This is a genomic window from Xenorhabdus koppenhoeferi (assembly GCF_900116635.1).
GTDB lineage: Bacteria > Pseudomonadota > Gammaproteobacteria > Enterobacterales > Enterobacteriaceae > Xenorhabdus > Xenorhabdus koppenhoeferi.
Map to the genome: position 1 here is coordinate 1 of NZ_FPBJ01000017.1, position 57671 is coordinate 57671.

Sequence of the window (57671 nt, forward strand, 5' to 3'; positions counted from 1 at the left end):
GCAGAACAAGAGGGGCAAGTCACATCAATCTTTGCCATTTGAATGTTCTCCAAATAGACAGACTATACATGATTCAATAGATTGATGTCACGACCCTTTTTTCGCTCTGCTTCTCTTATTCTTCTTTCTGATTCCCCATAGGCAGAAAGAATATATTTCCTTTGGTTGGCGGAAAAGTGCCAATAGCAAGCAGTTTTTCTTTCCCTGCAATGCGGTATTTCAATCTCCAGTATTTGGAGCCATTCACCTTTACCAACAGATACAAACCGCCGCCATCCGATAGCTTAAAATCTTTATCTTGGGGTTTTACTGTTTCAACTTGCCGAGCTGTTAGTTTCATGTTTCTAGCATCCTCGCCCCCCTCACAGTAATAGGGGTATTTTTTTAGGGGGTACAAAAATATACCCCCTGATTGGGGTACATTGCAATAGATGCTAGTAGACATCAGTAGAGCTTAATTTGGGAGTTTTCTTTGATTTTACTGGGAAAAGTAGACTTGAGGAGATGCTAGTAGAAGTGTAGATGGCGGAGGAGGAGAGATTCGAACTCTCGGATGGTTTCCCATCGGCGGTTTTCAAGACCGCTGCCTTCAGCCGCTCGGCCACCCCTCCGCGATGTCGAGCACTATAAACATCGCTGTTACCAATGTAAAGCATTTATCTGTTCAATTGCCGTCAGATTACTCACATTGCTGTCTGTTGGTCTATTTATTCAGCATTTTTGGTAATCTTTCTTGGGAATAGTGGTGATTTTTGCTAAATTGCTGTCATTGCTATTAGATAGTTAAAAGGTTATGTTGATATTTCAAGGTCGTGTGATCAAAACGGATGCTCAAGGTTATTTAAAAAACAGCAGTGACTGGCAAGAAGATATGGCGCCTTTACTTGCCGAACAGGAAGCAATCAATCTGACTGAACAGCATTGGGAAGTTATACGTTTTGTGCGGGGATTTTATGAAGAATTTAATACGTCCCCTGCTATTCGTATGCTAGTTAAAGCGTTTTTACAAAAATATGGAGAGAAGAAAGGCAATAGCCGTTACCTCTATCGTTTATTTCCCAAAGGACCTGCAAAGCAAGCAACAAAGATTGCAGGTCTCCCGAAACCTGTTAAATGCATTTGATTTATGCGTCCGTCGTTAGTGGCGGATGCTAAAATCATGCATCTCTTCTATTTCACAAAACTGTGATTGAAAATGCTCAATTTTGGAACCGGGTGGACCACTCTGCTCCAACCATTGAGTTAACTTTTTGATTTGACTATCATTACCACAAGCAACAATTTTAACACTGCCATCATTCATGTTGCGGACATATCCAACCAGCTTGTTTTTCTTTGCCCAATGGTATGTTTGATAACGAAATCCAACTCCTTGAACCCGACCGTAAACATAAATGTTAATACTGTATTTAGTCATTACTGGGTTCTCCCTAAATTAAAATAGTAAAAATTTTGAAACGTTAAACCCACTTTTGGTATTGTATTTTATATACGCAGCAGCTAACCTGAAAATATGAGGTAGCGATCACACCGCTATCTTGATTTCGAGGATCATGCAAAAATTCCGGCTACCGGGTATGCGCTTGAAATTTACCTTACTGTCCTTATATATAAGAATCATTGCAAGGTTTCTTGGGAGGTGACTATGATGATCGCCAGCAAATTCGGTATTGGCCAGCAAGTACGGCACAGTCTGCTGGGTTATTTGGGTGTTGTTGTAGATATTGATGCTGAATATTCTTTAGAACAACCGCAGGAAAATGATATTGCATCTAATGCTACCTTACGTTCGGCTCCGTGGTATCACGTTGTGATGGAAGGTGATGATGGTCAGCCGGTACATACTTATCTGGCAGAAGCACAATTGACTTACGAAATATCAGATGATCATCCAGAGCAACCTTCTTTGGATGAATTAGCCGAATCCATCAGAAGCCAATTGCAAACTCCACGACTACGAAATTAAACGCTTTTAGTTTATTGTTGTCCTCAAATCATTCCAATAAGGTGGTGAATATATACCCAATGGATTTCAAAATGTAGCCAACAAATTTACAGCTTAAAAGACAAAGGGAGTAAGTACAGGGCAATCGCATCTAAAATTCATTGACAAAGATTGAGCTTCATGTAGTTATACAGCTTTTAAAGTCAATCCTTATGTCCTCTGTCAGCCCTTTGTTACAGCATTTTGCCTCACTTGAAGACTCTCGTGTTCAACGAAATCAGCTGCATAGTCTGGAAAACATCCTGACTATCGCCATCCGCGCTGTGATTTGTGGTGCTGAAGGTTGGGTTGAAATCGAAGAATTTGGCGAATCTAAACAGGACTTCTTTACCCAATTTCTTGATCTCAACAATGGTATTCCCTCTCACGATACCTTTGGTCGTGTCTTTGCTGCACTTGATACTCAGGCTTTTGCCGACGGCTTCACCGCCTGGGTATCTACGCTGGCCCAAGGAATAGAAAAAGATATCGTCGCCATTGAAGGCAAAACCCTGCGTCGTTCATCATCCCCACTTATAGCAGAATCATATTAATATAGCATAATATCTCAATTCAAATGACAGGAGATAAAGCGAGATGGGATACAATTTGGATTTTCGAAAGCGAGTACTGGCATACAAAGACAAGCATTCGTTGACGTTCGAACAAACAAGTGCCCACTTTGAAGTCGCTATCCGCACCCTGTTTCGGTGGAGCGACAACATAGAACCCTGTGTAACGCGTAATAAACCACCGACTAAAATCAGTGATGAAACGCTCCTTATCGATGTCCAAAATTATCCTGATGACTATCAATGGGAAAGGGCAAAACGTCCGGGGGTTACACAGTCAGCTATCCATTACGCCTTGAAACGGCTGAATATCACTGTCAAAAAAAACGCTAAAACATCCCGATGCTGACGGTGAGCGCCGTCAGGCATTTATCGAGCGTATCCGTCACTATGAACACGCGGGTAAACAGATTGTTTTACAGCCCAGACTTGAATCCTATCGAACCCAAATGGGCTGAAGTAAAAGCGATAAGAAGACGTGAAAGATGTTCAATTGAGGAATTGTTTATAACGCACGTAAATTATGTCTAATTATATTGATTCACCTATAGGTGCTTATTCTAGCTGGAGTAATGCCAGATACTGGGCCTTCGATCCTATCAATAGCTTGTACTATGCAGGGCTGTATCCGTACACTAAGAGTGGTGTCAAATACCTCTGTGTCAATGGACTCGTGGACGCAATTGCTTCTTCAAGGTCAGACGGTTTGCAGAGTAAAAACTCGGTTTTCAGGATACCCTTAACATGCTCTGCCAACGCATTCTGATAGCAATCGTGGCCATCCGTCATTGAACAAATCACTTCATGGTACTTATGTAGCGCCTGATAGCGTTTTGAACAATACTGTAATCCCCTGTCTGAGTGATGGTTCAGCGATTGCTCGACTAATTTTCGGTTTTTTAAGGCCTGCTTGTACGCCTTGATAACCGCGTCTGTTCTTAAATTATTATGAACATGATGCCCCACGATTTTACGCGACCAGGCATCCGTAATCAGGCTTAAATACGCTTCCTCTGTTTTCACGGGGAGATACGTAATATCAGCCACCCAGACTTGTTCTGGCCCTGTTGGAATTATCTTATTAGGACCAACTTTAAGTAAATTAGGGTGACAGTGAAAACGATGATGGCTCTGCGTCGTTTTGTGGTAAGCCCGTCTGGGTCTGACCAACAAATGATGTGGCCTGAGTAAATCGAACAGACTGTCTCTGCCTATTTTTAATGGGTTTGATTGGTTGAGCAGGTACTGAAGCTTTCTCGTGCCAATACGGGGCTGCTTCAGGCGGATTGATTGCACTTGCCTCAGCACATCCTGGGCCTGTTGTTCTTTGATGACTGCCCGCTGACATTGCTGATAATAAGCTTGTCGTGTGATACCAAAGCGGTGGGTCGTCGAACGTTCATTTGGTTAGCTGGAAAAATGTCGACGGCTGTGGAAGAACTGCGAGAGGGATTTGAATACCAGCCTTCAGTTCGTCAATCTGGCATTCCTTGTCGTGCTGTTGCACAGAAAAAATACTGAATAGGCACTAGTACTACAGCCGTAACTACTCTGTAATCATAAGGTTATCCCGGCGACGATAATGACACGGTTGTGCATGGTATTGATGTCGTCGTCGCCAAGATGACCAATGTAAAACCTGCTCGACGATCTCCCCGGCCTTTTCCAACAATTTTGACAACAGCTTACGCAGTTCCGCCACGCTGAGGGCTACCAGCCCCGTCGGCGTTTTTTTCTCCTGTATTCGCAAAACCGCCAGCACCACATGAGCCAATAGGGATAAGGTAATGTGCCGATACCAGCTATGCCATTGCCGCACTTCATAATGATCCAGAGACCGCATTGTGCGGTCTTTTTTATGTATTTATTCTTTGGGTAAGGCTTTCTCCACCCGATTTTTCAACTTTTGGCCAGGGCGAAAAGTGACAACACGGCGAGCTGTAATCGGAATATCTTCGCCTGTTTTTGGATTGCGGCCTGGACGTTGATTTTTGTCTCGCAAATCAAAGTTGCCAAATCCGGATAACTTAACCTGCTCCCCATTCTCCAAAGAGCGACGCACTTCTTCAAAGAACATCTCCACTAGATCTTTAGCGTCACGTTTGCTAATACCCAGTTTCTCAAACAGATTTTCTGACATTTCAGCTTTAGTAAGCGCCATAAGTTCAGTCCCTCAAGGATGCTTGGAATCGCTGTTCTAATGCAGCAACGCATTTGTTAACAGTCGCAACAATTTCTTCTTCTTCCAGTGTACGCATGGTATCCTGCAAGATTAAGCTAATAGCAAGGCTTTTATAACCTTCCGCGACCCCTTTACCACAATACACGTCAAATAAGTTTATGCCAACTATATGATTTACGCCAACTTTTTCACATTCAACCAGAATATCTTCTGCGGCTACATTTTCAGGCACTACTACAGCAATATCACGGCGGTTAGACGGGAAGCGAGAAACTTCCTTCATCTCAGGAATTACGCGGTCTACCAGACTAGACCATAATAACTCGAATACCACGGTATGACCGTTTAAGTCAAGTTTACGCTCCAGTTCTGGATGAACAACGCCAATATAACCAATGTAACTATTTTCCAGATAGATCCCAGCACATTGTCCAGGATGTAAAGCAGGATGTGGATGTTCTTCTGCCTTAAAGGAAATCTTAGATAGTTTACCTGTCAATTCTAAAACAGATTCTAAATCACCCTTCAAATCAAAGAAATCAACTGCTTGTTTTTCAATCGACCAATGCTCAACGAAACGGTTTCCTGCGATAACGCCTGCCAGCATTAATTCCTGACGAATACCGTGTTCTGCTTGTTCATCCGGTACAAAACGCAGCCCTGTTTCAAATAAACGGACGCGATTTTGCTGACGGTTTTGATTATATGCAACCGTAGTCAATAATCCTGTCAACAAAGATAAACGCATTGCAGACATATCCGCCGAAATTGGATTTGGCAGGATCAATGCTTCTTGTTGCGGGTGCAGATGTTGCTGAATCTTAGGATCAACAAAGCTATAGGTAATCGCTTCTTGATAGCCTTTGTCCACCAACATTGTTTTGACTCGTTTTAACGGCAAATGAGCTTCGCGATGTGCAGTCATCACGAGATCAGCACGCACCGGAACATCAGGAATGTTGTTATAACCGTAAACACGGGCGACCTCTTCAACCAGATCTTCTTCAATCTGTATATCAAAACGCCAGCTAGGTGCAACAACCTGCCAGCTATCAGTGTGTACAGTTACCTGACAACCTAAACGAGTCAATATGTCAGTTACTTGTTCATCAGCAATATGATGGCCGATCAGTCGATCCAATTTCTGACGATTCAGAGTAATCGTTGCTGGTTTCGGCAAATAAGAGTCACTAGTAGCATCAACGACTTCCCCCGCTTCACCACCACAAATATCAATCAACAGCTGAGTGGCATACTCCATCGCTTTATGTTGGAGCTGTGGATCAACACCACGTTCAAAGCGATGAGAGGCATCAGTGTGCAAACCATAGCGACGAGCGCGACCTGTAATTGCCAGTGGTGCAAAAAATGCACACTCCAGCATAATATGCTGAGTTTCAGCGTTAACTCCAGAATATTCTCCGCCAAAAATCCCTGCCATAGCAACTAATTGCTTTTCATCAGAAATGATAAGTGTTTCAGCAGAAAGTTCGGTTTCACTGCCATCCAACAGTGTAAGTTTTTCACCTTGCTCAGCAAAACGAATAATAATTGAACCATCTAAACGTTCTAAATCGAACGCATGCAATGGTTGCCCTAATTCAAGCAAGACATAGTTAGTAATATCGACAACGGGATCAATAGAACGAATACCACCACGACGCAGCTTTTCACGCATCCATAACGGTGTTACCGCTTTAACGTTCACATTCCGGATAACGCGCCCTAAATAGCGAGGGCATGCTTCAGGTGCATCGACACGAATAGGAAATGTAGCATCAATGGTTGATTTAACCGTCTCAATCTTCGGTTCTACCATAGATAATTTATTGATGACCGCTACATCACGGGCAACTCCCATGATGCTCAAGCAATCAGCACGGTTTGGAGTAATGCTGATTTCAATCGCATTATCATCCAACTTCATGTAATCGCGCAGATCCGTACCAATCGGAGCATCCACTGGCAGTTCGATAATGCCATCATTGTCATTAGCAATACCCAGTTCAGAAAACGAACACAGCATTCCTTCTGATGGCTCTCCACGCAATTTAGCGGCTTTTATTTTAAAATCACCCGGTAGTACAGCTCCAACAGTAGCGACAGCAACACGAAGCCCTTGGCGGCAATTTGGCGCACCACAAACAATATCTAACAGGCGTTCACCACCGACATTGACTTTTGTGACACGCAATTTATCTGCATTTGGATGTTGACCACATTCAACAACTTCACCAACAACAACACCGTGAAATTGACCGGCCACTTTTTCAACACCATCAACTTCCAAACCAGCCATGGTGATTTGATCCGACAATGCTTCACTACTAATGGCCGGGTTTGCCCATTCGCGTAACCAGAGTTCACTGAATTTCATGAGATGTACCCGCCTTATTTAAATTGTTTGAGGAAACGCAAATCATTTTCAAAGAATGCACGCAAATCTGTAACACCATAGCGAAGCATGGTCAGGCGTTCCATTCCCATGCCAAAGGCAAAACCAGAATAGACTTCGGGGTCAATGCCAACGTTGCTCAATACGTTAGGGTGCACCATACCGCAACCCAAAACCTCCAACCATTTACCATTTTTGCCCATCACATCAACTTCTGCGGATGGTTCTGTGAACGGGAAATAAGAAGGACGGAAACGAACTTGCATCTCTTCTTCAAAGAAATTGTTTAAAAAGTCATGCAGTGTACCTTTCAAATTGGTAAAGCTGATATTTTTATCAACGATCAGCCCTTCTATCTGATGGAACATCGGAGTATGTGTGTGGTCATAATCATTGCGGTATACACGTCCCGGCGCAATAATACGAATTGGCGGCTGACGATCTTTCATCGTACGGATCTGTACTCCAGAGGTCTGGGTACGCAACAGGCGCGTTGCATCAAACCAGAAAGTATCGTGATCAGCACGTGCAGGATGATGCGCAGGAATATTCAGAGCGTCAAAGTTATGATAGTCATCTTCAATTTCTGGGCCAGATTCAACAGAGAATCCCAACTCGCCAAAGAAAGTTTCAATGCGTTCAATCGTGCGGGTAACAGGATGCAATCCGCCATTTTCTATACGACGGCCAGGCAATGAAACATCAATTTTTTCTGCTGCCAAGCGGGCATTCAAAACATCTGATTCAAGCTTGGCCTTATGCGCATTCAATGCTTCTTGGACTTCTTGTTTTGCCTGATTAATAACAGCCCCTGCCGCTGGGCGCTCCTCGGCGGTTAAGTCACGCAGCGATGACATCTGGAGGGTTAAATGGCCTTTTTTTCCCAGGTATTCAACTCGCACCAAATCCAACGCGGCAACATCCTTGGCTTCTTCTACGGCTGCTTTTGCCTTTGCAACCAGCTCAGTAAGATGTGACATCGTTTTCCTCTTCCTTTGGCCAGATGGCCCTTTAGTTGTTATCGACTCGACTATGTCCTCAAACTATTTCCTAATGAGGCCATAAAAATAAAAAAGCCTCCACACTGGAGGCTCAAGCGCTGTTTTTCGTGTCTTTTCTTACGCGCAAAGCCCCCTGATTTCAGGCGCTAAAGTAAAAAAAGAAACGAAAAAAGGCTAATCTCATCATTTTATTCTCTCCTGCATCCTTTCTGATCTGACCAGTGTTAATTTGACGAATAGTAAGCCATATTTTGGGAAAAAGTAAAAGAGGGAGCAAGCTCCCTCTTTTAACCTGACTTATGCCAGAGCGCCATTCGCTTTTTCAACCAGAGCAGCAAATGCTACTTTGTCGAATACAGCGATGTCAGCCAGAATCTTACGGTCGATTTCAATCGAAGCCTTTTTCAGGCCGTTGATGAAACGGCTGTAAGACATACCGTTCTGACGTGCAGCAGCGTTGATACGTGCAATCCACAGTTGGCGGAATTGACGTTTACGCTGACGGCGGTCACGGTAAGCGTACTGACCAGCTTTAATTACAGCCTGGAAAGCAACACGATAAACGCGCGAACGAGCACCGTAGTAGCCTTTCGCTTGTTTTAAAATTTTCTTGTGACGTGCACGGGCAATAACACCACGTTTTACGCGAGCCATATACTTCTCCTATCGTCTCTTCTGAGTTCTAATCTAAAAAAATCGCTTATGCGTATGGCAGACAAGCAACAACCAGGCCCAGATCACCTTTGGAGACCATGCCTTTTGGACGTAAATGACGCTTACGTTTAGTTGATTTTTTAGTCAGGATGTGACGAAGGTTAGCGTGCTTACGCTTGAAACCGCCGCTTGCGGTTTTTTTGAAGCGTTTAGCTGCGCCGCGTACTGTTTTAATCTTTGGCATTTTAATTTCCACTTCGCATTGTTAATTACAACGAATTAGTAAGGCGAATAGGCTCCACCCAGATTTCTGGGCTGGAACCTACTACTTGTTTGCCTGACTATTTCTTCTTAGGAGCGAGCACCATGATCATTTGGCGGCCTTCAACCTTCGTAGGGAAGGATTCGACAACAGCCAGTTCACTCAGATCATCACGAACACGGTTAAGCATTTCGATACCAATCTGTTGATGCGCCATTTCACGCCCACGGAAACGCAGGGTGATTTTAGCTTTATCGCCATCTTCCAGAAAACGAATCAGGTTGCGTAGTTTGACCTGATAGTCGCCTTCATCTGTACCAGGACGGAATTTAATTTCCTTAACCTGAATAACCTTTTGTTTCTTTTTCTGCTCTTTGATTGATTTACTCTTCTCATAGAGGAACTTGCCGTAATCCATAATACGACAAACCGGCGGTTCGGCATTTGGGCTGATTTCAACTAAATCAACACCAGCTTCCTCAGCTTTCTCAAGAGCTTCTCTCAGACTGACAATTCCAATCTGTTCGCCATCTAATCCAGTTAAACGAACTTCAGAGGCGCGAATCTCTTCATTAATGCGATTTGGGCGCGCCGGTTGAATTCTTTTTCCGCCTTTAATACCTTATTCCTCCAATTGATGAAGATTGCGACTGCGTATTTCTGTCAGCAATTTTTCTGTAAACTCACTGATGTCAATGCTGCCCAAATCCTTGCCACGGCGAGTACGGACAGATACTTTTCCTGACTCGACTTCTTTATCACCACAAACAAGCATGTAAGGCACACGACGCAGAGTGTGTTCGCGAATTTTAAAACCAATCTTCTCATTTCTCAAGTCTGCTTTTGCACGAATGCCCGCATCTTGAAGTTTTTTTACCAATTCCTGTACATAATTTGCCTGACCATCAGTAATATTCATGACGAAAACTTGCTGAGGAGCCAACCATGTTGGGAAAAATCCAGCATACTCTTCTGTCAGGATACCAATGAAGCGTTCCAGAGAACCCAGAACCGCACGGTGAATCATTACAGGAACCTTACGTTCGTTATTTTCACCCACATATGACGCATTCAGACGCGCTGGCAGTGAAAAATCAAGCTGCACAGTACCACATTGCCACGCACGATCCAAACAATCATGTAGAGTAAATTCAATTTTAGGGCCATAAAATGCCCCCTCACCCGGTTGGTATTCAAATTCAATACCATTTTGGGTCAATGCCTTAGCAAGATCAGCTTCTGCTTCATCCCACTGTTTTTCCGTACCAATACGTTTCTCAGGACGAGTTGATAATTTAACAATAATCTTCTCAAAACCAAATGTACTGTATACGTCATAAATCATTTTGATACAGCTGCTGACTTCTTGCAGAATCTGATCTTCGGTACAGAAAATATGTGCATCATCTTGAGTAAAGCCACGAACACGCATCAAGCCATGTAAAGCGCCTGATGGCTCGTTACGGTGACAGCTACCGAATTCAGCCATACGCAAAGGTAAATCACGATAGGATTTCAAACCCTGATTAAAAATTTGGACATGACCCGGACAGTTCATCGGTTTTACGCAATATTCACGGTTTTCCGAAGAAGTTGTGAACATATTCTCTTTATAGTTTTCCCAATGCCCTGTTTTTTCCCACATAATGCGATCCATCATAAATGGGCCTTTCACTTCCTGATATTGGTACTCTTTCAGTTTCGTGCGAACAAAAGTTTCCAGTTCACGGAAAATTGTCCAGCCATCATTATGCCAGAAAGCCATACCTGGCGCTTCTTCCTGCATATGATACAGGTCAAGCTGCTTACCAATTTTACGGTGATCGCGTTTAGCCGCTTCTTCCAAACGCTGTAAGTAAGCGCCAATCTGTTTTTTATCCGCCCATGCAGTACCATAAATACGCTGCAACATTTTGTTGTCACTATTGCCGCGCCAGTATGCTCCTGCCACTTTCTGTAATTTAAAATGATGGCAGAAACGCATATTAGGTACGTGGGGACCACGGCACATATCAACGTATTCTTCATGATGATATAGTCCCGGATGATCATCATGGCTGATATTTTCATCCAGAATTTGCATCTTATATTCTTCACCACGAGCCGCAAATGCATCGCGCGCTTCTTGCCAAGTGACTTTTTTCTTGATGACATCATAATCTTTTTGGGCAAGTTCCAGCATGCGTTTTTCAAGCAGCTCAATATCTTCCTGCGTTAAAGAGCGGTCCAAATCGACATCGTAATAAAACCCATTGTCAATCACAGGACCAATAGCCATTTTCGTATCAGGCCACAATTGCTTAATTGCATGCCCCAATAAGTGAGCACATGAGTGACGGATGATTTCCAGGCCTTCTTCATTTTTGCTGGTGATAATAGCAAGATTGGCATCTGTTTCGATTAATTCACAGGCATCAACCAATTCACCATTAACACGGCCAGCAATACACGCTTTTGCCAAGCCAGCACCGATATCACGAGCTACATCCATTACGGAAACAGCATGCTCAAATTGACGTTGACTACCGTCAGGAAGAGTAATTACAGGCATTTAAAATCCTTATCTACAGTGGTGACCCACACGAAAGATCACTTGCATTAAATAAAATTTATTTTTTAAACAATACGTTAGAAACAAGTTCTTGCTTCACTCCGCAAGATGTGTACACAGTTAAGATACAATTTTTAAAAGTACCCGGTACATTTGCTCCAACTCGTTCGGCATACTATCACACCGAGTAAATGTTAAAACAGTTCATCTTGACATTAAATCAGGCTGATCAATTGGTTGGTAATGATGAGACGGTTATTCGTGAGTATCCGACGATTGACGCGAAAAATGTTATCCTTTTTTTCGGCGCAATCCGGGAAACCTATCCGCTTTCTCAAAAGGTTCATATTATTCTGGATAGGGCCGGTTATCATCGCGCCGAAATAGGGCAGTTTTTTGCCGAGGTACTGAATATTCAGTGACATTACCTGCCGCCCTATAGCCCTAACCTCAACCCGATTGAACAATGATGGAAGTACGCGAATGAGCAGGTACACAACAATGTCTATTTTCCGGATGCAAAAACGTTCCGCGAAACACTTCATCATTTTTTACATCTCGCATTGCCAAAAAAAGCACAAGAACTGGCTACCCGGCTGACTAATAATTTTCAGACCTTAAAACCTGCATCTTCAAGTTAATTGCGTATAAAGGTTATATAATTTTACTGATAAACCAAAAATATTTTTTTACTGCTTATCAAAATAAATTAATGAATTTACTTTTTATAGCTCTGGATAAGGTGTTGTTTTTTTGTTCATATGAGATTCATTACTGTCATGTGAACCAGCATAAAATGAAGGGGTGACTATCAGATCCATCATCAATTTCATTCGATACCACCTTGACTTTACATAAACGATACTGATAATCATTATCAGTAATTTATGTATAACAGTTATGTATAACAGTAAGGTTTACCATAATGAACACTAAACGTTCTCTTCCTGCTTTCCCACTCTTTCGTTTTGCCATTGCGCTACTAACAATAGTTTTACTCAGTCAGCAAGCTCATGCAGATAAAAAGTTCAGGGTTGTTACGACATTTACCATTATTCAAGATATGGCCCAGAATATCGCTGGAGATGCAGCGATCGTTGAATCTATCACAAAAGTCGGTGCAGAAATTCACGATTACCAACCTACACCAAAAGATATTATCAAAGCACAACGCGCCGATCTGATTCTTTGGAATGGTTTAAACCTTGAACGTTGGTTTGAGCGTTTTTTTGAGAACATGAAAGATATACCTGCGGCAATCATTACTGAAGGTATTATTCCTTTGCCAATTAGAGAAGGTCCCTATACTAAAAACCCAAACCCCCATGCTTGGATGTCTCCTAAAAATGCACTGATTTATATCGAAAATATTCGAAAAGCTCTCGTCAAACACGATCCAGAGAATGCCGAAATTTATAACCGTAATGCTAAAGTGTATGCAGAAAAAATAGCTCAATTAGATACACCACTTAGAGAACGGCTTTCCCGTATTCCAGCAGAACAACGTTGGCTGGTGACCAGTGAAGGCGCTTTCAGCTATCTCACACAAGATTACGGCTTCAAAGAAGTCTATTTATGGCCAATCAATGCAGAAGAACAAGGCTCACCTCAACAGGTGCGGCGTGTCATAGATACAGTGAGAGATTATAAAATTCCTGTAGTCTTCAGTGAAAGTACTGTTTCAGATAAGCCAGCGAAACAAGTGAGCAAAGAAACGGCAGCCCACTACGGCGGAGTACTCTATGTAGACTCTCTTTCTGCTTTAAAAGGGCCTGTGCCGACTTATATTGATATGCTTAATACTACCGTAGACACCATAGCAAAAGGATTTAATCAATGAATCGCTCATCATTAAACCATCAGACATTGTTTGAGCAGCCTCATTTGGTCGTTGATAATGCTACCGTTACTTACAACAATGGGCATACTGCCATTTATGATGCCAGTTTTGATATCACTGGCGGCACAATTTGTGCTCTGGTCGGCATGAACGGTAGCGGAAAATCTACATTATTTAAAACAATTATGGGATTAGTTACACCTTCACAAGGAAAAGTGACTCTCAATACGCAACCTGTCAAAACGGCACTAAAGCAAAATATCATTGCATATGTTCCACAGACTGAAGATGTAGATTGGAATTTTCCAGTTTTAGTTTCTGATGTTGTCATGATGGGGCGTTATGGAAAAATGGGATTTTTACGCCGCCCCAGCAAACGTGATCATCAAATCGTGAATGAAGCTCTTGAACGTGTTGGATTGACAGAGCTGCGCGATCGCCAAATCGGTGAACTTTCCGGTGGACAAAAAAAACGAGCATTTTTAGCCCGGGCACTTGCTCAAGAAGGAAAAGTACTGTTGCTGGATGAACCTTTTACCGGCGTAGACGTAAAAACCGAAAATGCTATTATCACCTTACTTCGAGAATTACGGGATGAAGGACATTTAGTTTTGGTATCAACTCATAACCTCGGAACTGTTCCCGAATTTTGCGATCATGTTATTCTGATCAACCGCACAGTACTGGCCAGTGGCCGGACTGAAACCACTTTTACCCAAAAAAATCTGGAAATCACCTTCGGTGGTGTCTTGCGTCACATTAATCTTTCCGGTCCTGAACTGCACGATGATGATGACCCACGCTCACTGACAGTTATTACTGATGACGAACGTGCCGCTGTCTTTTATGGTCATAACCATCATATTCCCCCACGACAAAGTCAAAAACAAAAGGGAAACCAACCATGATGGAATTACTGTTACAGCCGTTTAATTACAATTACATGGTAAAGGCCATGTGGGTAAGTTCAATCGTCGGGGCCGTCTGTGCTTTCTTATCTGCTTATCTGATGCTGAAAGGCTGGTCACTGATGGGAGATGCTCTCTCCCATTCTGTTGTACCCGGCGTCGCAGGTGCATATGCCCTGGGTCTGCCTTATGCTGGAGGTGCTTTTTTTACCGGGATGCTCGCAGCCCTATCAATGACCTTGGTTCGCCATATCACTCGATTACGCGAAGATGCTGTGATCGGATTTATATTTTCAACCTTTTTTGCGGTTGGTTTATTAATAGTTTCCTTGAATCCCACATCTGTGAATGTACAAACTATTATTCTAGGCAATATATTGGGAATTGCTGATGAGGATGTTTTACAGGTTGAAATTATTATCGCCGTTTCCTTTGCCATCTTGATGCTGATCTGGAAAGACTTATTGGTTGTTTTCTTTGATGAAACCCATGCACGGTCTATCGGGCTGTCACCATTACGGTTAAAAATCATTTTTTTCACATTATTAAGTGCCTGCACCGTTGCTGCATTACAGACAGTAGGAGCAATTTTGGTGATAGCAATGGTTGTCACTCCTGGGGCAACAGCTTACTTATTGACAGATAGATTCAAACATCTCCTAATCATTGCTGTCGCTATTGGTTCATTTACCAGTGGTTTTGGCGCATATCTGAGTTATTTTCTGAATGGAGCAACTGGCGGAGTAATTGTTACAATGCAAACCGTCATTTTCTTGCTGGTGTTTTTCTTTGCTCCCAAACACGGCATGTTAGCTTCCCGCAAACGAGCCAGAAAGGAATCTCTGGCCTTGACTCAAAAAGGACACTCATGAATACGTTTATTGAATTAATCACTGAACCTTTCATGCATGATTTCATGCAGCGTGCCATCTTTGCAGCTATCATAGTAGGTGCAGTCTGTGCTGTGCTCTCCTGCTATCTAGTCTTAAAGGGCTGGTCGTTAATGGGCGATGCCATTTCACATGCTGTTCTACCGGGTATAGTACTAGCCTTTGTTGCAGGTATACCACTTGCAATAGGTGCCTTTCTTTCCGGTATATTTTGTGCTTTTGCCACTGGATATTTGAAAGAACACAGCAGAATCAAAGAAGATACTGTCATGGGTATCGTTTTTTCTGGCATGTTTGCCTTCGGTTTAGTGTTGTTTACCCGGATAGATACAGACCAGCACCTGACACACATCTTATTCGGCAGCATACTTGGTATTACTAAGAATGAATTGATCCAAACACTATGCATCGCCGGAGTGACACTGACCATTGTCTTACTGAAGCGAAAAGATTTTATGCTCTATTGCTTTGACCCTAATCAGGCCAGAGTAGTCGGCTTGCCAGTGAGGCTACTTCATTATGGCTTATTGTCTCTATTGGCCCTGACAATTGTTGCGTCACTGCAAGCGGTCGGTATCATTCTGGTTATTGCCATGCTGATCTCACCCGGCATTATCGCTTTCATTCTCTGCCGGAGTTTTGATCGTATGCTTGTGGTTGCAATGATTGCATCAGTATCATCCAGCATACTCGGCACAATCGTCAGTTTCCATATTGATGGTGAAACGGGGCCATGTATTGTAATTATTCAAGCTATTATTTTCATAGCTGCACTTATTTATAACCAAATAAAATTGGCCTGCAAAAAAGTGAACAAGAGTTCGTCCGAAAAAACTTCATCCCAACCACTGCCAATTCCAGAAAAATCACACTGACCAAGAGAGAGTGCCATATTCAATTTTGGATATGGCATTATTAATTGCCATTAAAGTCCTTTTTAACCTGTTCAAATGCTGCATCTATCTGTAATATGAATGTAGCAATTGTCAACTTAATGAGGTAAATCATGTGGCAAACCGTGAACCGTCTATTAAGTGAGCATTTTGGTGACGCTGAGATTCACGATAAAACGGAATTATCAGGAGGTGATATACATCGTTCTTGGTGTATTGAATATGGTGAACAACATATTTTTGTCAAATCCAACGTGAAAGAAATGCTGCTGGTTTTTAAAGCAGAAGCAGAACAGTTAGAATTATTGGCTCGCAGCAAAACAACCCGTGTACCCAAAGTGTACGGTGTAGGACACGATCGTGACTATAGTTTCCTTTTGCTGGAATATTTGCCTATAAAGTCATTTAATGCCCATAGTGCATACTGTTTCGGTCAACATCTTGCCAAACTGCATCAATGGAGTGAGCAACCTAAGTTTGGTTTTGATTTTGATAACATGCTTGCCACCACCATACAGCCTAATGGGTGGCAGAAACGCTGGAATCAATTTTACGCAGAAAAACGTATTGGCTGGCAATTACAACTTGCAGCTGATAATGGCATGGTATTTGGAGATATCAACCAGATTGTTGAGATAGTCAGTAACAAACTACACTCTCATCACCCGCAACCTTCTCTCCTTCATGGCGATTTATGGCCCACAAACTGTGCATCATTGAACAACGAGTGTGCTGTTACCTTTGATCCCGCCTGTTATTGGGGTGATCGTGAATGTGATTTAGCGATGCTGCCTCTCTATCCAGATCTTCCTTTACAAATTTTTGATGGTTACCAGAGTATTTGGCCATTGCCTCATGACTTTATTGATCGCCAACCTATTTACCAACTCTATTATTTGCTGAACCGATGTAACCTTTTTGGCGGTGATAACTTTATCGTAGTGCAAAATATTATTGATAAGATCTTACCTGAATAATCATGAAAAATACTCATCAACATGATATATGAACACAAAACGATTATTGTTAACTCTGAATCAATTCTCCTTAACAATAAGGGTTAACATGTGGTTTTTAAATCACATTCAATGTCATTTCTCAATATTTATGATTTACATACACCAATTTCATCAATATATTTTAACAAATCAAATAACATTATATGTTAAAAGCTGCATAGAACATTCTGGCACAGTTATTATTTTGTTACATTACCAACCCAATAGATACAAAAAAGCCCCGCGAGTGCGAGGCCTTGAAATAATTAACTAAAATATGAGCTACATTCTGAACTGATTAGTTTTAAAAATTATCCCGTGTATTTAATTGATTGTTCAAAAGATGCATATCCTAAGAAATCTTCCCCTGAATATATTTTTAATAATCCATTATATTTTTCAGTAACATTTAATTTTTCAATACGGGAAGTCCAATAATAAAGTTGTACGTCTATGAATTCTTCATTATTATCCATATTTACAGTATCATCAATAGCTAGTCTTTTAACAGAATCTGACACTACATGAATGTTATCAACAGAATCTCTGGAATTTACCACTTCATATTTAATTAGTACTGCAGATAATACAGAATCATATTCAGAATAATTAACTACAACCAAATTGGCATTATCACCTACCTTAGCCTTGGGAATTGTCGCAATTTTTCCGGAATAATCTTTGAATGAATCATCATCATTTAAAGCCAACAAATGAACATATCTACTATTTAATTTTACGGTTTGACTAACATTTTTAGACAAAGAATTTAATGCTACGATGTTTTTCAAATCTAAGGCAATTGACATATTAATATCAGCCATTATAGTACCCTCATTAGTTAATGGTATTATTATTTTTTATACATAAACCAAAATAACAACTGGCCCATATTTAATTAGTAAGCTGCTTACAGCACCACCATACCAAAGAAAAACAAAATAAAAACATTATAAATTAGCATTACTGGAATCAAATTTGCCACAATGCAATATATTTTAATTATATTAATATGACATTTATTAATAATCATATTGATAATAATAATTTAATATTTTTATTTTACTCTTCTGTAATGATATCAATCAGAATCACGCTATTTAAAGATAATTATGCATTTCTATATATAATAGTTTATAAGAAGCTTACTTTAACTCCATTTGTAGAGTAATGCTCTTATTTTTCCTAAAAAACGATTTCTTTCTTTGTTATCTACCTACAGAGAGATTTAACTCACTGAGATTGCTACAATCAAATTTTATTAATCGCTATCATCATTGCGGAGAGAAACAATCATGTCATTTTTTTTACCTATAGAAGCCGCCATTTTTGATATGGACGGATTGCTCATTGATTCTGAGCCTTATTGGGAACAAGGAGAAAAACATATATTCGGTGAATTAGGATTGGATTTGACTTTAGCAGAAAAACTGCCTGATACATTAGGATTACGGATAGATCAGGTTGTTGAACTGTGGTATCAGGCTGCACCGTGGCAAGGTACTTCTAAAAATGAAGTTGCACAACGCATCATCAATTATGTAGTTCGATTAGTAAAAGAAAACCGCCCCTTATTACCAGGCGTAGAATATGCTTTAAACCTCTGCCACGAACGTGGATTAAAAATCGGTCTGGCCTCTGCATCTCCCTATGGGATGCTTGAACAGGTACTTGAATTATTTAATATACGGCACTACTTTGATGCTGTCATTTCTGCCGCAGACTTACCTTATAGCAAACCCCACCCAGAAGTTTACTTACAAGCCGCCAATCAACTTGACGTTAACCCGATTCAATGCGTTACGTTAGAAGATTCATTTAATGGCATGATAGCAGCCAAGGCTGCAAGAATGCGTTCAATTGTTGTTCCTGCCGCCCATCATTTTGATGATCCTCGCTGGTCACTGGCTGACATTAAATTGAATTCACTGGAAAAATTAACAATAGAGAATATTACCTGATGGTTACCGTGCTGCCATGCTGCATACATGTGCTCCATGCATCTGGCAGTGCAAAAATCAAACACCCTGTTATATCCCTGGCTGATATAGGTAAAAATAGATTAAATATTGGTGTTATATATCAATAAATATACCCAATGGATTTCAAGATGCAGCGCGACGGCAAGAGAGCAAATCCCCGGGAGCATAGCTAACTATGTGACCGGGGTGAGCAAGCGCAGCCAACAAAGCTGCAACTTGAAAGACGACGGGTATAAAAGATTATTCTTGTTTACCCTCTATCATCCTTATGCAAAAACCTCTATACTGCCAACTGTATGTATAAACAGCATAAATAATTAGCATAAATCGTTATGACAGCAGAAGGGCATCTTCTTTTTTCCGTCGCCAGCCTTGTATTGGCTCACCAGTTAGAAATCACACCAGAAATCGCACAGGGAGATTGGTTACATATGCTTCCCGGTGTACTTCTGGCTTCACTATTACCTGACATTGACCACCCAAGCTCCACTTTAGGCAGGTTATTCCGTTTTATATCCATTCCAATCGCAAAATTATGTGGCCATCGTGGATTCACACATAGTTTATTAGCGCTAATGGTGGGAATGACTCTCTTCCAGACGGAAATCCCCTCCAATTGGCCCATTCCAACCGACTTCATCCACGCGATGGTTGTCGGTTATATCAGCCATCTGATTGCCGATATGCTCACTCCTGCCGGTATTCCACTTTTATGGCCACTGAGAACACGCTTTTGTATCCCAATTCTTAGAGGAAAAGAACGCAAAAAAGCTGAACGATTTATTGCTGTTTTGGTACTAGTGATTGCTATTATTCTTCCACAGTACATTGATTTTTCATTCACGCATTACTTAGATAAGTTACCGTTCGATCAATTATCAATTGATAAGCTAAAAAATCTCTACAAGTAGCTGACTTATCGTACATACACTTCGTCTTTCAAACTGCCTCTTTGTTGGCTGCGCTTGCTCACCCCGGTCACATAGTTATCTATGCTCCCGGGGATTTGCTCCCTTGCCGTCGCGATGCAACTTGAAATCCATTGGGTATAGAAAGTAAAGTCGACATAGATTAGGGCATATAACCAATTTCACTAACTAGTGGAAAATAATTATATTAAATTCCATTTAATTATAAGAAAGTAAATTTTTATACTGATAAAATTCTATCTTATAGCTTTTCATGGCCTGTATCTGATAGATTTTTGAGCGATAGCACAATCAATAAGTGGGTAGTTTGAAACTGCTATCATCACTTATCTCAATACAAACCATGAATAATAAATATATTTCATACAGATATTGGTATACCTAATTGATTACAAGTTGTAATTCAGCAAAAAAAGCAACAATTTGAAAAATGAAGGTATAAACATTTTGGAGACTAGGGATGAATCTACCACTCATCATTAACATGCTCGTTTTTGTAGCACTGCTCATCTTATTAGCAAAAACAAGTTCAGATAAATGGAGCTTGTCCAAAAAGGTTCTCGTGGCTCTAGTCGTAGGTATCATTTTTGGGCTAGCATTGAATATCATTTATGGCACAGATAATCTTACAGTAAAAGAATCAATTAACTGGTTCAATATCGTTGGTAATGGTTATGTACAGTTATTGCAAATGGTTATCATGCCATTGGTTTTTGCCTCTATTCTAAGTGCAGTCGCGCGTTTACATAAAGCATCTTCTTTAGGAAAAATCAGCTTCCTGACAATTGGTACGTTATTGTTCACTACTGCAATTTCCGCTTTAATCGGTATCATAATTGCTAATCTATTTGGACTAAGTGCAGCAGGATTAATTCAAGGTACTCAAGAAACAGCTCGTTTATCAACTATTGAAACCAACTATATTGGTAAAGTTGCAGATATGAGTGTACCCCAAATTATTCTCTCATTTATCCCGAAAAACCCCTTTGCTGATCTGACTGGAGCAAACCCGACTTCCATTATCAGTGTTGTGATTTTTGCAGCATTTTTAGGCGTTGCTGCATTGAAAATGCTTAAAGATGACCATGAACGCGGTGAACGAGCTCTGGTCGCCATTGATACTCTACAAGCATGGGCAATGAAACTAGTTAGACTAGTTATGCTCCTAACACCATACGGTGTCATGGCTCTGATGACTAAAGTTGTAGCCAGCTCGAATATTCACGATATTACGCAATTAGGTAATTTTGTCGTTGCTTCTTATATTGCTCTTGGTTTGATGTTTGTTGTACATGGCTGTATTTTGGCTTTTACTGGCATTAATCCACTGAAATTTTTCAAAAAAGCTGGCCCTGTACTGACATTTGCATTTACCAGCCGTTCGAGTGCAGCAAGTATTCCGCTGAATGTTGAAACACAAACTCGTCGTCTCGGTGTACCAGAATCGATTGCCAGCTTCTCCGCTTCTTTCGGTGCCACTATTGGACAAAATGGCTGTGCAGGTATTTATCCAGCCATGTTGGCAGTGATGGTTGCTCCAACTGTAGGTATTGACCCCTTCAATCCTTTATGGATTGCTACCCTCGTCGGAATTGTCACTATCAGCTCTGCGGGTGTTGCTGGTGTTGGAGGTGGTGCAACATTTGCAGCACTAATCGTTTTACCAGCGATGGGTCTGCCTGTAACCTTAGTTGCACTATTAATTTCTGTTGAACCACTCATTGATATGGGTCGCACAGCATTAAACGTCAATGGTGCAATGACTGCCGGTACAGTCACTAGCCAATTAATGGGTAAAACCAATAAAGACATATTTGAATAAGATGAAGATGTGGAATTAAAACAAGCTTAATTTGACGAGATAGAATATGCCCTCCTTTGAACTATACATAACAAAGGAGGACGAATTAAAATCAGTCAAAAAAAACCGGAACCCATTATGAGTTCCGGTTTTTCCCCACTCTCTAATAAAATAACCGACGGCAGTTCAAGCTTCTCTTACTAAGAAGACTATGCATTATTTTATATATTCACCACTACGCAGAGCTTCAATACGCTTATCCAATGGTGGATGAGATAAGAATAATTCGCTGAAGCTTTTAGATTTACCATTAATACAAAATGCCATCATACGCCCCTCTTCCTGAGGTTCATAACTGGTTTTAAGACGCTGCAATGCTGCTATCATCTTTTCACGACCAACTAGTTTCGCTGATCCAGCATCCGCATGGAATTCACGGTGACGAGAGAACCACATAGTAATAATACTTGCCAGAATACCAAATACTATCTCCAGTACCATGGAAAGCACCATATAAACAATTGGATTACCATTGCTGTTGCTTTCGCTTTCATCATCATTACTGGAAAGGAAGCTTGCAGCAGCCTGCGCAATAATACGTGAAATGAAGATAACGAATGTATTCACAATGCCCTGCAATAAGGTCATCGTTACCATATCACCATTAGCAATGTGACTAATCTCATGAGCAATAACAGCTTCCGCTTCATCACAACTCATATTATTCAGTAGCCCGGTACTAACAGCAACCAGAGAAGCATTACGGCGTGCTCCTGTGGCAAATGCATTAATATCAAGAGCATCATAGATAGCCACTTGTGGCATCGTAATTCCAACCTGATCAGCCTGACGACGTACTATTCCCATCAACCAAGCTTCAGTTTCATTGGAAGGTTTCTCGATAACTTGACCACCAACAGAACGCAAAGCCATCCATTTTGACATTAATAAAGAAATGAATGCACCACCAAAACCAAACAAACCAGCCATAATCATAAGGCCAGTAACACTACTCCGCTGAACTCCGGTAAGTGAAAGTATTATTCCAAACACTACCATGACAGCAAGGTTAGTGAGAAGAAACAAGGCTATTCTCATCATATAAATTTGCTTCCTTTAATTATCAAACAGTTCAATTAATAATTAAGCCATAAAATGGGGATTTATCCCATATTATTCAAGTTTTTTAAGATGTTAAACGATAGAATCAACATAACTTTACAATATAACAAAAAAAGGCCAGCTATCAAGCTGACCCTCTATTAATAACGAAGTTTAAAAACTATTTCGTTATAGCCGCTTCAGCAGGCTGATGCGCAAGATCCAGCGCAATTTTTACTGATTCATCTAAATAAGGGTCTGGCCCTTTATAGTCTTTTGGTAAATCATCAAGAGACTTGAGCTGTTTTTTTCCTTCACGTTTAAAACGCTCATTCATACGATTCAACTTAATTGTCTCGTATTCCTTATTTTCTTTCTCTCTTTGAGCATAATTCAAAGAGTAAACTCCTTTACGATCTTTGATAACTTTGTAGTAAGCAATATCTTGTTTAATATATTTAAATTCAGGATCATTAACCGTGCGTTGATTATGCAACTTAGTCAGTAATGGAACTAATGTTGAAATCACTTTTGAGGAAGTATAATGCGCAGGTTGAATACTGTCCCATGGTAACGCATTGTCTTCTTGGCTCTCACCTATTTCAGAAGTATCTTCCCCTGTCGGCATGATGATATCAGGCGTTACACCTTTGAGCTGAGTACTGCCGCCATTCACCCGATAAAACTTCTGAATAGTGTATTGTACAGAACCAATCTCCGGCCAATCAGGCCTTAGCATCTGATCATATATTCGATTCAGAAACCGATATTGCTGAACTGTACCTTTACCAAAAGTAGGTTCACCGACAATTAATCCACGACCATAATCTTGCATTGCAGCAGCAAAAATTTCAGACGCTGATGCACTTCTATTATCAACTAAAACAATTAATGGGCCTTTATAATATACGGCTTCATCCGTATCTGATTCTTCTTTAACTCGACCAGTATTATCCCGGATCTGAACAATTGAACCAGTAGAGATAAATAGGCCGGATAGTGATACAGCCTCTGTTAATGCACCACCACCATTACTGCGCAAATCGATGACAATCGCGGAAATTCCTTGTTTAGTGAGCTTCTGTAATTGTACTTTTACATCATTAGTCAGACCAACATAGAAACTCGGTATGTCAAGAACACCCACTTTTTCCTTGCCGACCGTTTTTACCGACATTTTGACCGCATTGTCTTCAAGACGGATGTTTTCACGAGTCAAGGTCACAATGTGATTTTTTGCCCCTTTCGTACTCGGAATGATTTCAAGACGGACTTTGCTGCCTTTTGGCCCTTTGATACGAGTGACAACATCTTCCAGACGCCACCCTACAACATCTACTATAGGCTTGCCGACCTGACCAACACCTATGATTTTATCTCCAACTTTCAGCAAATTACTCTTAGCAGCAGGGCCACCAGCAAGTAATGAGCGAATGGTGACATATTCATCTTCATATTGTAAAACAGCACCAATACCTTCGAGAGATAGGCTCATTTCTGAGTTAAACTGTTCTGTATCACGAGGGGATAGATAACTAGTATGAGGATCTATTTCACGAGCAAAAGACATCATGATCGTTTGAAAAACATCCTCACTCTTGCTCTGTGTGAGACGTTTCAGTAACATCCGATAACGTTTAGTCAGTGTTTCTTGGATTTCTTTATCATTTTTGCCTGATAATTTGAGATTTATCCAATCAAATTTAATCTTAGCGCTCCAAAGGTTATTTAGTTCTTCAACACTCGTTGGCCACGGCACCTTAGAACGATCTGTTTCAATCGTGTCATGACTATTCAAATCGATGGGCTGCTCTAAACAAGAGAGAACATATTGATAGCGCTCAAAACGACGCTTTTGCATTAAATTAAACAGGGCATAAGGAAGCTTTAAATCACCCTCTTCAAGCTCTTTTCCTAATACGCCCTTTTGATCTGAAAACTGTGCAATATCTGATGCCAGAAAAACATTATGTCCATAATCCAGCTGATTCAGATAACGATCAAAAATTTTCCCTGAAAAATCTGCATTCAGATAAAGTTGGCGGTAGTGAGAACGAAGAAAGCGGGAAACAATCCGCTTACTCACTGTGGAATGTTGTGGTTCCGGTTTTAAATCTGGCAGCTGATTCAGATTAATAGTAGCTGTATTGTTACCATTAACAACACTGTCACTAATGGCAGTACCATTACTGACCGACTTGCCACTGACAGTGTCAGCATACCCTGTACTAGAAAATGATAGTCCTAAAACGAAAGCCAAAATAATGAGTTTGTTCATGCCCGAGTTGGCCTCCGTATCAGAACTTTAAGTGTTCTGCGCGTACAATCATTGCCAAACCAGTAGGTAACTGCACTCTTACACCATCTTTGGCAATTTCTAGCACAGAAGCATCCATTATGCTTTTTCCTACATTTACTTTGATTGTCTGCCCGACTTTCAAAGAGGATACGTCTGTGACTGAGTTCAACTCAGGTTGTGCAATTTTCTTTGTGGTTTTATCTGCTGATTTAGGCGATTGTTGCAGACGGTTTTGCGAACGAGATGGACGTTTTGCGCCATCACCTGATGCTTGACGGCGAAGAGCCGCTTTTTTACTTACAGGGCGCTCACTTTTCTTGTCAGATACATTTTCAGTTTCACGTTTCTTAGCACGTTGAGCTTGTACTCGCACTTTTGCCTCTGCTAATTGCTGGCGTGCATGTTCAATATGTTCAACTTCCAGCTCACCACATATATTTCCATCAAGGTCAACACGCTGAGCCCCTTCTTTGACACCATATAGGTAACGCCAACTGGAAGTATACAAGCGCAGAGCAGAACGAAGTTGCGTTTTACTTAAACCCTCTTCATTCTGAATACGTTCAACGATATCCTGGAAGATACCAATCTTCAAAGGACGTGCTTCACCTTCTGCTACGAAACAAAGCGGGAAACGCTCAGCCAAGAAAGCAATGACTTCTTTACTACTGTTCAACTTAGGTTGATTTTCCATGAAATTTCCTGATTACAACGGTTTTGCCAACCAGCGCAGGCATGAACAGGCGACATTATAATAGCCTTACTGATAAATGCCACGTTATACGTATGTTAAGTTACGTTCTGTTGTAGATATTTTGACACAACACATTGTCTTAAATGCTCACAAAGCCTGATAAATAGGGCTTTCAAGCCGTTTTCATCATTTTCATCAAACCGGCCAAAAACCGTACTATCTATATCCAAAACACCAATGATTTTTCCATTGATTTCCAAAGGAAGAACAATCTCAGCATTGCTGGCAGCATCACAGGCTATCATTAAATAAAATCCAACCCAATTAACAGTATCTAAACGTTCATATAACAATGCGCTTGTATTGGCAAGAGTAGCGATAAAGTCGTATTCACCTGACAACAGTGCAATCAAACTATTCTCTAACTCTTGATAAAATTCATTCTTGTCCATACGCCCCTATGCGGCAGATTAAAATTTAACACAATTTAAACAAAAAGCTCACATAAAAGATTATTACTCTCTTTGACACCTCTTTCCGAAAAGAATTTACCACTATAATTAAACTCTTTCAGGATATCGTCTATTTGTCTGAATTTAAATTTTCTTTAATTATTTTTACCAGTATTCTCTGATAAAATTCGGGGATACATCACAGGTTATATTCAAAATTAGTCTGATTTGCAGCCATAAATGTGCTTTTGTTCATACTTTTGTTCTATACCCATTGGATTTCAAGATGCAGCGCGACGGCAAGGAACGAATCCCCTGGAACATAGATAACTATGTGACCGGGGTGAGTGAGCGCAGCCAACAAAGCTGCAACTTGAAAAACGACAGGTATAACAACCTCACTAAATAGGTTTTCGTAATCGTAATACATTCAAATGATAAGGCTTCCTTACTTCTTGTCGACCGAGGAGTAAGGAAGCGCTCTACAATTTTGGAATGCTATTTAGCATTCTGAATGATCATTTTAATCGCATCATTATATGTATAAGAAAATAAGATAATTTATTAAAAAAGAGTAAAGATGTCTCTTCCTCGTAACAAACAAAAAAAGGCCGAGTTCACTCCTCTACTCGGCCCAGGGAAAATGACTCTTATTCAAAGAGACTTACGCTAAAAATTGTCATTGAGACGTAGAACAACTTACCAATTAAAGAGTAGTTGACATACTATGATCTACCAAATTTTTACTCTTATGAGGTAGTGACTGCTCTTCTTTACAGCAATTGAATCAACCAAGCATTACTTTTTATCGTTTGATTGATCACATAAAGCTAATGCTGCTTTCTGAAATGGCTCAATACTCATCTTTTCAGCTGGTTGTTCAGGATTGTCTAAGAGGATCGTATCTAGTGATGTTGCAATAACTTTATTAAATTTCATCAGTTGCGTTGCCCGATCATTCAATGGGTATTGCATCAATGTACTAGGATTTATAACAAACAATGCCCCACCCGAACGACAATCAAGCATAACTTCTTCACGGGTGAATGCCCATTGTTTACCAAATTGTAATTTACTGACAGTTTGTATCGGGGCAGCAATCCCCTGAAAAGAAAGAAGAAAAAAAGGCAGAGCCCACAATACTCGTTTCATTACCATTCCCCCTGATAAACACATGCTGTAATTTTATCGCTAATTCATCTGCTTATATACCCAGATTTACATCAATCATTCAAGAATCACGCAGGAGATTGTGTCGCAAAAATAGCCACACATAATAGTGCCGATGTTCCTAAGATAATTTCCAGCCAACTATTGATTATTAATAACTGGTAACACCTTTGCTGCCTCAATTTAGGAACTAACATGTAGCGGTTGAGCAGTGCTAAAAGTACCATACCAGCGACCAATACTATCTTCAGCCATAACATGGATTGATATTCAGAAAGGGCACGACTGAAAGTCGGCCATCCGGGAATTAAGACAACACTACTGACAATTCCTGTTATTATCACCAGAAAAACAGCGAAATGCCCATAAAAAGAAAACTTTCTCATCGCCGCAATACTTTCCGAATATAAGCTAGTTTCCGAATATTGATCAGCAGCGATATTCTCACTATTATCTGCATTCCCTGCGCTTGTCCTGTCTGCATATACACCATTACGGTATTGATCGGGTTCTGATGCCTTTTTAATACGAAAAAACTGTAGACACAGTAAAAACGGCCATAGTCCACCAAACCAATAACCCGCACTCAGCAAATGAACAATCTGATTAGCTTGCAGTAGTAACCCTAAATTACCTTCATGCATAGCTGCATGGCCGATAAAAGCATGGCTGGATAATAAAATGACCGAACAACTCAGCAACAAGAGATTTTTGATTCTGATATTGGATAGGAACAACGCCCCAGCAGCAAGTATTGCAACCAATAGCTGCCATTGCCAAACCTGCCCAAAAGAGGTATTCAATACAGCCAACCAAATTTCAGGCATATAAATATCCTGCCAGCCATCTCCCATCAGCCCAGCTTGAACGATAAACCAGACGATTGAAGTTATTAAAGCCAACACAGTGCTGATTAAAATAACAACTTTTAACCGCTCCCTCATCAGCGTTGAAAAATGGCCTGAAACAAGCATCACCGTGAATAAACTAAGGCCAAACATCAACATGACAACGACAAAATGAGAGAAACGGCAAAATAGGTATAGAGCTTCTAAAGAGATCATTATTTTACAGTAAAGTTGTAAACACCTTTGGTTTTATGGCCATCAACAGAAAGTACACTCAAGTCAACTCTATATTCTCCGGCAGTGAGTTTACCTTCAACTGGCAGGATTAATTTAGTTTTGGTTTCAGGATCAAGTTCCAGCTTACCGGTTTTAACCTCTGCCTTTTCTGGACCAATTAATTTTATCTTACTGAATCCAAGTTCAATGCGTTCTGAAAAACTTAGGGTTATAGCTTGTGGAACGGCTTCAACAGTTGCGTTTTCTGCAGGAATCTGATCTTTCAAATGTGCATGAGCCAAAGCCTGTTGACAGGACATACCGACAAACAGAACCACAAGAGTAGATAATTTGGTCCAGAATGAACGGATGTTAAGAATAGACATATAGATAACCCTTTAATATGTAGATGAATTTTTATATTTACACGGAGGGGATTCTATATCAAAAAATCGCTTTAATCTGCGATCATTGATGAACAATGTTTTGACCTGTGAGGCACTACGCAAAAATGGGGACAAAAAATGAAAAGAACCGTAATTCTTGCTTCAACGATATACGTAAAACAAGAATTACGGTTAAAAAGCAGTGCCAATTAACTTAATTGGCTATTTATCAGGCACGTGCCGATGCCATAGATAAACTTTTCAGATCTTTATCAAGTAAGAACAACGCCTTGCCACCTTCTCCCACCATACCCAATTTATCCAGAATAGATTTGAACAGTTTTTCTTCTTCATGTTGTTCAGCGACATACCATTGCAAGAAATTAAATGTAGAATAATCCTGAGTCATCATCGCTACATGAGCAAGTTTATTGATCTCTTCTGTGATCAATTTTTCATGTTCATAAGTTTGATTGAATACGTCAGAAATAGAGTTAAACTCAACAGGAGGAGCTTGAATAGCTCCCAGGACAGGCATTGAACCAGTATCACCCAAATAATCAAACAAACGCTGCATATGCTGCATTTCTTCCTGAGAATGCGTTTTTAAAAATGCAGCTGCACCTTCATACCCTTTATCACTGCACCATGCACTCATTTGCAGATATAAATTAGCAGAGTAAAATTCCAAATTTAATTGCTCATTCAATTTTTTGATCATTTCTTTTTTTAACATCAGCCAACCCTCCTAATAATTCATTAAACTCCGACTATTATGCCAATTAAAAACATATAAGACAAAAATAAAATAATAATATCTAATTAATTGATAATTAATGGTTTTATTAAATAAGACAACAAGAATAAATCTCATTAAATATAAGTAAACAAGAATCAATTTTATTTATTTAACTCTCCATTAAAAAAGCCTTTTAATAAAAATGATAATTGATATTATTTATGTTTACCCAATGTTTTTTTAAAACTTTTTTAAATCACTTGCTAAACAAAAAAGAGTTGATTAATTTTCTCCTTTGAGAAGTAAGTTTTCAGAGAGGCCATAAATGGGACATAATTTAGCCGAGCTATCTAAAAATGAGATGGATAAGGTCAATGTTGATTTAGCAGCATCCGGTGTTGCTTTTAAAGAACGCTATAACATGCCTGTCATTCCTGATACTGTAGAGCAATCACAACCGCAACATTTGCGAGAATATTTCCGGCAGCGCTTGCAACACTATCGCCAGCAATCACGATTTATGTCGCGCTTGCCTTATGAACCCAGAAGTCGTTGAGGAAATAATGGAAAAGATAACCACCACCCAATGGTGGTTATCTCAGCTATTTTCCAACAAATTTGTCCGTTGCCTTAATTAACTGATGTAAAATACCCGCTTCATCGAAAGAATGGCCTGCACCTTCCACAACATGCAATTCAGCCTCCGGCCACGCCTTTGCCAGATCCCACGCATTCTGTACCAGACATGCCATATCATAGCGACCATGTATAATAACGGCAGGAATATGTCTGATAACGTCAATATGATCCAATAATTGCTGAGTTTCATCCATAAAACCGTTATTGATAAAGTAATGATTTTCTATGCGGGCAAATGCTAAAGCAAATTTATCTTCTGCAAATGAATCCGCATTATCAGAAGGCAGTAAGGTTACCGTTTCACCTTCCCAAAGACTCCATAAACGTGCAGCTTCCAACTGTATTTGTAGATCATCACTTGTCAGCCGTTTGTTATAAGCCGAGATCACATCTTTGCGTTCTTCTTCAGAGAGGATAGATAGCGTACGTTCCCATTTCTCTGGAAAAAAATGGGAAGCCCCTTCCTGATAATACCAATGTAACTCTTGTGGCCGAAGCAGAAAGATCCCCCTTAACACTAATTCAGAGACACGCTCAGGATGTTTTTCAGCATAAACCAAAGAGAGTGTCGAACCCCAGGAGCCGCCAAAAACCAACCACTTTTCAACGCCCATTAGATTACGCAACCGCTCAATATCATCTACCAGATGCCAAGTCGTATTGTTTTCCAGACTAGCATGAGGTTTAGATTGTCCACAGCCACGCTGATCGAACAACATAATATGATAACGTTCAGGATCGAATAATTGCCGATGATAACTTGAAATACCACCGCCGGGGCCACCATGAATGAATACCGCAGGCTTACCTTTTGGATTACCACATAATTCCCAATAAATCTGGTGCCCATCCTCTGTATCTAAATACCCTGTTTGATACGCATCATAAGCAGGATAAAGTTTCCGTTGTTCCGTCATAAAGCCCTCTCACAGTTTAAACAAAACGGGATACTTCCTGGTATCCCGTACATATTTAAAGATAATATGACAAGCTATTTACTTTACTTCACTATAACTAATAGTTTCTTTTTGACAATCAACAGCGACATTGTAACCATATGGATTTTAAGTCGCGATAAATTAACATGTAAGTAGAAAGTAATTATGTGAGTCTGTTAAAAATACGTTACAACTATTTTTCATCATCCTCAAATAAAACATGGATATGCTCATTATCCCGGTGTTTTTCACGTAATTCTTGAGCAACGATAGCAATAGCTTCTCCACTTCCCATTCCTTCTGAAATGAGCTGATGAATCCTTTCTACAGCAAGTTGCTGTTCTTCATGGGATAATGCTGGCATACCTGAAAACATAGTTATAACCTCAAATGCAATAATTTAATGGCAGGCTGCGATTATAGTATTTTTTATCTTAAGTCAGGAGTGAGATTCTATACCCATTGGATTTCAAGATGCAGCGCGACGGCAAGGAACGAATCCCCGGGAGCATAGATAACTATGTGACCGGGGTGAGTGAGCGCAGCCAACAAAGCTGCAACTTGAAAGACGACAGGTATATGTTAATCTCCACGCAGAGATACATTATTTACTGCGAACTGCCAAACGCCAACACTGATTCCATCATGAATATTGCATTACAGAAAAAACAGCTCCCTTATTCACCTGATCTTGCTACCCAATATTTTGCCCCTATTTCTACTTTTTCCTGGGCAATGTTATTGCACTCCGGTGCCGCAAATCACCCGCATAACCGATTTGATATTCTGGTCGCCGATCCTATAACAACGCTTGTTACTTGTGGCGAATCGACCGAGATTCATCATGGTGATGATACGTATCTTTCTCATGAAGATCCTTTTCTGCTATTGAAAAAGTATCTTCATGACTTTGATATTAATCCGCAATTTGATTCCGAACTGCCTTTTCAGGGAGGAGCATTAGGTATATGGGGCTACGATCTCGGAAGACGGATTGAAAAATTACCCCAAATAGCTGCAAATGGGCTGGACTTTCCTGATATGGCTATCGGAATTTACGACTGGGGACTAGTTATTGACCACCAGCAACAAAAGGCCACCTTGCTGAGCTATCAAAATATTGATGAAAGACTGACATGGTTAGAGTCACTGCGGGAAAATAATAAAAAAGACTTTTCCCTGAAAAATCAGTGGCAATCCAACATGACAGAACAGCAATATCACGAAAAAATCGCTCAGATCCATCGTTATCTTCGGGATGGTGACTGTTATCAAATTAATCTGGCACAGCGTTTTCAAGCTGATTATCAGGGAGATGAATGGCAGGCGTTTACCCAGCTCAATGAAAGTAATCGAGCACCCTTTTCTGCCTTTATCCGTTTACCTGAACACTGCATTATCAGTGTTTCACCTGAACGCTTTATTCTGCTGGAAGATCAGCAACTCCAGACCCGTCCAATCAAAGGAACACTTCCCCGGCTGCAAGATCCTATAGAAGATCAATTGCAGGCAGAAAAATTAGCAAATTCCCGCAAAGATCGCGCTGAGAATCTGATGATTGTTGACCTGTTAAGAAATGACATTGGCCGGGTTGCCGCGCCGGGTTCTGTTAAAGTTCCTGAATTATTTGTCGTGGAACCGTTTCCAGCCGTACACCATCTAGTCAGTACCATTACAGCAACCTTACCTGATAAATATCATGCCGCTGATTTACTTCGCGCCTGTTTTCCCGGCGGTTCAATCACTGGGGCACCCAAAATTCGCGCCATGGAAATTATTGAAGAATTAGAACCCCATCGCAGACATGGCTATTGCGGGTCTATTGGCTATATTAGTTTCTGCGGTACAATGGACAGCAACATCACCATCCGCACTTTACTGACAGAAAAAGGAAAAATTTACTGTTGGGCGGGAGGTGGTATCGTTGCAGATAGCATTGCTGAGAAAGAGTATCAGGAAACATTTGATAAACTCGGGCGAATCTTACCTCTATTAGGGGAACTTCATACACAATGACATCACTTTCTGACTTCATTCATCGGTTTCAATTGCAGCTTCCTGCACAACCAACAAGTTTGGCGAGCAATCAGCGGAATGCAGCAGTATTACTGCCGATTATATGTAAGCCAGAGCCGTCGCTGCTGCTGACACAACGTTCTCAAAGCCTCCGCTCTCATGCTGGTCAAATTGCTTTTCCGGGCGGAGTCACTGATCCTGACGATAACTCATTGATTGCCACGGCACTGCGTGAGGCAGAAGAAGAAGTCAATATCCCACAAGACAAAGTACAAATTCTGGGGCAATTAGCCCCTTTGGATAGCAGTGGGGGTTATCGTGTCACGCCGATCATTGGTCTGATTCCGCCTCTAATACCTTTTCAGACAAATCCGACAGAGGTAGCCAGAATTTTTGAAGTCCCACTGTTTGATGCACTCTCCCTCCGCCATTATCGCTATCTAGATATAAAACGTCGTAACCAGCAGCATCGGATCTATTTTTACTGGCATCAAGAACAAATGATCTGGGGATTAACCGCAGAGATTATTTATCAGCTGGCACAACAAGTTCAAAAATCGCCCTAGATTGGGTGTAAAACAACACAAATATGATTATTAATTATTCAAGATCATATCAATTGCTATTATAATTAAAAAAAAACTGTAAACTCCTTTATCAACACGACTAAATAACAGTAAAGTAGCGCGCTTTAATATAAATAACTATATTTCTTTCTCTTAAAGGAGTCTGGCGTGATTAGCGTTTTCGACATGTTTAAGGTGGGTATTGGCCCATCCAGCTCTCATACTGTTGGTCCTATGAAAGCAGGCAAACAATTTGTCGATGATCTTGTAAACCAGGGAGTAATGTCCTCTATCACGCGTGTAGCTGTTGATGTATACGGCTCACTTTCATTAACCGGGAAAGGTCACCATACGGATATCGCTATTATCATGGGTCTGGCGGGTAATATGCCAGCTACTGTTGATATCGATTCAATCCCAGGTTTTATTCGTGATGTTGAGCACACTCAACGTTTGTCGCTGGCAAATGGTTTACATGAAGTCGATTTTCCTCGCGATGGTGGTATGAACTTCCGTAGCGATAATCTGTCACTGCACGAAAATGGTATGCAAATTCATGCATTCGCAGGTGACGAAAAAATTTACAGTAAAACTTACTACTCTATCGGCGGTGGTTTTATTGTTGATGAAGAACATTTTGGCAAACCATCCCAAAATACCAAACCTGTATCTTATCCATATAGCTCCGCTGCTGAGCTACTGATGAACTGTAAAAAAACAGGTTTATCCATTTCTGGCCTGATGATGAAAAACGAGCTGGATTTACACAGCAACGAAGAAATTGCTGAGTATTTTGAAGATGTGTGGGCAACCATGCAAGCTTGTATTGAGCGTGGCCTGAACACAGAAGGTGTATTGCCAGGTCCATTGCGTGTTCCCCGCCGTGCAGCAGCATTACACCGTATGCTGACATCATCCAGCAATTTATCCAATGATCCAATGAATGTTGTTGATTTAATCAACATGTTTGCATTAGCCGTCAATGAAGAGAATGCTGCCGGTGGTCGTGTTGTTACAGCACCGACCAATGGTGCATGTGGTATCGTTCCTGCTGTTTTGGCTTATTACAATCACTGTATCGAGCCAGTAACACCGGAATTATACATTCGCTATTTTCTGGCTTCTGGTGCTATCGGCATCTTGTATAAGATGAATGCCTCTATTTCTGGTGCAGAAGTCGGCTGTCAGGGTGAAGTTGGTGTTGCCTGTTCAATGGCAGCCGCAGGTCTTGCTGAATTACTTGGCGCAAGCCCTGAACAGGTTTGTATCGCCGCAGAAATTGGCATGGAACACAATCTCGGCCTGACTTGTGACCCTGTTGCAGGTCAAGTACAGGTTCCATGCATTGAGCGTAACGCAATTGCTTCAGTCAAAGCGATCAACGCATCTCGCATGGCACTTCGCCGTACCAGCGAACCGCGTGTTTCTCTCGATAAAGTGATTGAGACCATGTATGAAACAGGTAAGGATATGAATGCGAAATACCGTGAAACTTCACGCGGTGGTTTGGCGATAAAAGTCCAATGTGACTAATATTAGCTATCATTCACTCTCACTATAATGAGTGATACTGTTACCTATTTTTACTACACCAAATCTTATCTGAAAAAATATCTCTCCCACTCAGGAGGGATATTTTTTTATATAAAAATTAAGGAAATATTACCGAAAACAGTTTAAAGAACCCAATAAACCAAAAAATAAAACATAATAAATCAATTATTGATTAATCAACGGTTTTAGATCTCGTTTTAACCTCTCAAAATAGCTTGACTTAATTTTTCTGACTGATAGCAATTTTCTTGAACGCTTCAAATGATAATCTAACGACATATTTTCTTATGTAACGAAACATCAAATCATGAGGAATGAAATATTGAGCATGATCTTGCAGTAAGCCTGAATTCAATTGTTATAAAAAGGGGAAAACAAGTGAGTATAGCCATTATGATTGGCACACATGGGGCTGCGGCAGAACAATTGCTTTATACCGCAGAAATGTTGATTGGGGAACAAGAGAACGTTTCTTACATCGACTTCGTACCCGGTGAAAATGCTGATACATTATTTGATAAGTACAACAAAAAACTGGAATTGCTTGATACAGATCAAGGGGTTTTGTTTTTCGTTGATACTTGGGGTGGTAGCCCATTCAATGCTGCAAACCGTATCGCAGTTGACAAAGATAACTACGAGATTATTACTGGTGTAAACGTCCCGATGCTGGTTGAAGCCTTTATGTGTCGTGACGATGATCCATCCATGAAAGAACTGGTTTCAGTCGCATTAGAAGCAGGCAAAGAAGGTATCCGTGCCCTGAAAACGGAGCAAGCCGAAGAACCGATAAAACCAGAACCGCTCAAACCAGCAACACCTGCCACCGCACCTATCTCAGCCCCTTCTGCGGGCGGCCATATGAAGATAGCCCTTGCACGCATAGATGATCGCCTTATACACGGCCAGGTTGCTACCCGCTGGACAAAAGAAACGAACGTCAGACGCATTATTGTAGTCAGTGATGAAGTTGCTCAAGATACCGTGCGTTCTACTCTGTTAAAACAGGTTGCACCTCCTGGTGTCAGTGCGCACGTTGTAGACGTTGCTAAATGCATTCGCGTTTACAACAACCCTAAATATGCGGGTGAACGGGTCATGTTGTTGTTCACCAATCCAACAGATGTTCTGCGTATTGTAGAAGGTGGAGTTACTCTCGAATCTGTGAATATCGGTGGCATGGCTTTCCGCCAAGGAAAAACCCAGATTAACAATGCTATTTCCGTTGACAATTCTGATATTGAAGCCTTCGGAAAACTAAATTCTCGTGGTATAGAACTTGAAGCTCGCAAAGTCGCCAGCGATACTCGTCTGAACATGATGGATCTACTCAAAAAAGCTTAAAAAAATAGATACTATTTTTTATTAACCATGACTCAATAACAAAATTCTTACCAAATTACATTTGGTTACAGGAGAAAAACAATGGAAATTACCGTTGTCCAACTTGTGTTGATATTCATCGTTGCCTGTATCGCAGGTATGGGTTCCATTCTTGATGAATTTCAATTTCACCGTCCATTAGTTGCTTGTACATTCATCGGTTTGGTACTTGGTGATATGAAAACCGGTATCATCATTGGTGGTACACTGGAAATGATTGCGCTTGGCTGGATGAATATCGGCGCCGCAATCGCCCCCGATGCTGCGTTGGCTTCTATCATTTCAACCATTCTGGTGATCGCTGGCGGGCAAGACGTTGGCGCGGGTATCGCTCTGGCTATCCCTCTGGCTGCTGCCGGTCAGGTTCTGACCATTATCGTCCGTACCCTAACCGTTGGTTTCCAGCATGCAGCGGATAAGGCGGCAGAAAACGGTAATCTTTGGGCGATCAGTGCCATTCATATTGCAGCCCTAATGCTACAGGCTATGCGAATTGCCATCCCTGCACTGATTGTTGCTATTTCTGTAGGAACTTCAGAAGTTCAGCACATGTTGAATTCCATTCCACAAGTTGTTACCAGCGGCCTAAATATCGCTGGTGGCATGATCGTGGTTGTTGGTTATGCAATGGTGATTAATATGATGCGCGCAGGTTATCTGATGCCATTCTTCTACCTTGGCTTCGTAACTGCCGCTTTCACCGATTTCAACCTCGTTGCATTAGGTGTCATTGGTATCGTTATGGCAATTCTGTATATCCAGCTTAGCCCTAAATACAACCAATCACAGACAGCCGCTACTGCTGGCAATACCTCAAACAACCTTGATAATGAATTAGATTAAGAGGATGAACAACATGTCAGAGACAACAAAGATCGGTCAGAAAAAACTGACACAAAGTGATATCCGTGGTGTTTTCCTCCGCTCCAACCTATTTCAAGGATCATGGAACTTTGAACGTATGCAGGCGCTTGGTTTCTGTTTCTCAATGATACCAGCCATTCGCCGCCTGTATCCTGAAAATACAGAAGAAAGAAAACAGGCACTGAAACGACATATGGAGTTCTTTAATACTCATCCTTATGTTGCAGCACCTATTCTCGGTGTCACGATGGCAATGGAAGAACAACGTGCCAACGGAGCCGACATTGATGACGGAGCAATCAACGGTATCAAAGTTGGTTTAATGGGCCCTTTAGCGGGTGTCGGCGATCCAATATTCTGGGGAACGGTACGCCCAGTATTTGCTGCCCTTGGTGCCGGAATCGCCATGAGTGGTAGCCCAATGGGACCTATCATGTTTTTCGTCTTGTTTAATTTAGTGCGATTACTCACCCGTTACTTTGGTGTAGCATATGGCTATAAAAAAGGATTGGATATCGTTAAAGATATGGGGGGTGGCTTCTTGCAGAAAATGACAGAAGGAGCGTCAATTCTCGGCCTGTTTGTCATGGGAGCTTTGGTCAATAAATGGACCAAGGTAAATATCCCGCTGGTAGTTTCTGAAGTCCCTGATCCAATCACAGGCGAAATGAAAGTGACTACAGTTCAAACCATTTTGGATCAATTAATGCCCGGCTTGATGCCATTATTGCTCACATTCGGTTGCATGTGGTTGTTGCGTAAGAAAGTCAACCCTCTCTGGATAATCGTAGGCTTTTTCATCCTTGGAATTGTTGGTTTCCGTTTTGGTTTCCTCGGCTAAATCTGATTTTCCAGCATAACTCAAATAATTGGGGAGGTTTTTTCTCCCCAACTATTACAACAAAAGTATGATAAAGCATCCATATACTATTAAAATAGGGATTAAAAATGAGTTCGAATGATTTCATCTTATTAATTTTAATTGCATTAATGCTCGCTTTTGCGATTTATGATGAATTTATTATCATCCAGCTCAAAGGGAAGACGCTGTTAAATATAAAATTGAAAAGAAAGCAGCGAACTGATGCATTAATTTTTATTATTTTAATCGCAATTATTATTTACAATAACGTTTCATCACACGGCAGTCAGTTCACTACCTATTTGTTATCATTTATTATTTTGATAACATTATATCTGGGTTATATTCGCTCACCAAAATTACTTTTCAAAAAATACGGTTTTTACCATGCCAATCGTTTTTTTTCGTATGACAATATCAAAGCAATGAATTTATCTGAAGATGGTATTCTTATGATGGAATTAGAACATCATAAAATATATATCTCCGTAATAAAACTGGATGATTTAGAGAGAATCTATCAATTTCTCATAAATAACAGATAATGATAACCATTATCAATTTCATGTAAGAAATATAACAAATGTTTTTTGCCTTTCACTCTGAATATGGTAGAGTCCGATTCAGTCATTGGGGAGTAGCCTGTTCCAGAAAATTTCTGGAAAATTCGTATCAACATACTCGTTTTAAAATAAAACGTGGTACGAATACCTGAAGAGTCTAATTAATGTATATCCAATAAATTTCTAATTACAGCGTAGCTAACAAAGCTGTAACCTGAAAGACAACGGATATAGATATATACCCATTGGATTTCAAGATGCAGCGCGGCGGCAAGGAACGAATCCCCGGGAGCATAGATAACTATGTGACCGGGGTGAGTGAGCGCAGCCAACAAAGCTGCAACTTGAAAGACGACAGGTATAGAGGCTCTAAATCGGTTGGCAAGACCATAGACACATAACAATACCATTAGGTTGGGGGGTAAGTTATGTGTATATGGAATCACCCAACCGAGACTGTTTTGATGAATTTATATGCTACACTCATTCTCGCACTGGCACTTTCTATGGATGCTTTTGCTGCTGCAGTAAGCAAAGGCGCTACTCTTCACCGCCCACATTTTCGGGAAGCCATTCGCACAGGTATTATCTTTGGTTTGGTTGAAGCCTGCACCCCGCTAATCGGTTGGTCATTAGGATTATATGCCAGCCAATATATTATGGAATGGGATCACTGGATTGCCTTTTCATTATTATTTATTCTTGGCTGTCGGATGATTATCGAGAGTTTCAGGAATGAGCCAGATGTTCCTCAGAAAATTTCTCCTCAGCGACATAGCTCGGTAATATTAGTTCTCACAGCTATTGCTACCAGTCTGGATGCTATGGCAATTGGTGTCGGCCTTGCCTTTCTGCAAGTAAATATTTTACATACCGCAATGACGATCGGCCTAATGACAATGGTCATGGCTACATTAGGAATGTTAATCGGCCGTTACATTGGCCCTCTGTTGGGTAAAAGAGCTGAATTAATGGGTGGATTGATATTAATTATTATAGGTTTCAATATATTATTTGAGCATCTCGAACTATTTATGTATGCACAATAATTTTATCCCCAAATAAACTTGGAGAGGTTCATATTTCTATCCCACTCTGGAGTAAGCCAATAATTAATCTACTCCAGATTTATTGTTTAATAATCTAATTACAAGCTTACTACTATCAAATACGTCGATACATCTTCAACGTAAAATCTGCTTCGCAATTAAATTGCTTTTTCAATATCAAATGCGTTTTAACTTCTTCTGATGCCCGCCAGGCAAATGGAGTCATCTGCAATAAATCATGGGCTTGTTCGCCATTTAATGACATTTCATAAGCTAATGTTTCCGTAGAAATTAATTCGAATCCATCCCATTGTTCACAATTATCAGGATGCAGATGTACTTCCTGATAAATCAGTTCTTTCAATTGATACAAATGACGTGAGCCTGGTGTCACCATCAAAACGATCCCATGCGGTTTCACAACACGAGCTAATTCTGTTGCTTTACAGGGAGCATAAATCCGTAAAACACCATCCAGGGAGTTATCAGCAAATGGCAGGCGATAGCTGGATGCCACACAGAAATTAACATTAGGGTACCGTTTAGCACCATAACGAACAGCAACTTTTGCCACATCTAATCCATACACCACCAGCTTTCGATGAAAATTTAACTGTTCCTGTACCGCAGCCGTGTAATAACCTTCACCACAACCAATATCCAGTAACATTTCCGCATCTTCCGGTAGATACTCATTAAGTAGAGCAATAGATTTTTGTTGTAATGCACGATAATGACCAGAATGCAAAAATGCCCTTCTCGCCTGCATCATCTCTATACTATCACCCGGCTCTTTCGAGCGCTTATGCTGAACAGGTAGTAAATTAACATACCCTTCTTTTGTGCAATCAAACTGGTGGTTGTTTTCGCAGCGCCACTGACGGTGAACAAACAGTAATGGTAAATGACATAAAGGACATTGGTAAGACATAACATTCCGATGGGGTAGGAAAAAACCAGGGGTGTACTATACCATGTTTTTGGGTCCATGTTTTTGGACCCATGTTTTTTTGATCCCATGTGTTCTATGCTCCTGTTAAGTGGAAGAGAAAAAAGTGGAAGAGAAAGAATATGTTTCAGGAAAATATGACAGATAATATAAATAATCTATACCCATTTTATTACATCAGTGTTGTAATTTTTGTCTAGGAAACTGAGCTTGCAGGAATGGAAGCAATAACAGGCCTCTCATTACTGCACAGACAGAAATCAGTATATTTTTTCAGTATGATTTACCTGGTTTTCTTATTTTTTCGGATTTTTCTCTCTTCTGCGATAGCTACAAAAGCAAGCAAGCTGAGGCAGATAAATGCTGAAGCATCAAGAGCAACAAATGTTCCTTTCCAACCAGTCAAACCAAATATAGGAACCCCATCCGCAATCATACCCAAACCAAGTTTGGCAAAACTGTCACCGATTAAATAGGCAAAAGTCCCTTTAACTCCATCAGCAACACTGATCGCTTTTTTTGGAACAAAACCAACAGCAGCCACACCAATTAACAATTGTGGGCCAAATACCAAAAAACCAAGAATAAACAGGGTACCCAGATACATGAATTCACTGGTAGCATGTTGATAAAATTCGAGGCAGACAATAATCAGAGCCAACGAGACACAGGCAACCAAAGCACGGCGACCATTTGCCAAATCTGATAGATACCCCCACATCAACGTTCCTACTAATGCTCCAACTTCGAACATGGTAAAACCTGTGATAGCCGTTTCTTTTGATTGCCCCAATTCCTGATAAGCATACACTGTTGACCATTGGTCAATGCCAATGCGCACGATATAAAGGAAGATATTTGCAAGGCAAAGTAACCAAATCACTTTGTTCTTTAATATATATTCAACAAAGATCTCACGTTTGGTCATCTGTTTTTCTTCTGCGGCGTTATCTTCTTCACTCACAGGCTCATTAAATAACTCTTCAACCTTACCCATACCGTAACTTTCTGGTGAATCGCTACCATAACGCAATCCGATAAAGCCAATAATCAACGCAATAATAGAAGGAAAAATGAACATCCCTATCACATGACCATCAAAGAAATAATTGGCACCAAATAGTGCAACCCCTGCTGCACCAGCACCACCTACGTTATGTGACATATTCCACAGACCAAGATAGGTACCACGCTTATTACGGGGTGTCCATTTGGTAATGGTAGAATAGCTGGCAGGCCCGCCTATACTTTGGAAAAAACCACTCAATGCATAAAATGCCACCATCAGAAAAACACTCATGCTGGAATGCCCCATGCTCATACTGAAACCCAACATGGCAAGGCCAGATAAAATCAACATGAACGGCAGGAATTGTTTGGTATTTTTACCATCTGCATAATAAGCAACAACGGTTTTACCAATTCCGTAAGTGATAGAAAACCCTAATCCGATTAAGCCCAATTGCGTCATCGACAAACCATACGTCGAAATCATATCATTTTGAGCTATATTAAAGTTTTTCCGTACCAGATACATGGCCATATAGCCAATAAAAATCACTAGGTACGATTGCATAAATGGCTTAAACCACATTTTTCGGCGTACTTCCACTGGAAGATCCAGCGTCGGCTTACGAATTTGTTCTAGAATTTTAATCATATGGATATTCCTAAATAACCACGAGAAAAGAAGCCTTTTTGGTGCAGATGAAAATAAAAAGGCAAATCGCAAGACAGCGAAAGTATTCGTAGATATTGTTATTGTACAGTAGTTTAAAAAATTGAGATAAGATTGGCTTGAGCTATTCTCTTAGATGAACCAGAAATATTTCTTAGTTTTGTTCTGTTCGAACGCAAAGCGTGAAAGGAATCGCATTCTTTGTGGATAAAACAATATTGCCATATACTGACAAACTCAAATAAAAAACACGAAATTCACTTTTTATATTTGATAAGATGCGCTAAATGTAAATCATCACAAGATATTTTTACCATTTCAAAATTTGTAAAAGGTATATATTTCTTATATTGAGACTTTAACTGGTATTATAAAATAATGTCAGAACAATAAATAAAATGATTGAATATTACTATTCATAATAAAGCTAAAAACCCCGTTATTTTAACGAGGTTTATTAACTTACTGAAACCCAGGGATAATGTGGCTTTCGGTATAATTTTCCTATGACTTTATGCCTTCATATTTACCAACATACACACTCATTCCACAGGAATATAATTTTTTAAAGCCTTTTAAATGCCATTTGATGCCATCTTCATTACGCACATCGAGAAAAACAATACCATCTTTAACAAGATATTTAGTATATAAATTATTTTGATATTTTACAGGAGAGGAATAGCAGTTGTTCCAGGGAATATCTACGTTTGCCGATGCAGTCCCAATGCCTAAAATTAGTGTAATACCTGCTGCCAATGCCCCGCCCAGTAATAATTTCTTAAACATAAAAATCTTCCTTTAACAGTTTTATAACTTGTGATATAAATTTATTACTTATCAAGTCATCTTTGACAAGATGTGCTAACTGTAAAACATCACAAAATAATTTTACTATGTCAAAATTTGGAAATAATACGTATATTTAATTCTGGATTAAAAATTCAATATCTATTACCATAATTTATGACACTGCCATTGTTTATATAACCAAGTTTTTCGTGGTTTTTCATAATAATTTCAACGCAATTAATCGCAATCACTATTATTTCACAATAAATATTTTATATGAACACAGTAAATGGTTTTTTAAAGGCATTCAAATAACTTAACAAGGAAAAATAGAAATATTATTATTTATAATGAAAACCCCGTCATTTTAAACGGGGTTCATCTGCATCATAAACTTGCCATGATGATAATTTTCTCTGAAGAATTAGTATTTTCTTCCTTGATAATAAGCTTGATAGGCTTTATTTCCAGTATTATATTTACACTCTCCATTACCAATCTTTCCCTTAAAATACCATGTAATACCATACCTTGTGAAAGTATTTGCGAAATTATTTGTAGGGTTAACAACATACATTTCATAAAGGTTACCGGTAAGATGTTTTGGTACGTTTTCAACCTGACAATTATTTAGTGCCACTGCATTACTGCTCAACAAAACACCCGCGGCCAATGCTCCAACTGTCAATAATTTCTTGAACATAAATATTCTCCTGTCATAGTTTTAGAATTTAAAACTTAAATATATTACTTATAAAGTTATTTTTGATAACGCACGTAAATATAAATTATCATCTGCCGATGTTGCAATTTTAAAATTTAGAAAACGACCATACATTCATTCTGGATTAGAAAACTAATTTAGATTGTTATAATTTATAATAGGTAGTGACATTTATATTATTCACCTAGTGAAAATAATTTATTTATAATTACGACCTTATTGAATTAAATAATATACAGTCAAGTGCATTAATTATTACTTAACTGTTAATTTCTTATTGTTATCCGAATTCTGTTATTTTAATAAATATCAATGTATACCCAATGGATTTCAAGATGCAGCGCGACGACAAGGGAATGACCCCCCAAGAGCATAGCTAACTATGTGACTGGGGTGAGTGAGCGCAGCCAACAAAGAGGCAACTTGAAATCCATTGGGTATAGACATTAAGGTATAGGACACTATAAAACATAATGGCGCCTGTAAATTCTATTCAGCCAACATCATTGATATCACCTGTTATCAATATGCAGCAACTGACCCGGATTTATCAACATGGTGAAAAGAACCCAATACCGATTCTGAACGGTATCACAGCACAAATTTTTGCCGGTCAGAGTTGCGCGATTGTTGGCACATCAGGTTCGGGTAAAAGTACGTTACTGAATATTCTCGGTCTGCTGGATAAACCTACTTCCGGGGAATATTTTCTTTGCGGCGTTGATATGTCAACAGCCAATGCTGAACTTCGTGCCAGAATGCGCAATAAAGAAATTGGTTTTGTTTTTCAAAGTTTTCATTTATTGGCCGGAATGACAGCAACAGAAAACGTTGCTCTGCCACTTCTTTACCGCGGTGTTTCTGCCTCACTTGCCCATAAAATTGCCAGAGAAAAACTACATTTGGTGGGGCTTTCACACCGTGCCATGCATTTTCCGGCAGATTTATCCGGCGGTCAGCGGCAGCGGGTGGCACTTGCCAGGGCATTAGTCGGAGAACCTTCATTACTGCTGGCGGATGAACCCACCGGAAATCTTGATCAACAAACGGCAGAAGAAATTTTGTTGCTGCTTTCATCCCTTCACACAGACAATGCGATGACGCTGGTCGTAATAACCCATGATTCTATGGTTGCAAACCATATGCAGCGTGAATTAGTTATGGTTGACGGTCAGTTGCATGAAACCAGAGGTGTGGCAATTCATGTATGATAAGAGTCAGTTCGGCAGCTATGGCATGTCGGCATTAATGATGTGGAGAGAAGCCTGGCGTAATTTAATAGCAACAGGGAGAAGTACCCTGCTTGCTTTATCAGGTATTGCTATTGGCTGTGCGTCTGTTGTGGCTTTTGTGAATACCGGGCATAACGCTACTCTTGCTGCATTAAAGATGTTCAGCGGGCTTGATATCAATGTCATTACAACAAATTTTTATTCCTATCATAATGGGGTAGATGCTGAATCAATTAAAGTGGATGATCTGAAAACGGCTGTTCCCGGTTTGTCGTCAGCTGCCCCGTGGATCTATTACTCTTCTCCTGTGCGCTATAACGGGAAAACAAAAACATTTATCGTGATAGGTTCTTCCGCAGAACTTGAAAAAGTCATGCGATTGCAAATTCGTCATGGCCGATTTATTTCTGATTATGACCAACGCTCTCCTTATCTGGTTATTGGCAATGAAATAGCTGTTACCCTCGGTGAAGGGGATGCATCCCGAATACTTGGCAGACAGATTCAGCTTGGCACTTATTTATACACAGTGATTGGTATTTTCGACGTAAAAGGGCAAAACCCCATTTTTCCTTTTTCTCTGGATTCGGTAATTGTTGTTCCTATTGATACTATGCGTAAAATATCATCCAGTACTAATCTGAATGGCATTATTTCCCGCACAATAACAACCTCCACTACAGAAACCGATGCAAAGAACTTATTGGCATTCTTTAAGAATAAGTTCCCAACAGTTGAAATTGAAGTTCGGATTGCTCAGCAACTACTGCAAGGGCAGACAGAACAAAGCAAAACCTTTTCTTTTATGTTGATAGGATTAGCAGGCATTTCATTACTCACCGGCGGCATTGCCATTTCCAATGTCATGCTGATGAACATCTCAGCCCGCCGCAAAGAAATCGGATTACGTATGGCCTTAGGCGCAAGAATTCAGGATATACGACATCTGTTTTTGTATGAAACTGCAGCACTGACTTTTGCGGGCGCAATACTTGGGGCGCTGGTTGGTGTCATCGTTTCTTTCCTTTTTGTTCTGTATTCCGGCTGGTCATTTTCTCTGGCTCCCTTGTCTATTCCTTTAGGGATCGGGAGTTCAATTGTGGCGGGACTTATCTCCGGCGTTTATCCCGCACATAAAGCTTCACAAATGGAACCCGTACAGGCATTACGTGATGATTAAAAAATATTTCTTTTATAGTTCCCTGACTCTGTTCTTCTGTTTTCCCCAGACAGGAATTGCTGCGTCTGAACAGAAACAATCAGCTTTATCAGAACCTGATCATAGCCTGCATCGGGAAACCTCAAAAAAAGTAATAGGCCTGTCATTGAGTGACGCGATCTCGTTGGGTTTAAGAAACAACTATGCAATTCGCAGTGTTTATCTGGATCGCATCGCGCAGAAATTCGATTTGCGGGTGGCCGAAGACCGGTTTACACCCAAACTACAGCTAAGCGGACGTTACATTACGGGTAAAAATCAGGATGCAAATTTCAGGAAAACCAACCTTTCTCCTGATGCCACATTACTGACTCCGTTGGGAACACGTTTCACGCTTTCATGGACACGTGAAAACAATAAATCGGGGATAAACCATTTTCACAATGATGGTGCAAGTATTACGGTAATCCAGCCTCTTTTGCGGGGAGCTGGAACCGATGTTAATAATGCCCCGGCCTTATTGGCAAAACTCCGGGAACAGACCAACCGACTGAATCTAAAAGCAACGCTTTCTGATTCAATCACACAAATCATTCTGGCCTACCATGCGTTACTCCGTGCTCAGGAGCAACAGGCATTATCTGTCGCTTCCCTTAAACGTATGCAAAAATTAGTAGAGACAAATAAGGAACTGATTGATGCCGGCAGAATGGCCCAAACAGATATCATACAAACTCAGGCTGATCTCGCCATGCAAGAACTTTCAGCGAAAGAGGCTGAAAATAATGTGCATACCACAAAACTGGCATTACTTAAGTTACTCGCCCTGAATCTCAAAACGCCTATCCGTGCAGCCGATACGCCGGAAGGAACTCACGTCAGTCTGAATATTGAACAATCGATAAAAAAAGCGCAGGCTCAACAACCAGTTTATCTTATCCAGCTACTTTCCGCAAAAACCGCAGATATTCAACTATTACAGGCCAGAGATAACCGGCTCTGGGATTTATCACTGGTTGGAAGAACGTCCCATTATCGTTCATCCTCTTCTGACACCCGCAACTGGGAAAATTATGTGGGTATGCAGCTGGAGATCCCAATCGGGGATATGACACAGAAACAAGCGGAAGTTCAGGCCAGAGTTGATGTTCAGAAGCAGGCATTACATCTGGAAGAGGCCAGAATAAATCTGGAACAGAATGTCATTAATGCCATCCGTGATACCGAATCCCGCTGGCAGGAATATCAGTTAGCGATAAAAGCCAGTTCACTTTCTCAAAAGAAACTCGACATTGAACAGGAAAAATTACAGGCAGGACTATCCAGCAACTTTCAGGTACTGAGTTTTGAAACCGACCTAAGAAATGCCGAAAATGCCCGCTTGAATACACTTATCCAGTATCTCAATGCGCAGGCTGAGCTGGATCAAATTCTGGGCACAACGCTGGAAAGCTGGGAAATAACGATTAATGAATAAACATTTAATACTGACACGTTCAATGATTAAACGTTATCGATGGGTTATAGCTGGCATATTTGTTATGACAATTTGTTTTTTAGCCTTTTTTTCCGCAGGGCAAGTGTTCTCAGGAAAATCCTCAGATCAACCAGTGCAATGGATTGAAGTCAACCCCGGCCTTATAGAAAAACAACTGGGTTTAGTCGGCAAACTGCAATCCAGACGCCTTGAAACCATACCTGCGCCATTTGAGGGTATTATCAAGCAAGTTCTGGTTAAAGAAGGGCAGCGGGTGAATGCGGATCAGATATTAGTAATACTTGATACCCGAAAAATTGATATCGAACTTCGGCAGGCGCAGGCCGATATGATTAAGGCCTCATCAGTTGTTGACCAATTACATGACTGGGAAAACAGTCAGGAAGTTATCCGAGCCAGAAGGAACGTCGAAAATGCGAACCATATGGTGATGGAATTAAAAAATAATCTCGCCAAAACACAGGCGCTTTTTTCACGGGGCATTGTTCCACGAATGGAAGTAGAAACCCTTGAGCAGCAACTTCGTCGGCAGCTCACAGAGTCCGCATCAGCACAGGACGATCTAGTCTCTACCCGACAAAAAGGGAGTGTTAATAACGTACGGGTTGCAGAGATGGAACTTCAGAATGCGACAAGCCGTTACCAGGCACTACAGGAACAATACTCTCACAAAGAAATCAAAGCCCCATTTTCAGGTGTCGTACTCAGAGCAACGCAAGGAGAAAAAGGAAAGTCCTTAACGATTCAGACCGGTGTCCGGGTTACTGAAGGAACACCTTTACTGGAAATTATGGATACAACACAGTATCAGGTATTGGCACAAGTTGAAGAAGCTGATCTTGCCAAACTTAAGGAGGGGCAGTCAGTCAAAATCAGCGGGGAGGGATTTTCTGATCACCCTCTGGGTGGAGAAATTGAAACCATTGCTATGCAAAGCGCAAATAACGATAAACTCGGATCGGCGATTTATTATGATGTTGTGATTAAAGTGACTTCATCCATGAATCGAAATTATCCCATCAGGTCCGGTATGAGTGCCAAAGTCAATATTGTTATTTATCGTAATGAACAAGGGCTTGTTGTACCAGAAAAAACATTAACTCGTGATAGCGACGGGCAGTTATCAGTAATCTGGCGCCCAAATTTAAAACATCAGGCAGTGTACCGGCAGGTAACTGTCGGAGAGGCTATGCCGGAAGGTATGGAGATCCACGGACTGGAAGCAGGGTTTATTGCACTGACTCAATGAAAACAACCCCGAATGAAGGTGCTGACAAACCTCGTTCAAAATAACGGTATAGAGATGAAAAGACCCTTAAATCAGGGTCTTAATTAAAAAATCATGATGATTTGGTGAGGCTTGGGAAGGCTTTAGATTATTCCCACTCAATTGTTGCCGGCGGTTTACCGCTGATGTCATAAACTACCCGCGAAATACCATCGACTTCATTGATGATTCTGTTCGATACACGGCCCAAGAAATCATATGGCAGATGTGCCCAATGAGCAGTCATAAAGTCGATTGTTTCTACCGCACGCAGGGAAACAACCCAGTCGTATTTACGGCCATCGCCCATAACACCTACAGAACGGACTGGCAGGAATACCGTAAATGCCTGGCTGACTTTATTGTATAAATCCGCTTTATGCAGTTCTTCAATGAAGATAACGTCCGCACGGCGCAGCAGGTCACAATACTCTTTCTTCACTTCGCCCAATACGCGAACACCAAGACCCGGTCCCGGGAATGGATGACGATACAGCATGTCATATGGCAGACCCAGCTCCAGACCGATACGACGAACTTCGTCTTTGAACAGCTCTTTCAGCGGTTCAACCAGACCCAGTTTCATATCTTCCGGCAGTCCGCCCACATTGTGGTGAGATTTAATAACATGAGCATTACCGGTTGCAGATGCAGCAGATTCGATCACGTCTGGATAAATCGTGCCCTGTGCCAGCCAATTAACCTGAGTTTGTTTTGATGCTTCTTCATCAAATACATCAATAAAGACGTGGCCGATAGCTTTACGTTTAGCTTCTGGCTCATCAATGCCCGCCAGTGCGGACAGGAAGCGATCTTCCGCTTTAACATGGATGATATTCAGGTCAAATTTACCTTCAAACATCTCCATGACCTGATCTGCTTCATTCAGACGCAATAAACCGTTATCCACGAAGACACAGGTCAAGCGCTTACCAATCGCACGGTTCAGCAACAATGCAGTAACAGAGGAATCGACACCACCAGACAACGCCAGAATAACTTGGTCATCACCAATCTGCGCACGCAAACGCTCTACGATATCGTCAATAATAGAAGCAGGGGTCCACAGCGCTTCACATTGACAGATATCCAGCACGAAGCGTTTCAGAATATTTTGTCCCTGATGAGTGTGTGTTACTTCTGGGTGGAATTGCACACCATAAAAACGTTTTTCATCATTGGCTATGATGGCAAACGGGCAAGTATCAGTGCTGGCAACTGTTGTAAAATCAGCTGGAATAGCAGTCACTTTGTCACCATGACTCATCCATACATCCAGCAAAGGTTTACCGTCTTCGCTCAGGGCATCTTGAATATCGCGGAACAATTCGCAGTTATTTTTGATCTCAACCTGAGCATAACCGAATTCACGCTCATCAGAATTAGAAACCTGACCACCCAATTGCATGGACATAGTTTGCATGCCATAGCAAATTCCCAATACCGGTACACCTGCGTTGAAAACATATTCCGGTGCACGAGGACTATTGTTTTCAGTTGTGCTCTCAGGGCCACCAGAAAGGATAATACCGTTCGGATTAAATTCGCGGATTTGCTCTTCAGTGACATTCCATGTCCAAAGTTCACAATAAACACCAATTTCACGAATACGGCGGGCAATAAGCTGTGTATATTGCGAACCAAAGTCAAGGATCAGAATACGATGCTGATGAATATTAGTTGTCATTTGTGAATTCCCAAAACAAGTGGCAATTAAAAGATAAAAAAGTCAGTGGCCCGATTTGCGGGCCACTCTAAATAAATTACAGTCCCAGACGATAGTTTGGTGATTCTTTGGTAATCGTCACGTCATGAACGTGACTTTCCTGAATTCCAGCACCACTGATACGAACAAATTCTGCTTTAGTTCTCAGTTCATCAATGGTTGCACAACCCGTCAGTCCCATACAGGAACGTAATCCACCCATTTGTTGGTGAACGATGCTTTTCAGTAAGCCCTTGTAAGCAACCCGACCTTCGATACCTTCTGGAACCAGTTTGTCTGCTGCGTTATCGGTCTGGAAATAACGATCAGATGAGCCTTTGGACATCGCCCCCAGAGAACCCATGCCGCGATAAGATTTGAACGAACGGCCTTGGTACAGTTCAATTTCACCCGGAGATTCTTCTGTGCCCGCCAGCATTGAACCGACCATGACACACGCCGCACCCGCAGCAATCGCTTTGGCGATATCACCTGAGAAACGGATGCCACCATCCGCAATCACTGGAATACCCGTACCTTCTAATGCGTCAACCGCATCTGCGATCGCAGTGATTTGAGGAACACCTACACCCGTCACGATACGAGTCGTACAAATAGAGCCAGGGCCGATACCGACTTTAACTGCGTTCACACCAGCATCTACCAGCGCCTTGGCACCTGCACCAGTTGCTACATTACCACCAATGATTTGCAAATCAGGGTATTTAGCACGGGTTTCACGAATACGTTGCAAAACGCCTTCAGAATGGCCGTGGGAAGAGTCGATCAGCAGCACATCTACTCCCGCAGCAACCAATGCATCAACACGCTCTTCGTTACCAGTACCTGCTCCAACCGCAGCACCAACACGCAGACGACCTTGCTCATCTTTACATGCATTTGGCTTACGTTCTGCTTTTTGGAAATCTTTTACCGTAATCATGCCAAGCAGATGGAAATTATCATCAACAACCAGCGCTTTCTCAACACGTTGTTCGTGCATTTTTTGCAAAACCACTTCACGGGCTTCGCCTTCTTTTACCGTTACCAGACGCTCCTTCGGGGTCATTACCGCAGTGACCGGCTGATCCAGATCGGTCACGAAACGCACATCACGACCAGTAATAATACCGACCAGTTCATTCGCTTCGGTCACAACCGGATAACCAGCAAAACCATTTCGTTCAGTCAGTTCGTGGACTTCACGCAGAGTCGTTTGTAGCGTTACAGTAACAGGATCAGTAACAACACCACTTTCGTGCTTCTTCACGCGGCTGACTTCTTCAGCCTGACGCTCGATTGACATATTTTTATGAATGAAGCCAATGCCCCCTTCCTGTGCCAGTGCGATTGCTAGTGAAGATTCCGTTACAGTATCCATAGCAGCAGAAAGCATAGGAACGTTTAGGCGAATGACAGAAGTTAATTGAGTGGACAGATCTGCTGTGTTAGGCAGAACTGTAGAATGGGCAGGAACTAATAAAACATCGTCGAAAGTTAATGCTTCTTTTTTAATTCGTAACATGGGCAATATCTCACCAAGCAATGGGCAATAAGAGGGATAAAATATTGCCGCGGCATTATACAGGCCGAAATCGGTTGCCTCCAGCATTTTTTGAAAAAATTCTTGATTAGTCCTGAGAGGAGATTAATATCATTTAATTAAGCCCTTGCTTTAAAGTTTGATCTGGATCACATGTCGCTACCAACCAATACCGGAATTTTTTCTGTTAGCCGCCTGAATCAGACGGTTCGTCAGCTATTGGAGATGGAAATGGGCAGAATCTGGATTTCTGCCGAAATGTCCAATTTTTCTCAGCCATCATCAGGACACTGGTACTTCACATTAAAGGATGAACGCGCACAAATTCGTGCTGCCATGTTCCGAAGTCAAAACATAAGGGCAACTTTCCGCCCACAAAATGGTCAACAGGTGTTGGTTCGGGCACAAATTACCCTGTATGAACCCCGGGGTGATTATCAACTGATTGTGGAAAGTATCCAACCTGCCGGTGATGGGCTGCTACAACAACAATTTGAAGCATTGAAACAGAAACTCTCCGCAGAGGGATTATTTGAACAGTTCCATAAAAAAACTCTGCCCTCACCTGCAAAACGCCTTGGTGTGATTACTTCTGCCAGCGGCGCAGCATTGCACGATATTCTGAATATCTTGAAGCGCCGTGATCCTTCCCTGCCTATTATTATTTACCCTACCGCTGTTCAGGGTGCAGAAGCGCCATTGCAGATTATTCGGGCAATTGAACTGGCTAATGCTCGGCAAGAGTGTGATGTATTGATTGTCGGACGGGGTGGCGGATCACTGGAAGATTTATGGTGCTTTAATGATGAGCAAGTTGCACGGGCAATATTTCAAAGCCATATTCCTATCGCCAGTGCAGTCGGGCATGAAACAGATGTGACCATTGCGGATTTTGTCTCTGATCTACGTGCGCCGACACCTTCCGCCGCAGCAGAGTTAGTCAGCCGTAATCAAATAGAATTATTACGGCAAATTCAATCTCTGCAACAACGCCTTGAAATGGCGATGGATTACTTTTTTGCTCAAAAACAACGCGTGTTTAATGGATTGCAACATCGGCTACAACAACAACGCCCTGATTTGCGGTTGGCTCGTCAGCAGAATCATTTAGCTGAGTTACGCCAAAAGTTGATTGATAGTTTTTTATGTTGTCTGAAACAACATTCAATCTCATATGAAAAGTGGAATCAACGGCTGTTACACATTCATCCTGAACGGGAAATCCAATATTACAGTCAATCTATCCAACAACTTGATTTTCGTTTAAAACAAGCTATTGAGCGGCAATTAGGGCGTTATCGTGAAAAATTCGCTGTTTCTTGTTCACGGATGGAAGCAGTCAGCCCATTGGCAACGTTGAGCCGCGGTTACAGTATCAGTGAAGCATCTGATGGAAAGTTGTTGAAGCAGGTTAAGCAGGTGAAAGTTGGAGATAGGCTGAAAACACGGTTACAGGATGGTTGGGTTGAGAGTCAGGTGACACAGGTGACAAAAGTAAACAAGAAAAAAATATAAAAAAGAATCACAATGCGTTATAAAAATAGCGGTGAATATTCACCGCTCAGATTATTGACAAAGTGCTGGTTTTTTATCCGGCACTTTGCTTTAATCAAATTCCGTTTACCCGACGGAGCTTGCCGCCATGTTAAGAATGCCCCTTCCCCCGACGTTTCCTCCCGAAACACTCTCACTCGATGACCTCGTGCCCAAGAATCATCTGGTTCGTAAAGTGGATGCGGCGCTGGATTTTGAATTTATCCGTGACTTAGTCGCCCCGTTGTATTGCCACAATAATGGCCGCCCCGCAATAGACCCGGTGATGCTGATTAAAATGATGTTGCTGGGCTATTTATTTGGCGTGCCCAGTGAACGCCGGCTGGTTCAGGAAATTCAGGTCAATATGGCTTACCGCTGGTTTTTGCGACTGGGGCTGACCGACAAAGTCCCGGATGCGTCAACCCTCAGTCAGAACCGACGCCGCCGGTTCAACCATTCCGACGTGTTCCAACAGATTTTCGACCATATTGTCGAACAGGCTATCGATAAAGGTTTTGTCGGCGGCCGGGCGCTTTATACGGACAGCACGCATCTGAAAGCCAGTGCGAATCCCCATAAAGCCGAGAATATTCTGCGTCCCGTTCCGCCGGGTGCTTATCTGGACGAGTTGGAAAAAGCGGTGAATGAAGACCGGGCTCAGTCCGGAAAAAAAAGCCTGAAGCCAGCCCATAAGGAACGGCAAAGAAAGACTAAAGTCAGCACCACTGACCCGGAAAGCGGATTTATGCACCGGACGAACAAACCGAAAGGTTTTTTCTATCTCGATCACCGTACCGTGGACGGGAAAGCCAATATTATTCTGGACACTTATGCCACGGCGGGCAATGTTCACGACAGCCAGCCCTTGATAGGGCGTCTGAAGCGTCAGCTGGCGCGTTTTTCGCTTAATCCCATCGCTCTCGTTCTGGATGCAGGCTATTTTACAGCCCCGGTTTGCCACCTGACCCTGGCGCTGGGTCTGACCCCGGTCATCAGTTATCGACGCCCCAACAAAGGGCTAAATACCTTTCAAAAGAAACAGTTTATTTATGACCCACAACAAGATTGCTATGTCTGCCCGCAGGGCGAAAAGCGGATTTATACCACCACCGGCCGTCAGGGATACCGTTATTACCGGACGGCCGCGGGGATTTGCCAGAATTGCCCGCTGCGGGCGGCCTATACCCGGGCGAAAAAGGGAAAAACCATCACACGGCATATCTGGGAAACGGACAAAGAAAAGGCCAGAGAAATCCGTTTGAGTCCGTGGGGTAAAAAGGTGCACAAGCGGCGAAAAGAAACGATAGAGCGCAGTTTTGCGGATGCGAAACAGCATCACGGGCATCGTTATGCCCATTTTCGTGGGTTGCGGAAAGTTCAGATACAGTGCCTGTTGGCGGCAACAGCACAAAATATCAAGAAGATAGCTTTACTGGTGGCGGCACTTTATTGGTTTTATCTGTGGTTTACCCGTGAATGTATTGGGGCAGAAAGCCAATCCTGTGCAGGAAAAAGGCGTATCGGGGATCAATAAGGAAAAATCGGAAGATAATAATTGATAATGAATGCGACAAACCCCGTTACTTTCAACGAGGTTTGTCAGCGGTCTGTCTTCTCTCTGAGAAGTCCTTCTATTTTTTGATGCAATTTTTTGTCTACTGGACGCCCTTTGTATTTACCTTCCTGCCTGGCTTTCTTTACACCCTGAGCCTGACGGCGGCGTCTGTCCTCGTAGTCTTTCCGGGCAACGGCGGCCAGCATATCAAGCATCATGTCCGGCTTACAACCCCAAGAAGACGGGAAAGATGCTCTATTGATGAACTGTTTATGGCGCATGTGGATTATGTCTAATTATATTGATTTAGCCTGCATAGCATTAACGGCCGCTCTTTGTATTCTCTCATCATACAATTTCGCATTTCTAGATTGGGTTGCCTCAGAACGTCCTTGTTCTCGATCAAGAATGATTTTGCTCTGATTTGCGTTTGAACGTCGTGACTTTCCCTGATTTTGGCGCTTTTCAGCTTTTTCTCGTGTTTTCTGTTTGTCGCGTTGTACCCGTTGCAAATATTTTTTTGATAATTCAGACTCTCTCTGTATCCCTAAACGCAACTGTTCCCGACTTTCGAGCCAAGGTTGCCAACCTCCCTGACTATGTTCAATCCCGATGCTGTTTAGTTCGTAAATTGATGATACTTTTTCCAGTAAATAAGTATCATGAGTAACAAGCAGACTTCCTCCGTTAAATGCAGATAGCCACTGTGCCAACCAAATACGTCCGTTTCTATCCAAATGATTACTTGGTTCATCCAGAACAATAAAATCATATCCTTGCTTCTTAAGTGCCAATAATCGTAATCTAGTTTGCTCCCCACCACTGAGAGAAACGAAAGCACGATCCAGTACATCAGAAGATAATCCCCCCTCTTCCAAAAATACTTTTGTTTCTGACTCCCAATTCCATTGGCCTTCCATGAAATTGAAGTCGTCTGGTGTTCCTTTCCCTGTCAGGATTCGTTCATTAACCTGCCGGATAATATTTATCCCTAATACATCGGCACCCGTTCCCGGTAACTGAGCTTCCTTCTGGGAAAGATAACCTACATCACAAAAGCGATGTACATAACCTTCAGACGGCATCATTTTTCCGGCCAATATTGCAGCAAGACAAGATTTACCAATACCGTTGCGACCTACCAATGCTTGCTGGCCAGTCGTCAAAAACATATTGATTCCTGAAAATAATGGAACAGACTCTCCAGGAAACTGTAAGGTGAGATGTTTCGCCTCAATTAATACGGAGTCAGTATTCTGCATTAGGCTTCCTTGATGTATAAATAATCATTATTTTAGATTCGCTTGTGCCCGGGGATTAGGGACAGTGTAGCCGTTAGTTTTTCCGCCATGATTAACAGCACTCCCCTTAATCACTGCATAAATATGGTCACCGTCACGTATCGCAGCATCCAGAGGCTTAAGCAAAACTGCACCAACCCCCTCACCCGCAACATAACCATAGCCACCTTCTCCAAAACTGCGGCACCGACCATCACCAGACGCAAAACGCCCTTGTGCCAACATAAAATATTTATTAGGGTGAATTGAAACATTAACTCCACCAGCGATGGCAACCTGACAGCTACCATTGAGCAATGATTCACAAGCAACATGTAAGGCTGTCAGAGAAGAAGAACAGGCAGTATCAATAGCCATACTGGGGCCCTGAAAATCAAAAAAATAGGAAACCCGGTTCGCAATGGACCAATAACTGCTGTTAGCAAGTATTGGCATCCCTCTGAGACGTTCTTCAGCTTCATGAAGCTGATATTCTCCATACATGACACCCACAAAAACGCCAATATCTCTGTCTGTCTCTGTTCCGCGTATCAAATTTTTGGGGGAATAAC

The 57671-nt window shown here is 41.3% G+C and carries 56 protein-coding genes, 1 tRNA gene, 5 pseudogenes, 1 riboswitch and 1 other annotated feature (1 of these 64 running past the window's edge); of the genes and pseudogenes, 29 read left to right on the forward strand and 33 right to left on the reverse strand.

Annotated elements, in window-relative coordinates:
* Positions 1–169: 169 nt before the first annotated feature.
* Both BM329_RS07185 and BM329_RS07190 read right to left on the reverse strand, forming a co-directional pair.
* Positions 170–340 (reverse strand): annotated as a pseudogene (locus tag BM329_RS07185) (Arm DNA-binding domain-containing protein); the annotation flags it as partial.
* Positions 341–523: 183 nt separating this feature from the next.
* Positions 524–611 (reverse strand) — tRNA-Ser (locus BM329_RS07190).
* A gap of 182 nt (positions 612–793) precedes the next feature.
* On the opposite strand from BM329_RS07190, the gene tusE reads away from it, so the two are divergent.
* Positions 794–1123, forward strand: a complete 330-nt coding sequence (gene tusE, locus BM329_RS07195; RefSeq protein WP_092550947.1) for a sulfurtransferase TusE — start codon at positions 794–796, stop codon at positions 1121–1123.
* 15 nt (positions 1124–1138) lie between these two features.
* Here the strand turns inward: tusE and yccX are convergent, their stop codons facing one another.
* Positions 1139–1417 carry an acylphosphatase gene (yccX, locus tag BM329_RS07200; RefSeq protein ID WP_092550950.1) on the reverse strand — a complete coding sequence of 93 codons (279 nt, stop codon included), beginning with the start codon at positions 1415–1417 and terminating at the stop codon, positions 1139–1141.
* Positions 1418–1645: 228 nt separating this feature from the next.
* Between yccX and hspQ the strand changes: the two genes are divergently transcribed.
* From hspQ to BM329_RS07215, 3 genes are all read left to right on the forward strand, one after another.
* Positions 1646–1966 carry a heat shock protein HspQ gene (gene hspQ, locus BM329_RS07205; RefSeq protein ID WP_177216211.1) on the forward strand — a complete coding sequence of 107 codons (321 nt, stop codon included), beginning with the start codon at positions 1646–1648 and terminating at the stop codon, positions 1964–1966.
* Positions 1967–2157: 191 nt separating this feature from the next.
* Positions 2158–2538: an ISAs1 family transposase gene (locus BM329_RS07210; protein WP_245759029.1), complete on the forward strand. Its 381-nt coding sequence runs from the start codon at positions 2158–2160 to the stop codon at positions 2536–2538.
* Between the two features lie 43 nt (positions 2539–2581).
* On the forward strand, positions 2582–2905 hold the full coding sequence (locus BM329_RS07215; RefSeq protein WP_092550956.1) for an IS630 transposase-related protein: 324 nt from the start codon (positions 2582–2584) through the stop codon (positions 2903–2905).
* A gap of 335 nt (positions 2906–3240) precedes the next feature.
* Here the strand turns inward: BM329_RS07215 and BM329_RS07220 are convergent.
* Positions 3241–3933 (reverse strand): annotated as a pseudogene (locus tag BM329_RS07220) (IS3 family transposase); the annotation flags it as partial.
* Between BM329_RS07220 and BM329_RS07225 the strand changes: the two are divergent.
* Positions 3923–4081, forward strand: a pseudogene (locus BM329_RS07225) (transposase); the annotation flags it as partial. The pseudogenes BM329_RS07220 and BM329_RS07225 sit on opposite strands and share 11 nt — an antisense overlap.
* 21 nt (positions 4082–4102) lie before the next feature.
* Here the strand turns inward: BM329_RS07225 and BM329_RS14810 are convergent.
* The 8 genes and pseudogenes from BM329_RS14810 to thrS form a co-directional block, all read right to left on the reverse strand.
* A pseudogene (locus BM329_RS14810) lies at positions 4103–4390 on the reverse strand (IS701 family transposase); the annotation flags it as partial.
* 30 nt (positions 4391–4420) lie between these two features.
* Positions 4421–4717 carry an integration host factor subunit alpha gene (gene ihfA, locus BM329_RS07235; protein WP_038233943.1) on the reverse strand — a complete coding sequence of 99 codons (297 nt, stop codon included), beginning with the start codon at positions 4715–4717 and terminating at the stop codon, positions 4421–4423.
* 4 nt (positions 4718–4721) lie between these two features.
* Positions 4722–7115 carry a phenylalanine--tRNA ligase subunit beta gene (pheT, locus tag BM329_RS07240; protein ID WP_092550966.1) on the reverse strand — a complete coding sequence of 798 codons (2394 nt, stop codon included), beginning with the start codon at positions 7113–7115 and terminating at the stop codon, positions 4722–4724.
* A 14-nt stretch (positions 7116–7129) separates the two neighbouring features.
* Positions 7130–8113, reverse strand: coding sequence for a phenylalanine--tRNA ligase subunit alpha (gene pheS / locus BM329_RS07245; RefSeq protein ID WP_092550969.1), 984 nt, complete (start codon positions 8111–8113; stop codon positions 7130–7132).
* 86 nt (positions 8114–8199) lie between these two features.
* Positions 8200–8322: a sequence feature (Phe leader region), on the reverse strand.
* Positions 8323–8431: 109 nt separating this feature from the next.
* On the reverse strand, positions 8432–8788 hold the full coding sequence (gene rplT, locus BM329_RS07250) for a 50S ribosomal protein L20 (protein WP_092550972.1): 357 nt from the start codon (positions 8786–8788) through the stop codon (positions 8432–8434).
* Between the two features lie 46 nt (positions 8789–8834).
* Positions 8835–9032 (reverse strand): 50S ribosomal protein L35, encoded by a 198-nt coding sequence (rpmI, locus tag BM329_RS07255; RefSeq protein WP_006118955.1) that lies wholly within the window; start codon positions 9030–9032, stop codon positions 8835–8837.
* 97 nt (positions 9033–9129) lie between these two features.
* Entirely contained in the window at positions 9130–9669 is a 540-nt protein-coding gene (gene infC, locus BM329_RS07260) for a translation initiation factor IF-3 (protein ID WP_092550975.1), read from the reverse strand.
* 3 nt (positions 9670–9672) lie between these two features.
* Complete coding sequence (thrS, locus tag BM329_RS07265) at positions 9673–11601, reverse strand: threonine--tRNA ligase (RefSeq protein ID WP_092550978.1); 1929 nt, start codon at positions 11599–11601, stop codon at positions 9673–9675.
* Between the two features lie 191 nt (positions 11602–11792).
* Here thrS and BM329_RS15010 point away from each other — a divergent pair, with 191 nt between their 5' ends.
* From BM329_RS15010 to BM329_RS07295, 6 genes are all read left to right on the forward strand, one after another.
* On the forward strand, positions 11793–12023 hold the full coding sequence (locus BM329_RS15010; protein WP_245759030.1) for a transposase: 231 nt from the start codon (positions 11793–11795) through the stop codon (positions 12021–12023).
* A 503-nt stretch (positions 12024–12526) separates the two neighbouring features.
* Positions 12527–13441 (forward strand): metal ABC transporter substrate-binding protein, encoded by a 915-nt coding sequence (locus BM329_RS07275; RefSeq protein WP_092550981.1) that lies wholly within the window; start codon positions 12527–12529, stop codon positions 13439–13441.
* Positions 13438–14349, forward strand: a complete 912-nt coding sequence (locus BM329_RS07280; RefSeq protein WP_092550984.1) for a manganese/iron ABC transporter ATP-binding protein — start codon at positions 13438–13440, stop codon at positions 14347–14349. Before BM329_RS07275 ends, BM329_RS07280 begins: the two co-directional genes overlap by 4 nt.
* Positions 14346–15221 carry a metal ABC transporter permease gene (locus BM329_RS07285; protein WP_092550987.1) on the forward strand — a complete coding sequence of 292 codons (876 nt, stop codon included), beginning with the start codon at positions 14346–14348 and terminating at the stop codon, positions 15219–15221. Before BM329_RS07280 ends, BM329_RS07285 begins: the two co-directional genes overlap by 4 nt.
* Positions 15218–16114: a metal ABC transporter permease gene (locus tag BM329_RS07290; RefSeq protein WP_092550990.1), complete on the forward strand. Its 897-nt coding sequence runs from the start codon at positions 15218–15220 to the stop codon at positions 16112–16114. Before BM329_RS07285 ends, BM329_RS07290 begins: the two co-directional genes overlap by 4 nt.
* 131 nt (positions 16115–16245) lie before the next feature.
* Positions 16246–17109 (forward strand): fructosamine kinase family protein, encoded by an 864-nt coding sequence (locus tag BM329_RS07295; protein WP_092550993.1) that lies wholly within the window; start codon positions 16246–16248, stop codon positions 17107–17109.
* Between the two features lie 332 nt (positions 17110–17441).
* Here the strand turns inward: BM329_RS07295 and BM329_RS07300 are convergent, their stop codons facing one another.
* Positions 17442–17954 carry a hypothetical protein gene (locus BM329_RS07300; protein ID WP_092550995.1) on the reverse strand — a complete coding sequence of 171 codons (513 nt, stop codon included), beginning with the start codon at positions 17952–17954 and terminating at the stop codon, positions 17442–17444.
* A gap of 471 nt (positions 17955–18425) precedes the next feature.
* Here BM329_RS07300 and hxpB point away from each other — a divergent pair, with 471 nt between their 5' ends.
* The 3 genes from hxpB (at position 18426) to BM329_RS07315 (ending at position 21863) form a co-directional block, all read left to right on the forward strand.
* The gene (hxpB, locus tag BM329_RS07305; RefSeq protein WP_092550998.1) at positions 18426–19091 is read left to right on the forward strand and encodes a hexitol phosphatase HxpB; all 666 of its coding nucleotides are present in this window, start codon (positions 18426–18428) and stop codon (positions 19089–19091) included.
* A 353-nt stretch (positions 19092–19444) separates the two neighbouring features.
* A complete protein-coding gene (locus BM329_RS07310) occupies positions 19445–20023 on the forward strand; it encodes a metal-dependent hydrolase (protein ID WP_092551001.1) in 579 nt (192 codons plus the stop codon).
* 478 nt (positions 20024–20501) lie between these two features.
* Positions 20502–21863, forward strand: coding sequence for an L-cystine transporter (locus BM329_RS07315; RefSeq protein WP_092551004.1), 1362 nt, complete (start codon positions 20502–20504; stop codon positions 21861–21863).
* 195 nt (positions 21864–22058) lie between these two features.
* Here the strand turns inward: BM329_RS07315 and htpX are convergent, their stop codons facing one another.
* The 9 genes from htpX to ftnA form a co-directional block, all read right to left on the reverse strand.
* Complete coding sequence (gene htpX / locus BM329_RS07320; protein WP_092551007.1) at positions 22059–22943, reverse strand: protease HtpX; 885 nt, start codon at positions 22941–22943, stop codon at positions 22059–22061.
* A 181-nt stretch (positions 22944–23124) separates the two neighbouring features.
* Positions 23125–25221, reverse strand: coding sequence for a carboxy terminal-processing peptidase (prc, locus tag BM329_RS07325; protein WP_092551010.1), 2097 nt, complete (start codon positions 25219–25221; stop codon positions 23125–23127).
* Positions 25222–25240: 19 nt separating this feature from the next.
* A complete protein-coding gene (proQ, locus tag BM329_RS07330; RefSeq protein WP_092551013.1) occupies positions 25241–25936 on the reverse strand; it encodes an RNA chaperone ProQ in 696 nt (231 codons plus the stop codon).
* Between the two features lie 95 nt (positions 25937–26031).
* Positions 26032–26388, reverse strand: a complete 357-nt coding sequence (locus tag BM329_RS07335) for a GAF domain-containing protein (protein ID WP_092551016.1) — start codon at positions 26386–26388, stop codon at positions 26032–26034.
* A gap of 265 nt (positions 26389–26653) precedes the next feature.
* Entirely contained in the window at positions 26654–26818 is a 165-nt protein-coding gene (locus BM329_RS14695) for a hypothetical protein (RefSeq protein ID WP_177216212.1), read from the reverse strand.
* Positions 26819–27186: 368 nt separating this feature from the next.
* Positions 27187–27540, reverse strand: a complete 354-nt coding sequence (locus BM329_RS07340; RefSeq protein WP_092551019.1) for a YebY family protein — start codon at positions 27538–27540, stop codon at positions 27187–27189.
* 86 nt (positions 27541–27626) lie between these two features.
* Positions 27627–28622, reverse strand: a complete 996-nt coding sequence (locus BM329_RS07345) for a CopD family protein (RefSeq protein WP_092551022.1) — start codon at positions 28620–28622, stop codon at positions 27627–27629.
* Complete coding sequence (copC, locus tag BM329_RS07350; protein WP_092551025.1) at positions 28622–29008, reverse strand: copper homeostasis periplasmic binding protein CopC; 387 nt, start codon at positions 29006–29008, stop codon at positions 28622–28624. The genes BM329_RS07345 and copC overlap by 1 nt, the downstream gene beginning before the upstream one ends.
* A 229-nt stretch (positions 29009–29237) precedes the next feature.
* The gene (gene ftnA, locus BM329_RS07355; RefSeq protein WP_092551028.1) at positions 29238–29744 is read right to left on the reverse strand and encodes a non-heme ferritin; all 507 of its coding nucleotides are present in this window, start codon (positions 29742–29744) and stop codon (positions 29238–29240) included.
* 328 nt (positions 29745–30072) lie between these two features.
* On the opposite strand from ftnA, the gene BM329_RS07360 reads away from it, so the two are divergent.
* Positions 30073–30303 carry a DNA polymerase III subunit theta gene (locus tag BM329_RS07360; RefSeq protein WP_092551032.1) on the forward strand — a complete coding sequence of 77 codons (231 nt, stop codon included), beginning with the start codon at positions 30073–30075 and terminating at the stop codon, positions 30301–30303.
* A gap of 46 nt (positions 30304–30349) precedes the next feature.
* Here BM329_RS07360 and pip read toward each other — a convergent pair whose 3' ends face one another.
* Complete coding sequence (gene pip, locus BM329_RS07365; RefSeq protein ID WP_092551035.1) at positions 30350–31303, reverse strand: prolyl aminopeptidase; 954 nt, start codon at positions 31301–31303, stop codon at positions 30350–30352.
* Between the two features lie 214 nt (positions 31304–31517).
* Positions 31518–31700: a YoaH family protein gene (locus BM329_RS07370; RefSeq protein ID WP_092551038.1), complete on the reverse strand. Its 183-nt coding sequence runs from the start codon at positions 31698–31700 to the stop codon at positions 31518–31520.
* Between the two features lie 269 nt (positions 31701–31969).
* On the opposite strand from BM329_RS07370, the gene pabB reads away from it, so the two are divergent.
* The 8 genes from pabB (at position 31970) to mntP (ending at position 40181) form a co-directional block, all read left to right on the forward strand.
* On the forward strand, positions 31970–33340 hold the full coding sequence (gene pabB, locus BM329_RS07375; RefSeq protein ID WP_092551119.1) for an aminodeoxychorismate synthase component 1: 1371 nt from the start codon (positions 31970–31972) through the stop codon (positions 33338–33340).
* Positions 33337–33906 (forward strand): CoA pyrophosphatase, encoded by a 570-nt coding sequence (locus tag BM329_RS07380; protein ID WP_092551041.1) that lies wholly within the window; start codon positions 33337–33339, stop codon positions 33904–33906. Before pabB ends, BM329_RS07380 begins: the two co-directional genes overlap by 4 nt.
* Before the next feature lie 168 nt (positions 33907–34074).
* Complete coding sequence (locus tag BM329_RS07385; RefSeq protein WP_092551044.1) at positions 34075–35439, forward strand: L-serine ammonia-lyase; 1365 nt, start codon at positions 34075–34077, stop codon at positions 35437–35439.
* Between the two features lie 399 nt (positions 35440–35838).
* The gene (gene manX, locus BM329_RS07390; protein WP_092551047.1) at positions 35839–36804 is read left to right on the forward strand and encodes a PTS mannose transporter subunit IIAB; all 966 of its coding nucleotides are present in this window, start codon (positions 35839–35841) and stop codon (positions 36802–36804) included.
* Between the two features lie 81 nt (positions 36805–36885).
* Positions 36886–37686 carry a PTS mannose/fructose/sorbose transporter subunit IIC gene (locus BM329_RS07395; RefSeq protein WP_092551050.1) on the forward strand — a complete coding sequence of 267 codons (801 nt, stop codon included), beginning with the start codon at positions 36886–36888 and terminating at the stop codon, positions 37684–37686.
* A 13-nt stretch (positions 37687–37699) separates the two neighbouring features.
* Positions 37700–38548 carry a PTS mannose transporter subunit IID gene (locus tag BM329_RS07400; RefSeq protein ID WP_092551053.1) on the forward strand — a complete coding sequence of 283 codons (849 nt, stop codon included), beginning with the start codon at positions 37700–37702 and terminating at the stop codon, positions 38546–38548.
* Positions 38549–38655: 107 nt separating this feature from the next.
* Positions 38656–39114, forward strand: a complete 459-nt coding sequence (locus BM329_RS07405; RefSeq protein WP_092551056.1) for a DUF986 family protein — start codon at positions 38656–38658, stop codon at positions 39112–39114.
* A gap of 73 nt (positions 39115–39187) precedes the next feature.
* Positions 39188–39328: riboswitch (yybP-ykoY riboswitch) on the forward strand.
* A gap of 268 nt (positions 39329–39596) precedes the next feature.
* Positions 39597–40181, forward strand: a complete 585-nt coding sequence (mntP, locus tag BM329_RS07410) for a manganese efflux pump MntP (RefSeq protein WP_143101221.1) — start codon at positions 39597–39599, stop codon at positions 40179–40181.
* Positions 40182–40296: 115 nt separating this feature from the next.
* Here mntP and rlmA read toward each other — a convergent pair whose 3' ends face one another.
* From rlmA to BM329_RS07430, 4 genes are all read right to left on the reverse strand, one after another.
* A complete protein-coding gene (gene rlmA, locus BM329_RS07415; RefSeq protein WP_092551062.1) occupies positions 40297–41112 on the reverse strand; it encodes a 23S rRNA (guanine(745)-N(1))-methyltransferase in 816 nt (271 codons plus the stop codon).
* A gap of 301 nt (positions 41113–41413) precedes the next feature.
* Positions 41414–42790 carry a hexose-6-phosphate:phosphate antiporter gene (gene uhpT / locus BM329_RS07420; protein ID WP_092551065.1) on the reverse strand — a complete coding sequence of 459 codons (1377 nt, stop codon included), beginning with the start codon at positions 42788–42790 and terminating at the stop codon, positions 41414–41416.
* 522 nt (positions 42791–43312) lie between these two features.
* Positions 43313–43597 (reverse strand): hypothetical protein, encoded by a 285-nt coding sequence (locus BM329_RS07425; RefSeq protein ID WP_092551068.1) that lies wholly within the window; start codon positions 43595–43597, stop codon positions 43313–43315.
* Positions 43598–44024: 427 nt separating this feature from the next.
* Positions 44025–44303 carry an LCI fold-containing protein gene (locus BM329_RS07430; RefSeq protein WP_092551071.1) on the reverse strand — a complete coding sequence of 93 codons (279 nt, stop codon included), beginning with the start codon at positions 44301–44303 and terminating at the stop codon, positions 44025–44027.
* Between the two features lie 494 nt (positions 44304–44797).
* On the opposite strand from BM329_RS07430, the gene BM329_RS07435 reads away from it, so the two are divergent.
* The 4 genes from BM329_RS07435 to BM329_RS07450 are packed head-to-tail and all read left to right on the forward strand — an operon-like array spanning position 44798 to position 49462.
* Complete coding sequence (locus BM329_RS07435) at positions 44798–45535, forward strand: ABC transporter ATP-binding protein (RefSeq protein ID WP_092551074.1); 738 nt, start codon at positions 44798–44800, stop codon at positions 45533–45535.
* Positions 45528–46736: an ABC transporter permease gene (locus BM329_RS07440; protein ID WP_092551077.1), complete on the forward strand. Its 1209-nt coding sequence runs from the start codon at positions 45528–45530 to the stop codon at positions 46734–46736. Before BM329_RS07435 ends, BM329_RS07440 begins: the two co-directional genes overlap by 8 nt.
* Positions 46729–48192 (forward strand): TolC family protein, encoded by a 1464-nt coding sequence (locus BM329_RS07445; RefSeq protein ID WP_092551080.1) that lies wholly within the window; start codon positions 46729–46731, stop codon positions 48190–48192. Before BM329_RS07440 ends, BM329_RS07445 begins: the two co-directional genes overlap by 8 nt.
* Positions 48185–49462, forward strand: a complete 1278-nt coding sequence (locus BM329_RS07450) for an efflux RND transporter periplasmic adaptor subunit (RefSeq protein WP_092551083.1) — start codon at positions 48185–48187, stop codon at positions 49460–49462. The genes BM329_RS07445 and BM329_RS07450 overlap by 8 nt, the downstream gene beginning before the upstream one ends.
* Positions 49463–49589: 127 nt before the next feature.
* Here BM329_RS07450 and guaA read toward each other — a convergent pair whose 3' ends face one another.
* Together guaA and guaB are read right to left on the reverse strand one after the other, a co-directional pair.
* On the reverse strand, positions 49590–51167 hold the full coding sequence (guaA, locus tag BM329_RS07455) for a glutamine-hydrolyzing GMP synthase (RefSeq protein WP_092551086.1): 1578 nt from the start codon (positions 51165–51167) through the stop codon (positions 49590–49592).
* 76 nt (positions 51168–51243) lie between these two features.
* A complete protein-coding gene (gene guaB, locus BM329_RS07460) occupies positions 51244–52710 on the reverse strand; it encodes an IMP dehydrogenase (RefSeq protein WP_092551122.1) in 1467 nt (488 codons plus the stop codon).
* Between the two features lie 171 nt (positions 52711–52881).
* Between guaB and xseA the strand changes: the two genes are divergently transcribed.
* On the forward strand, positions 52882–54243 hold the full coding sequence (gene xseA / locus BM329_RS07465; RefSeq protein ID WP_092551089.1) for an exodeoxyribonuclease VII large subunit: 1362 nt from the start codon (positions 52882–52884) through the stop codon (positions 54241–54243).
* A 127-nt stretch (positions 54244–54370) separates the two neighbouring features.
* Positions 54371–55798, forward strand: coding sequence for an IS1182 family transposase (locus BM329_RS07470; RefSeq protein ID WP_245759031.1), 1428 nt, complete (start codon positions 54371–54373; stop codon positions 55796–55798).
* 83 nt (positions 55799–55881) lie between these two features.
* Here BM329_RS07470 and BM329_RS07475 read toward each other — a convergent pair.
* The 3 genes and pseudogenes from BM329_RS07475 to BM329_RS07485 form a co-directional block, all read right to left on the reverse strand.
* Positions 55882–56037, reverse strand: a pseudogene (locus tag BM329_RS07475) (recombinase family protein); the annotation flags it as partial.
* Positions 56038–56115: 78 nt separating this feature from the next.
* Entirely contained in the window at positions 56116–57081 is a 966-nt protein-coding gene (locus BM329_RS07480) for an ATP-binding cassette domain-containing protein (protein WP_245759032.1), read from the reverse strand.
* Between the two features lie 27 nt (positions 57082–57108).
* Positions 57109–57671 carry the 3' end of a beta-ketoacyl synthase N-terminal-like domain-containing protein gene (locus BM329_RS07485; RefSeq protein WP_092551092.1) on the reverse strand. It continues 1633 nt past the right edge of the window, so 563 of the gene's 2196 nt are visible here — the last part of the coding sequence; its start codon lies off the right edge, out of view; it ends in the stop codon at positions 57109–57111.

Excerpts from the sequence above, each read along its gene's own strand:
- tusE (WP_092550947.1), top strand. The coding sequence starts at position 794 with ATGTTGATATTTCAAGGTCGTGTGATCAAAACGGATGCTCAAGGTTAT.
- yccX (WP_092550950.1), bottom strand. The coding sequence starts at position 1,417 with ATGACTAAATACAGTATTAACATTTATGTTTACGGTCGGGTTCAAGGA.
- hspQ (WP_177216211.1), top strand. The coding sequence starts at position 1,646 with ATGATGATCGCCAGCAAATTCGGTATTGGCCAGCAAGTACGGCACAGT.
- BM329_RS07210 (WP_245759029.1), top strand. The coding sequence starts at position 2,158 with ATGTCCTCTGTCAGCCCTTTGTTACAGCATTTTGCCTCACTTGAAGAC.
- BM329_RS07215 (WP_092550956.1), top strand. The coding sequence starts at position 2,582 with ATGGGATACAATTTGGATTTTCGAAAGCGAGTACTGGCATACAAAGAC.
- ihfA (WP_038233943.1), bottom strand. The coding sequence starts at position 4,717 with ATGGCGCTTACTAAAGCTGAAATGTCAGAAAATCTGTTTGAGAAACTG.
- pheT (WP_092550966.1), bottom strand. The coding sequence starts at position 7,115 with ATGAAATTCAGTGAACTCTGGTTACGCGAATGGGCAAACCCGGCCATT.
- pheS (WP_092550969.1), bottom strand. The coding sequence starts at position 8,113 with ATGTCACATCTTACTGAGCTGGTTGCAAAGGCAAAAGCAGCCGTAGAA.
- rplT (WP_092550972.1), bottom strand. The coding sequence starts at position 8,788 with ATGGCTCGCGTAAAACGTGGTGTTATTGCCCGTGCACGTCACAAGAAA.
- rpmI (WP_006118955.1), bottom strand. The coding sequence starts at position 9,032 with ATGCCAAAGATTAAAACAGTACGCGGCGCAGCTAAACGCTTCAAAAAA.
- thrS (WP_092550978.1), bottom strand. The coding sequence starts at position 11,601 with ATGCCTGTAATTACTCTTCCTGACGGTAGTCAACGTCAATTTGAGCAT.
- BM329_RS15010 (WP_245759030.1), top strand. The coding sequence starts at position 11,793 with ATGTTAAAACAGTTCATCTTGACATTAAATCAGGCTGATCAATTGGTT.
- BM329_RS07275 (WP_092550981.1), top strand. The coding sequence starts at position 12,527 with ATGAACACTAAACGTTCTCTTCCTGCTTTCCCACTCTTTCGTTTTGCC.
- BM329_RS07280 (WP_092550984.1), top strand. The coding sequence starts at position 13,438 with ATGAATCGCTCATCATTAAACCATCAGACATTGTTTGAGCAGCCTCAT.
- BM329_RS07285 (WP_092550987.1), top strand. The coding sequence starts at position 14,346 with ATGATGGAATTACTGTTACAGCCGTTTAATTACAATTACATGGTAAAG.
- BM329_RS07290 (WP_092550990.1), top strand. The coding sequence starts at position 15,218 with ATGAATACGTTTATTGAATTAATCACTGAACCTTTCATGCATGATTTC.
- BM329_RS07295 (WP_092550993.1), top strand. The coding sequence starts at position 16,246 with ATGTGGCAAACCGTGAACCGTCTATTAAGTGAGCATTTTGGTGACGCT.
- BM329_RS07300 (WP_092550995.1), bottom strand. The coding sequence starts at position 17,954 with ATGGCTGATATTAATATGTCAATTGCCTTAGATTTGAAAAACATCGTA.
- hxpB (WP_092550998.1), top strand. The coding sequence starts at position 18,426 with ATGTCATTTTTTTTACCTATAGAAGCCGCCATTTTTGATATGGACGGA.
- BM329_RS07310 (WP_092551001.1), top strand. The coding sequence starts at position 19,445 with ATGACAGCAGAAGGGCATCTTCTTTTTTCCGTCGCCAGCCTTGTATTG.
- BM329_RS07315 (WP_092551004.1), top strand. The coding sequence starts at position 20,502 with ATGAATCTACCACTCATCATTAACATGCTCGTTTTTGTAGCACTGCTC.
- htpX (WP_092551007.1), bottom strand. The coding sequence starts at position 22,943 with ATGATGAGAATAGCCTTGTTTCTTCTCACTAACCTTGCTGTCATGGTA.
- prc (WP_092551010.1), bottom strand. The coding sequence starts at position 25,221 with ATGAACAAACTCATTATTTTGGCTTTCGTTTTAGGACTATCATTTTCT.
- proQ (WP_092551013.1), bottom strand. The coding sequence starts at position 25,936 with ATGGAAAATCAACCTAAGTTGAACAGTAGTAAAGAAGTCATTGCTTTC.
- BM329_RS07335 (WP_092551016.1), bottom strand. The coding sequence starts at position 26,388 with ATGGACAAGAATGAATTTTATCAAGAGTTAGAGAATAGTTTGATTGCA.
- BM329_RS14695 (WP_177216212.1), bottom strand. The coding sequence starts at position 26,818 with ATGTATTACGATTACGAAAACCTATTTAGTGAGGTTGTTATACCTGTC.
- BM329_RS07340 (WP_092551019.1), bottom strand. The coding sequence starts at position 27,540 with ATGAAACGAGTATTGTGGGCTCTGCCTTTTTTTCTTCTTTCTTTTCAG.
- BM329_RS07345 (WP_092551022.1), bottom strand. The coding sequence starts at position 28,622 with ATGATCTCTTTAGAAGCTCTATACCTATTTTGCCGTTTCTCTCATTTT.
- copC (WP_092551025.1), bottom strand. The coding sequence starts at position 29,008 with ATGTCTATTCTTAACATCCGTTCATTCTGGACCAAATTATCTACTCTT.
- ftnA (WP_092551028.1), bottom strand. The coding sequence starts at position 29,744 with ATGTTAAAAAAAGAAATGATCAAAAAATTGAATGAGCAATTAAATTTG.
- BM329_RS07360 (WP_092551032.1), top strand. The coding sequence starts at position 30,073 with ATGGGACATAATTTAGCCGAGCTATCTAAAAATGAGATGGATAAGGTC.
- pip (WP_092551035.1), bottom strand. The coding sequence starts at position 31,303 with ATGACGGAACAACGGAAACTTTATCCTGCTTATGATGCGTATCAAACA.
- BM329_RS07370 (WP_092551038.1), bottom strand. The coding sequence starts at position 31,700 with ATGTTTTCAGGTATGCCAGCATTATCCCATGAAGAACAGCAACTTGCT.
- pabB (WP_092551119.1), top strand. The coding sequence starts at position 31,970 with ATGAATATTGCATTACAGAAAAAACAGCTCCCTTATTCACCTGATCTT.
- BM329_RS07380 (WP_092551041.1), top strand. The coding sequence starts at position 33,337 with ATGACATCACTTTCTGACTTCATTCATCGGTTTCAATTGCAGCTTCCT.
- BM329_RS07395 (WP_092551050.1), top strand. The coding sequence starts at position 36,886 with ATGGAAATTACCGTTGTCCAACTTGTGTTGATATTCATCGTTGCCTGT.
- BM329_RS07400 (WP_092551053.1), top strand. The coding sequence starts at position 37,700 with ATGTCAGAGACAACAAAGATCGGTCAGAAAAAACTGACACAAAGTGAT.
- BM329_RS07405 (WP_092551056.1), top strand. The coding sequence starts at position 38,656 with ATGAGTTCGAATGATTTCATCTTATTAATTTTAATTGCATTAATGCTC.
- mntP (WP_143101221.1), top strand. The coding sequence starts at position 39,597 with ATGAATTTATATGCTACACTCATTCTCGCACTGGCACTTTCTATGGAT.
- rlmA (WP_092551062.1), bottom strand. The coding sequence starts at position 41,112 with ATGTCTTACCAATGTCCTTTATGTCATTTACCATTACTGTTTGTTCAC.
- uhpT (WP_092551065.1), bottom strand. The coding sequence starts at position 42,790 with ATGATTAAAATTCTAGAACAAATTCGTAAGCCGACGCTGGATCTTCCA.
- BM329_RS07425 (WP_092551068.1), bottom strand. The coding sequence starts at position 43,597 with ATGTTTAAGAAATTATTACTGGGCGGGGCATTGGCAGCAGGTATTACA.
- BM329_RS07430 (WP_092551071.1), bottom strand. The coding sequence starts at position 44,303 with ATGTTCAAGAAATTATTGACAGTTGGAGCATTGGCCGCGGGTGTTTTG.
- BM329_RS07435 (WP_092551074.1), top strand. The coding sequence starts at position 44,798 with ATGGCGCCTGTAAATTCTATTCAGCCAACATCATTGATATCACCTGTT.
- BM329_RS07440 (WP_092551077.1), top strand. The coding sequence starts at position 45,528 with ATGTATGATAAGAGTCAGTTCGGCAGCTATGGCATGTCGGCATTAATG.
- BM329_RS07445 (WP_092551080.1), top strand. The coding sequence starts at position 46,729 with ATGATTAAAAAATATTTCTTTTATAGTTCCCTGACTCTGTTCTTCTGT.
- BM329_RS07450 (WP_092551083.1), top strand. The coding sequence starts at position 48,185 with ATGAATAAACATTTAATACTGACACGTTCAATGATTAAACGTTATCGA.
- guaA (WP_092551086.1), bottom strand. The coding sequence starts at position 51,167 with ATGACAACTAATATTCATCAGCATCGTATTCTGATCCTTGACTTTGGT.
- guaB (WP_092551122.1), bottom strand. The coding sequence starts at position 52,710 with ATGTTACGAATTAAAAAAGAAGCATTAACTTTCGACGATGTTTTATTA.
- xseA (WP_092551089.1), top strand. The coding sequence starts at position 52,882 with ATGTCGCTACCAACCAATACCGGAATTTTTTCTGTTAGCCGCCTGAAT.
- BM329_RS07470 (WP_245759031.1), top strand. The coding sequence starts at position 54,371 with ATGTTAAGAATGCCCCTTCCCCCGACGTTTCCTCCCGAAACACTCTCA.
- BM329_RS07480 (WP_245759032.1), bottom strand. The coding sequence starts at position 57,081 with ATGCAGAATACTGACTCCGTATTAATTGAGGCGAAACATCTCACCTTA.